The sequence below is a fragment of the Cyanobacterium sp. genome (genome assembly GCF_054166785.1).
This window is the reverse complement of sequence record NZ_JBSZCP010000039.1, coordinates 1-43955: the sequence shown is the minus strand read 5'-3', so window position 1 is coordinate 43955 and position 43955 is coordinate 1. Positions and strand designations below refer to the sequence as shown.

Sequence of the window (43955 nt, the reverse complement as noted above, 5' to 3'; positions counted from 1 at the left end):
TATCAATGCTTTAACTTACCAAGCGCGTCACCATTACATTTTCTTGGGCGATATTTGTCCCGACGAAAGAAGCTAGGGAAGTCAATCCCTTGAATACCTTACGCACATTACTGCATTTTTATTATAGCGCATTATACTAACGATCAAGAAATATAAATCCGTCATGAATGACGGGGTTTTATACCCAAAATTTTTGATAAAAAAAACCGCCCCATAAAACATTAGAGCGGTTTTGATCAGTGTATATTAAATGAAATTATAAAGAAGAGCCTACACCAGCATAAGCACCATAGAAAAATAGTGCCAATACAGCTAAGGCACCCATTCCAGCGACGGTGCCAACAATCCATAAAGGAATTCTTGCATCTCCCATAATCCTAACCTCCTAAATAATAAAGTAATTGATATTAGTTGAAAAAGTAACTAGAAAATAGAACGCCAAGGGTGGCAATCATCAACAAACCTAAGAATAAAGAAGTACGGTTTAATTCTACGCTTTGTTTATTGGGGTTTTGATTTCTTTCCATGGATAACTCCTATCTTTGAATAAACTGCATGGCGGTAATAGCACCTACAAAGAAGACAGAAGGCACGCCAAGGGTATGTACTGCCAACCATCTAACGGTGAAAATGGGGTAAGATACGGGTTGATTAGGGCTGTTGCTGCTAGTCATAATATTTTTTTATCTTGTGATGTTAACTACTTAGTAAACTGGTCAATCTGTTGGTTTGCACCGTAACGATCATTTACGATGGGTAATTCTTCACGGGTTTGAGTAAAATATTCATCAGGGCGAGGGGTGCCAAATGCGTCATAGGCTAACCCGGTGCTGACAAATAACCAACCAGCGATGAATAGCATAGGGATGGTAATGCTATGGATTACCCAGTAGCGTACGCTGGTTACAATATCGGTAAATGGACGTTCTCCTGTATCTCCTGCCATAGGAAACTGTTTCCTCCTAAAATAATTTTTTAGTTAAATGTGTTTATCTAATTTACTATATCGAAGTACCTTTGTTCACAATAACCCATGCAAATAGAACAATAGTTTTTCTGCTCATTTTTGCTAAGTTTATGGTTAAACTTTTTTGATTCGATGATTAAGTACTGTTAAGTAAATTATATCATAATCATAGGAAAAAGATTTAGTTCTTAAGACTATGTTGTTGTTGTAATTTTTATCTATGGTGCTTTACTTTATCAAGGTTATATTCTTGGCTTAACAATTCTTTATATACTACAGTGTTAAAAAAGTTAAACTTTTTTTCTCATAATTTACTTAATCCTAATATTTTTTTTCAATTTTTCTAAAATAGTTTATGGCACTATCAGAAACCATTGCCCTCGTCAGAATTACTAATCAATCTTGGCAGAGTGGCAAAATATACGGAGAAATAGAGGCGGGTAGTTATCAATGGCAGTTTGAATGGCAGTTTTTGCAGGGTAAGCTATCTGTTAAGCCTACCCTTGGTCGAAGTCTGATTCAAGAGCCTTTGGCTCGTTTTCTGGAGCATTGTGATTACCAATTGGAGGTGGGGGGTGATTACCATTTTGCGGTTAGGGCAAAACTGTAATTTAACTTGGGGTAAGAGGCAACAGGCAAAAGATAATTAATTGCTTATTTTACGTTTTGCAATCTGTCACCTAATCAGTGTTTTTTATGCTAGAAATATTATTGGGGAATATCAAATAATACTTTATCCATATAAGTTTGCGCCCAATCAATTCCAAAGGCTTTTTCAAGAATTTTACGGGTTTTATCGTTCTTTTGTTGCTGTTGGCAGTAATGTTTTTGCCCTTGTAAATAGGTATTTTTTTCGGCTTCTGTGCCTTGGGTAGAGGCGATCGCACTTTGGCAATGGATAGTTAAAAAGTTAATTACCCGATTCAAAAATTTTTGTTCTTCTTGTTCATCGCAGGGGCGAATAAATAAACAATAGGGAGAAAAAATATCGCCCCATGGGGGTAATTCTCGAACATCTTGGAAGTTAGGATTTTCAAGATTAGATAGCTTTTCTTCATAGGCTGGAGATAGGGTTTTATCGGCACTGGTGGGGGATAAATCGACAATGGCGGCACTGATGCCCCTTTTTCCTGCCACGATGTCACAGCCGAACATGGGGAGGGGGTATTCTGGTTTAGGAAACATTACACAGTGTAGGATGTCGAGGTTTTCTCCTACTTTTGCTAACTCTAGGTGCATTTTGCGAAATTCTCGGCTTTGGAAACAGCAGTTTTGGATGGTTAGTCTTTCTCCCTCTAGCTTTCCTTCTACATAGCCTAATTCTTCTGGTAATTGGTAAGGAGATAGTTCTAAGTGCGATCGCCACGTATCCACAATACCATCACCTAGTTGATTAATAAGAGGATGTAACCTTTGTTTCAGGTCAGATTTAAAAACTTGAGTCATCTTAAACTTGTACTTTTATAATAGTTTTTGGTTATCATGCAGTTATCAGTTTACAAAAAAACTGATCTCCCAATCTTTTCGTTATGTAACAACAAATAGGAGCATCAACTTATGTTTGGCTTAGGCATTCCCGAATTAGTAGTCATTATGGTGGTAGCAATCTTGATTTTTGGACCGAAAAAACTACCAGAATTGGGTAATGCGTTGGGTAAAAGTTTGCGGGGCTTTAAAGAAGAAATCGGCAACAAATCTGATGATGATGGGGATGATAACAAAGACTATTAACCATGGATAAAGATACCCGTTTCGCTCTTCTAGTAATAGGTTTACCCTTCCTTGGTTTAATTTATTGTTTTTTAATTTTGGGAGTAATGATGACATCTAATGTAGCTCAAGATAACCCCGTCACCACAGGGATTATTTTTGGTGTCATTCCCTTAGGGATTGCCATGACGATTTGGATTAGAGCTTCAGCAAAAGCCTATAAAAAGAAAAAATGAAGATAATTTCAATGGTCATTTTAAGGAGGGAAAATCACTGAAATTTTCCGCCCCTAACTAGATCATAATAAACCAACAAAATGTAAAGGACCATGACCACTCATGAGTTCAATTAATAATGCCACAAACCCTAACATCGCTAAACGTCCATTCCATACTTCGGCGGCGGTGGTCAAACCCCATTCCCATTTTTCTTGGGGATACATTTTCATATTTTTCTTGGGACGGGTAATTTCGTCAAACCGCAGGGGATTTTTATCTAATGCTTCAGTGGTTAGATTATAAAGGGCATCAATAAATTCGGGATGAGTGTTGGGGGCTGGTACTCTTTTAAAGTTAGTGATTCCTGCTTCCTCGGCTATTTCTCTATACTCTAGGTCTATTTCTTGCAACGTTTCGATATGTTCAGAAACAAAGCTAATGGGAACTACTAAGAGATCTTTAATTTGCTGTTGTCCCAATTCAATTAAAGCATCTTCTGTATAGGGTTTTAACCATTCCACAGGCCCTACTTTACTTTGATAGGCTAGGGTATAAGGATTCTCGGTGTTCAAGTTTTTCATAATTAATTCTGTACACCGCTCAATTTCCTCCTGATAAGGATCTCCTGCTTCGGTTACGTAGCTTTTTGGTACACCATGGGCGCTAAAGAAGATATGGACTTGCCCTTGATTTTCAAACTGTTCTAGTTCCTGTTTAATTAAATCTGTCATGGAAGCTAGATAGTTGCGATGATCGTACCATGATGGTACTAGGGTATATTCGATGTTTTGTAGTTCAGGGTCTTTTGCCCACATTTCTTCTAGTACCCGAAAACTAGAACCGCTAGTGCTGATGGAAAAATGGGGATAAAGGGGTAGAATTACTAATTTTTGGACGTTATCGGCTTTAATCTGGGCGATCGCCTCTTCGGTGAAAGGATGCCAATATCTCATGCCTACATACACTTTAATATCTTCCTCTTGCCCTTTTAGCCTTGCTTGTAAAGCCTGAGCTTGAGCTTCCGTAATTTGCAATAATGGTGAGCCTCCCCCAATTTCTTTATAGTTTTCCTCGGATTTTTTACTTCTGAGGGTGGAAATTAACCATGCAAGGGGCTTTTGTAATAGGGGGGAAGGTAGGCGGATAATTTCAGGGTCTGAGAATAGGTTATAGAGGAAAGGACGCACATCCTCTAATTTTTCTGGACCACCTAAATTTAACAATAATACTCCTGTCCGAGCCATAATATTAATATTGATTTTTTTTAAGTTTCTTTACTAAGTGTAACAATATCTTATTGTTGCTTTTAATTTGTGAATGAAATAATACTTATCTGGTTTTAATTTTAGGAATTATTATGATAATGATAACTTTTTTTGACAAAAAACTTCATAGAAGTTAATTTATAAATTAATTTAGTAATCATAGATACTTTACACAGCAACGAATAATAGTTAGTACATGGTGAGGCTTAATATATAATCTTTAGCAATAAAATAAGTTTAGGGAAAGAGAATCTAGTTCCGATTTATGATGGCAATATCCTTAATTTTCTAGCTTTGGGGGTATTTTAGTAATTATGGGGAACAACCATTAAAAATAGTGATAGATTTCTAGGGGTCAATATCAATGGATAAACGGTAAATTTCACGGCGAGATAGATTTGTTAATTTTGCGAGGTGCTGACTTGCTTCACTCTTACCCATACCCTCTGCTATTAGGGTAATTAATCTTGTCTTGATTTCTTCGGTGGATAGCTGCTCAAATTTTTCCTCATTATTTCCCGCCACAATAATAGTATATTCTCCCCTAGGTTCTTTTTCTTGGGTTAGGGCGATCGCACCTTGTATGGTACCCCGCCAGAAATCCTCATGTAACTTAGTCAACTCCCGTGCGAGGGTAATTTCTCGTAAAGCACCAAACACCCCTAAAAAATCAGCCAAAGTTTTCTTGAGACGATGGGGAGACTCATAAAAAATAATCGTGCGTCTTTCATTCCTCAACTCAGACAATAATCCATCTCGTAACTTCTTCTTAATAGGTAAAAAACCCTCAAAAACAAATCTTTCCGTCGGTAAACCAGAAGCAATTAAACCATTGATAGCCGCATTTGCCCCCGGAATCGGCACAACCTCCACATTTTCCCCAATACAAGCCTTAACCATATTGTATCCAGGATCAGAAATAGCAGGAGTACCAGCATCCGTCACCAAAGCAATACTTTCTCCCCCCTTGAGTCGAGGAATAAACTCTGCCACCCGACTTTGATAGTTATGTTGATGATAACTAACCATGGGGGTTTTCACCTGAAAATGATGTAATAACTTGCCCGTATGACGGGTATCCTCCGCCCCAATTAAATCAACCGATTCCAAAACCTTTAACCCCCGAAAAGTCATATCCTCAAGATTGCCAATGGGGGTTGCCACTAGATAAAGTATGCCTGTCAATGTAAAATCCTAAGAATAACTAACAAAAAAATCCCATGAACCAGTTTACCATTAACCTCAACCAAGGCTCAGTTTCCTTTAACTTTAGCCAAGAAGCAGGTTTAAAATTGAAACAAGAAATTAACTCACTAATACAAAGTTTAAAAGATAATGCTCAAACAGGCACCAAACCTAGTGCCAAAAAACCCATGGAGTATCAACACACAGGGGAAGTTTTTTTAGAAATTTTTTGTAATCCTAATATATATCCTAGTCCTTTCGCCGCCAAAGTTTTAATCACGATCCGAGATGAACGCCTAAGGGTAACTTCCGAAGCAGAATTAACCCGTCTCATTGAAGACTTAGAACAATATTTACAATAGTAGTAGATTCTATTTCCCTGCCGTAAAGTTACAGGGATTTTTCTTATAGAACCATTACTTCAGTTCTAGCAATCCAAAAGACCCGAATCTTACGCCCATTTCAAGCATCCCGTATTGCTGCTACCTTCCGGTCCTGACAAGGTTTGAGCGTCGAAACTGCATAAGTCCGAGTCAAATACCATTATAGCTTATTTTAAGGGTACATTTCAAGGAAAAAATTACTTTTGTTCAATATTTAGATCATACTTTTGGGAAAAAAGCCAAGGAAGTATATAAAAATTTAGGCGAGTAAGAATTTTTGTTAACATTTTGTAATAGTTAGTCAAAAATAGTTTGCTCAATATGACACAATCTACCCTTGAAAAAGTGAATGCTCCCGTGGTTTTACCCGTGGGCGGAGAGGATGAATATAATTTTAATTATCAAGAGGTTTGGTATCCTGTTTTTTTTGTGGAGGATTTGGATAAAACTAGACCAAACGCTTTTACCTTATTAGAGGAAGATATTGTCATTTGGTGGGAGGAAAAAACTTCTCAATGGCGAGTGTTTACGGATAAATGCCCCCATCGTCTAGCCCCTTTAACCGAAGGTAGAATTAATGAAGAGGGTTTATTGGAATGTCCATATCATGGTTGGACTTTTTCGGGGGAAGGAAATTGTGAGGTGATACCCCAACAAAAGGAAAATCAACGGGCGCATACTTCCTCTCGGGCTTGTGTTAAGTCTTACCCTTGTAAGGTTGAGCAGGATTTATTATTTGTTTATGCTGGTAATCCTGATAATGCTGATAAAACTCCTATTCCCATAGTAGCTCCTTTGGAGGAGGATAAGGATAAGTGGTTAGTGTTGAATACTTTTCGGGATATTCCTTATTCTGCCCTCACTTTATTGGAAAATGTCCTAGATTCTAGTCATATTCCCTATACCCATCATGGCTCTGTGGGCGATCGCACCAATGTTTCTACGGTAGAATTAGAAATTATCAACAGTAATAGACAAGGATTTGAAGGGGTATGGCAGGAAGGGCCCAGAAAAGGTAAGCTAGGTACTCAATATACTACCTTTGTTGCTCCAAATTTAATGTGGCATGATTTAACATCAAAACAATTTGGACGCACTATGACAGTGGTTTATGCTACCCCCATTAGTAAAGGTAAATGCCGTTTATTTGCCCGTTTTCCCTTTCAATTTTCATCTAAAATCCCTCAATTTTTTATAAAATTAACTCCTCGTTGGTATTCCCATCTGAATCAAAATGCTATCCTTGAGGATGATCAAATTTTTCTCCATTACCAAGAGCGATATTTAGAAAAATTAGGAGGTAGCGAAAAGTATGAAAAAGCCTGTTATTTACCAACTAAAGCAGATTTATATGTAACAGAATTTAGACAATGGATCAATAAATATAATGCGGAATTGTTCCCCCATCAAACCTTACCTTCCACTCCTCCCCATGAGACTTTATTAGAGCGTTACCATTCCCATACGGAAAAATGTGCTAGTTGTCGTCAAGCCCTTAAAAATATCAAAAAAATACGTAATTTTTTACTAATTATTAGTGCTATCATTTGGTCAACTCTACCTTTTATAACTATTAATTTAGGAAATGACTTTCAATCAATTATCTATGGTATTGTCCCATTCAACCTAATTAGTATTTTATTGTACTTTTACCTGGGAAAAATAGAACAAAAGTTTTATCAAGGACAAATAATAGCTCCAAGAAATTTCAAAAAATAGTAAAATTATTCTACACCGCTGGTTAGGATAAATTAATTTTTGAGTCTGTCCTAACCATAACAAATCATTTAAGACAGCTATAGGGCTAATCAATCAATAATTTTTACAAAAAGGGTATAACTAATTGGTGATGGTGGTAATTCCTGAGAAAAATTTTCACAATAACTAACATTCGCTAAAATTAAATGTCAGTAAAAATAATCCGATGCCAACTATCAAGGGAGGAACTAGGTGAGTGATAATATAACTATTAATAAACAAGATTCTCGTCATGAGTTAAGGGAATTACTCAATTCGCAACTCAGATTAATGTTAGATAAAAACAATCTTGAGGGGGCGAAATCGTTATTGATACCCGTGCAACCAGTTGATATAGCCGAAGCCATCGGAGATTTACCTGAAACCCAAAAACTAATTGCTTTTAGACTTCTGAGTAAAACCGAAGCCATCGATGTATATGAGCATTTAGACTATAACAGCCAAGAATCTTTGATTCAGGAATTCAAACGTCAAGAAGTCTTAGATATTGTTGATAAAATGTCCCCTGATGATAGGGCAAAACTGTTTGATGAATTACCTGCGGTGGTAGTTAGTCGTATTTTAGAGCAACTTAGCCCAGAAGAAAGACAAGCAACTAATTTGTTACTGGGTTATGGGGAAGATACAGCGGGGAGAATGATGACTCCCGAATATATTGCCCTTAAGGAAGATTTTACGGTGGCACAAACCCTCGAAAAAATTCGCTCGGAGGCTAGGGCTTCGGAGTTGATATATTATATGTATGTCACCGATGCTTCTCGTCACTTGTTGGGCATCGTTTCTTTGCGGGATTTGGTGGTAAGTTCCCCTGATGATACCCTTGATAAGGTATTAACTAAAGAGTTAGTCTATGTTAATACGGATATGGATCAAGAGGAAGTCGCTCGATTGATTCAACGTTATGACTTTTTGGCGGTGCCTGTGGTAGATAAGGAGTCACGTTTGGTGGGTATCGTCACGGTGGATGATGTAATTGATATTATTGAAAGGGAAGCCACGGAGGATATTTATGCCCTAGGGGCGGTGCAGTCGGATGGGGATAGTAGTTATTTTAAGACTAATCTGTTTACGGTAGCGAGAAGAAGGGTTGTTTGGTTGTTGGTGTTACTGTTGACTAATACGGTGACGGGGGGCATTATTGGGGCGCAGGAAGATATTTTGGCACAGGTAACGGTGTTGGCGGCGTTTATACCTTTATTAATTGGCACAGGGGGTAATATTGGTACTCAATCTTCTACGGTGGTAATTAGGGGATTAAGCACTGATGCAGTTAATGATTATGGACCGGCAAAAATCATTTTTAGGGAAGCTATTGCAGGTTTATTGTTAGGTTTAATATTGGGGGTATTGGCTACTATTTGGGCTTATTTTTTACCGCAAACAAATCAAAATTTAATGGTGTGTATAACGGTAGGATTTAGTTTAGTGGCGATCGCTCTTTTAGCTTCAGTGGCGGGTTCGGCATTACCATTTTTATTCCGCTCTTTAGGATTAGATCCTGCTTTGATGTCTGCACCCTTTATCACTACGGCGGTGGATGTTTTGGGGGTATTAATCTATTTTACTATCGCCCGTATTTTATTACCATTTTAGGAGAGAGGGAATGATGTTTAAAAATTTGAGTTGGTGGGAGATTGGGGAATATATTGCTAGTCTTATTTTATTAATTTTACTGATAGTTAATGATAATTGGCAAGGAAATTTTGTAGTTATATTTTTTATTGCTTTAATATTAATTTTAAATATAATTAATCGTAAATCATTGGAGTATAGAAACAAAAAAAGAATAGCAGCTGCCCTTAATATTCAACTAAAAAAATTCTCCGAACACATTGCAGAAGTTAATAATCGAGTAAATATTTTAGCTAGTAAAACATCTATCCATCAATCTCCTTTATCTAGTGCAAAGGTGGGATTATCGGACAATGAAGTAATTGCCTCTTTGCAAAAAGACATTGCTACCATTAATCAATCGGTGACGAGTATGATTGACTATGTGAATAAAAATGATTTGGTGGAGAGGGTGACTATCATTGAACAAAAGTTACCCTATGTCGATTCGTCAAATTATGGTGGTACGGTAAAAAATGATGATGGTATAAAATTACCTAGTCCTGAAATTATCCATCAAAAGTTACCAGAATATAATTATGATTCACCCCCTAGACTTGCTTGGAAATGTATTCATGTTATAGAAGCCCATAATCAATCGGTTACGGATTTAAGTGTTACCTTTGATAAAAAATATTTAGTTAGTGTTTCTTGGGATCAATATCTAAAATTATGGTCTTTAGAAGATGGTACAGAGGTAGATGCTATCCAAGGCTCAGAGCAGGGTTTACTAACGGTATCTACCCATAAAACTAACTATTTAGACCATGGTATTGCCACAGGAAGTTTAGATCAAGATGTAAAGATTTGGTCTTTGGAAAAAAAGGGAAAAAAACAATTAAAATTTAAGTTAGAACATACTTTAACTGACCATACAGGCTCTATTCATGGTTTAGCCATTGCCCCAGAAAATAATTATCTAATTAGTGGTAGTTATGACCAAACTTTGAAAAAGTGGGATTTGATAAAAGGGGATTTAATTGATAGTTGTTATGACGATAATGGAGCTATAAATGCGATCGCCCTTAATGATAAAATTGGTATTATGGTAAGTGGTGGGGGAGATGGCACCATTTCTGTATGGGAAATCAATAGTAATCGAAAGTTAGCGGTGTTGGTAGATAATTTAATATCCTTAGAATCTATTGCCATTAGTACATCGGGGGAATATGTTGCCGTAGGGTGTGCCAATGGAGATGTAAAAATTTGGTATCTGCCCCCCTCCATTTTTAATCTTTTCCAAGAAATATCTCCCTCCCTCCAATTACAAGGACACCATGGACAGGTGATGGATTTGGCATTTCATCCCGATGATCAGTTGTTATATACTGTGGGGGTAGATGGACTTTTAAAGATATGGTATTGTGCCACGGGTAAGGAATTAGGACATCTAAAAATTGGGGAAGATAATCGCATCTTTTCCCTTGCCCTCAGTGAGGATGGAGAAATTTTAGTGGCTGGGGGTGTTGATGGCACTATCAAAATTTGGCAACAAACTAAGACTCTCAATGGGGAATAGCCCATGGGAAATGGGCAAAAATTGTTCCCTGAAACCCTAAATCTGTCATCTAATACTGATTAAGATATAATATTTGAAGTTTTACGGTGTAGAAAAAATATTATGAAAATCATCGATGGTAAAGGTCGTTTATTTGGGAAGGTGAATATCCTTGACCTAGGGGCGATCGCAGTTATACTATTAGTAATAGTGGGTATATTTATTGTACCAGGCCCATCAGGCTCTATCGCTCAGGTTACAGGGGGCGGAAGTAGGGCTGAAAAAGTTCAAGTTAGCCTTATCGTTAGGGGGCTAAATACTACTGACTCCGATGATACCATCGCTGAATTTAATGATGATGCCGAAGTAAGTGTTATCGTTAGAAATGAACCTGCTGGAAGATTAAAAATTGAGTCTGCCCAAGAATTGCCTAACTATGTCACCGTTACCCAACCTGATGGTAGCGTAAATGCTCAGTTAGATCCACGCCCCATCGTCAAAAATAGTGTTGATATGATTTTAACCATGACAGGCAATGGACAACTTACCAATGATGGTTATGTTATCGCTAATCAAAAAGTAAAAATAGGTACGGTGTTGGAGTTGGATAATGCTCGCTACAATTTCCGAGGCACCGTAATAAATGTTACTGAGGCGGATAGTTAGTAAAAAAATAACCACCCTGATTTATTTTTCATGGGTGGAAATACAGCGTAATACTTGACTTTTTAGCAAATATGTGCTATCAATTAAGCGACAGAGCCAACCTTGGATTGATGGAGGGCTTCCCCTAGATTACGCACAACGGCAATCATGGCTACTTCGTCATTAAGTTTGTTTACCGCAGAGCCTACGCCCACTCCAGACGCTCCAGTGGCGATCGCCATAGGTACTGTAACGTCAGATAAACCAGAGGCACATAAAACGGGAATTTCTACCGCCCGAGAAATAGCATGGGCTGCAGCTAGGGTAGGACTTGCTTTTTCAATTAATCCTAAGATACCACTATGAATAGGATTAGAACTTGTACCCCCTTCGGTTTGGATTATATCTGCCCCGGCCGCTTCTAATGCTTGAGCTAATTCTACTTGCTCATCAAGGGCAAGGGTATGGGGTACGGTAACGGAAAGGAGAATATTAGGTAATAAAGCACGGGTTTGGCGGGTGAGGTTTAAGACATCTTCCGCACTGAAGTTGATACCCTGAGCATAAAAACTGTCAAAGTTTCCGATTTCTACTAAATCTGCCCCTGCTTCTACGGCACTTACCAATAATTGAGGCTCAACGGCACTTACACATACAGGGAGATTAATAGATTTTTTTACTGCTTTGATGATTTCTACATCGGCGCAAATATCCACAAAAGTAGCTCCCCCTAACTCTGCTGCTTTACACACTGCCTTTACATTGGCTAAATCAAAGTTGTTTAAACCGCTAATTACTTTAAGGGCTTTTTTCTGTGCGATCGCATTTTTTAAATTCTTAAGACTCATACATATACCATGGTAGTGTTTAAGAAATTAATTATATCAGAAGAAAGAAATTTGTTTTGTGGTCGGGGTTATGGAAACCTAAAACTTTTCTAGCCAATCACAGATACGATCTAACTGTTCAATGGTAATTAAACCATATTGCCATAATACCATGGGCATTAACTCAGTGTTTTGTTCCACAGAGCGTTGCGCAACGGCAATCGACTGGGGAGAAAGGTTGATTTCTTCGGTGAGAAATTCTATAAAATTAGAGTAGATAGTTGGGGGCATGGTTTATTTTCCTAATATTCTTTAAATGTGTTAAATTGACCGTAAAAAATGATAATTTCTATTATTAATTTGACCGACAAATATATATAAAACTTTCCCTACAACATATAATTGTAAAAAATTATAGGGGTTATTAATATTTTATTAATGGTGCTAGTGCTACTCTTCTATGGGGTACACACAAGCAAATCTTATAGTAAACCTCACTCCAGCGTTTGATTAGCTCAGTAACTAATAGTGAACAATATCCTAACAGATAAAATGCTATGTCCCCTTTTATTTAACTATTGCTTAATAAACTTAATAAGAATTTTGTTTTATTTTTAGATTTATTAGCTTATTAATAGTTATTTTTTGAGTTTTGGGGTGACTAGATACTGTTATTTTTAGTTAAAGTCTGACGATAATTAATAGCCTAAATTAATTAAAATTCAGAATAAATCTAATTATCTTTTTATTATTATTTTAGTCACAAAACTTATCAATTGATGATGTTATGTTCGCCTTTTAAGGTTTATTGTAAATAAACTCTGATTTTAGTTAATTTAACTTAATCAATAGATAACTTAATAAGGTTAATCCCTAGCTAAATCGATTATCCTCGAAAGATTTTTTTTGAGGCTAAAACTTTTGAAGATATATTATAGTTTATTTTTTTGATTTTGTGTAGTCTATTTTACAGAATCTTCTAAAAACTGGATCAAAATGCGATCGCCCTGTTGAATATTCAACTGCTCCGCCCTACCTCCAGCCAACTCCAAAACATTATCGACGATAGCTTCTGGACCATAAATAGGGCAAGGCTCCCTTTCACAGGGAGGAACATTTGCCTCAATAGAAACCACCTCACCCCGATAAAGAAAAATCATATCAAGGGGCATCTCAACATTTTTCATCCAAAAACTAGCCCGACGGGGAAACTCAAAAGGAAATAACATACCCCTATCAGGGGCAATAGAATCACGATACATCAAACCTTGAGCCTGTTGTGCCGATGTTTTTGCCACTTCTAAATCGATTTGTTCACCATTAATGATAGTCTTAGCGGTGATGGGTAACTCAGGAATAATATGGGAGTTTTCTACCACAACCTCTTGGGAATCAGCTTTTGAGCTATTTAATTCGCAACCTATTAAAGGTAAAGATAAAACAACAAAATAACCAAGAGAGTAAATTAACAAACCATATTTTTTATTCAAAAATTTTAAAGATTTTCTAAGCATAAAAAAGGATAATCAATAATTGCATTAAAGTAAAATTAAGTATATATACTCAACGAACTTTTAAAATTAGCAGCTATTAGAACTTAAACACTGTCAAGACTGTTTTAGTTTTAATTAGTAGCTAAAAACAATGTTACAATACTTAATCATTTTCAGCAAATACTCATAAAACAATGGCACTACCAAACCTTAATGATATTGGGGAAGCAACAATTAATAAAATAGCGACAAAGGCTTTTGAAACTCAGGTAACACAGGCAAGAGACTTGAGTGTAACGGTAAAAGTTAGTCGTCAAAATCTCCGTAAAGGCATTCTTGAATCCTTAGAGATTAATGGAGAAGGGTTGATAATGAAAAGGGGTTTGAGTTTAGAGCAAATGAATATCAGTCTCCATGACATAGGAGTTAACCCCCTCAAGGCTTTGATGGGCAATGTACAGTTAACAAAACCCAGTGAGGGCAATGCCTGTATTATTCTTACGGAGAAGGATATTTGTACCGCTTTGAATATTGGCTATCTCAATGGTGTTGCCTCTCGGTATGATGTTTCTGTGGATAATCGCCCTGTTCATATTAAATTTGAAAATATTAATTGTCGTATCTTAGCGGATCATCGTATCATGATCGAGGCGGCGGTATTGGTGAAGGAAACTAATACCATGGAGAGGGTATGTCTTTTATTTAAGCCGATTATTTGTGATCAGGGTAATGGTGTTTTGCTCGAGGAGTTAGAGTATGTGGAGGGTAAGGGATTGTCTCCCATTATTATTGATGCTCTTATTTCTCAAATTTGTGATGTTTTTAATTTAGATCATTTTGTCATTGATGGTATTTCTTTACGGGTAAATAGTCTCGATTTTTCTGAGGGTATGTTACGCTTATCTGCTTTGGCTGGAATTACCCATTTCCCTACGGGTAAGGTTTAACTCGTAAAAATAAAGGGCAACGGGTTGATTAAATGCGATAAAATAATCTGGATCTTGGGGAGATAAATAAACGGCGGTATATTGTTTTGCTTTAATATGATTAGGGTCTATTTTTTCATATTTAGTCGTCGTTTCCACTATATTAATGTAAATATTGCCCGGGCGACGGAAAAATTGTCTAGTAATTTCACTGGTGATAAATTCTTTTTCATTAACGGTTTTTTGTTGTCTGCCTATGATGGTGGAAATTAATTCATTTTCTTCACTAAATTTGGTTATTTGTTCGGTGGAATTGTTCTGATTAATGATGACATTTTTTACGTTTTCTTCTCCTAAATAAGCCCGGGCGATCGCCCTTGCATTAAAACCTCGATCTGGGACAATTATTTTATTATTATTGATTGTCGTGGGTAAAAAACTATCGAAATTACTATTAATAACGGTGGGAATAAATTTCACATTAAAAATTATATTTTGATCGATATACTGCGCATTTTTTGAAAAACCGGGGGTTTCAAACTTGGGGGCGAGGGGTGCTATTTGTTCTTTTAAAATATTCTCAACTTGCCAATCTCCTTCAAACCAATGGGGATAAATTAATTCTTGTTCTGGGGATGGTAAAGATATTTGATTATTCCAGTTAGGATAACTATTAATTCTATGTTCTAAACTTTCTGCTAGGACTGGGTTAACGTTAATGACAAAAAAAGTAAAAATGAAGGCGGTTAATAAAAATATTTTTTGAATAAATTTAGGCATTATTTATGTTAATTTTTAGATGATTTAATTTGATAAATAAATTAGAAATTATTAGCTAATTGTAACTATATACCGTAAGTAAAACTGATTTAATTATAAATACCACATTAACTAAGTATTTTTATTATTTTGTTATCTGTGTTAAATACAGAATATTGTAAAATTGACTATATGTTAGTCATAATTAAACTTATGAGTAAAATATTGATTGTAGAAAACGAGCAGAAGCTAATCAAGTTTTTGCAAGAAGGATTAAAATATCAGGGCTATGAAGTGATAATTGCCGAGGATGGGGTTATGGGTTTAACCATGGCTAGGGAATCTCGTCCTGATTTGATTGTAGTTGACGGTGCTTTACCCGGATTATCGGGTTTAGAAGTGTGTCGCCGTTTACGTCTAGGGGGTGACAAAGTACCGATTATTATATTGACTGCCCAAGATGATATTAACGATAGGGTAGCAGGATTGGATGCGGGGGCGGATGATTATTTATTAAAGCCCTTTAGTATTGACGATTTGTTGACGAGGTTAAAGGCTAGTTTACGCCGTAGTAGTGAAGAAGATCCAGATTTATTGCATTTTGTCGATCTTAGTTTAAATCGTCGCACGAGGGAAATAAAAAGGGGCGATCGCACCATAGACTTAACCGCAACGGAGTATGATTTACTAGAGTACCTTATTTCTAATGCAGGGGAAGTCTTAACCCGGGATCAAATTTTACAGAGGGTATGGGGATATGACTTTGGGGGAGACTCCAACATTATCGAAGTATATGTGCGTTATCTACGGTTAAAATTAGAAGCCAATAAAGAAAAAAGACTGATTCAAACCGTGAGGGGAGTAGGCTACGTCCTTAAAGAATAAGTTGACAATTGACAATGAACCGTTGACCATGAACAATTAAAAAAAGAATAATTAAAATTATTCCCATGGTTACACTCCCAAAACTGCGAAATTATGAATAAACAGCCTAAAATAATTGTATTAGACGATGACCCCACTGGTTCTCAAACTGTCCATAGTTGCTTATTATTAATGCAGTGGGATGTGGATACCCTTCGAGATGGTTTACGGGATGAATCTCCCATTTTCTTTATTCTCACCAACACAAGGGCTTTAAATCCCCAAGAAGCTCAACGTACTACCCAAGAAGTATGTCGTAATCTCAAAAGTGCGATCGCCCTTGAAGCCATAGAAGACTACGTCATTGTAAGTCGCTCTGACTCTACCCTCAGAGGGCATTACCCCATCGAAACCGACACCATCGCCCAAGAATTAGGAGACTTTGACGCTCATTTTCTCATTCCAGCCTTTTTTGAAGGGGGCAGAATTACCCGCCATAGCATCCATTATCTAATCATCGATGGAGTAGAAACCCCCGTCCACGAAACCGAATTTGCCCAAGACTCCGTATTTGGCTATAGTTACAGCTACTTACCCGACTACGTTAGCGAAAAAACCCATGGAAAAATACAACCCCAAGAAGTACAACGTTTCTTATTAGAAGACATTAGAAAAGGCAGCGAAGAAAGACTTAGAAAACTAAGCCATAATCAATGTTGTGCGGTGGACGGTGAAACTCAATCCGACTTAGATAAATTTGCCCAAGACTTACTCACCGTTGCGGGGGAAGGTAAAAAATTTCTTTTCCGTAGCGCCGCTAGTATCCTAACCTCCCTTGCAGGAGTGGGCAAACAGCCCATAGAAGCCGAAAATATGGGTAAATATAAACCCACCCATGACACTGGAGTTATTTTAGTAGGTTCCCACGTCAAAAAAACCACCCAACAACTAAACCAACTATTACAACAACCTGAAATATTTGGCATTGAAATTGACGTAGCACTACTCCGAGACAACCCCAATGCTCGCCAAGAAATCATTAGTCAAGCCCTAGAAGCGGTAAAAAAAGCCCTATCAAACAGTAAAACCCCTGCTATTTATACCAGTAGAGAAGAACTAACCTTTGCAGACATTACCACCCGCCTAGAATTTGGTAAGCAAGTATCAAGTCTTTTAATGGAAATTGTCAAAGGATTACCCCAAGATATTGGCTTTTTAATCAGTAAAGGAGGTATCACCTCCAATGATGTTTTAAGTGATGGTTTAAGCCTTAAGGAAGCTAGGTTATTAGGGCAAATTCTCCCTGGATGCTCAGTAATTACTACCCCCGCTAATCATCATTTATTCCCTAATCTGCCAGTGGTTTTATTCCCGGGAAATGTGGGAGATAAAGATGGTTTAGTTACTGCTTATCAGCGCTTAAACAAGGTTTAGTGAGTCCGATTTAGTAAACGGTACTTTTATTTATTGTTTATGGGCAATGGGCTTAAGCCCATTGTTTTTTTATTTGTATATTAAAAATAGAGATAATTAGCTTATGAATGGACAACTATTCCCCATTAATTATACAAACTCATCGACTTCTCAATACCATCCTTTAAACTAAGCTCGATCGCCCCTTGAGTAACCGCCATCAAATCTTGTATAATAGGCACTTCATCAGGGGAAAACTTCCCTAAAACATGACCCACCGTTTCCTTTCTGCCCTCAGATTTCCCAATACCGATACGACAACGGGGAAATTTTTGACCCCCTACATGACTTATAATCGATTTCATCCCATTATGACCACCCGCCGAGCCAGAAAGCCTTAATCGAATCTTACCTAGGGGAATATCCATATCATCATAAACAATCAAAATTTCGTCAGGGGTTAACTTATACCAATCCAACACCGCCCGTACAGACTGCCCAGAGCGATTCATATAGGTTAAGGGTTTTAATAGTCTTACCTTTTGACGATGGGGGGCTATACCTTCACAAAAGAAAGCATTAAACTTACTATTTTTTTGCCAACTAAAACCCCATTTATCGGCTAGATAATCAACCACCTCAAAACCGATATTATGTCTAGTTTTGTCATATTTTGACTCAGGATTACCCAAACCCACAATTAGATGAGGAATAACTATTTTTTTTTGTTTTTCTTCTTTCATTAATCAAGCTCTACAATCTGACTTTAATTGTCCATTGTCCATTGTTAATTGTCAATTTCTAACTCTCCTCACTCCAACAACTACGCCATTGAGACTCCGCCTGTGCGATCGCATATAACCTGGTAATACGTTCATAGCGTTTTTGTAAAGCGTTTAACTTATTGATAATAGCAACGATTTTAGTGCGATCGCGACTTAACCGATTATTACCAAACTCAATTTCCCCCAAGCGTAAACAAATAGCCACCACAGGGGTAATATCCTTAATCTCCTTTCGCACAATATCCTCCTTTTCCACCACCAAACAAAGAAGATTAGGAGAATCGGCAACCCCCTTAGAGCTATCCTTATTTTTAAGAGCCATTTCCAAAACCTGAGCAGGAATTTGAGCAGGAAGAATATTATACTCCTTCAACAAATCATTAACCCCAGAAGAAATCTCCGTTAAAACCTCCCCTAAACAATCCTCAATCTCCTCATAAAAACGCAAAATATCATCAGGATTCAAGACATCAGCAAACAAATTAACCCTAGGTAAAATTTCCGCACTTAAACCCTCAATACTAGCCTCCAAACTATTAACCTCCCCATCCCCCTCCGACTCAATCTCTAGGGGACTAACCCCCGTTAAACTTTCAGGAAAATTAACAAAAAGTTCCCCATCAGGCACATCTATTTCTGTCAAATAAGTAGATAACTTCCCCAAAAAAATCTTCCCTAACCCCTTAATTTTCCCCTGTAAATCAACCTTTTGTTGATAACTCAAAGGTAAAAAATGATCAGGATACTTTTGAGTACATATCTGATAACTAGCCAAAATCAACTGTCTAGCCACCACAGGAGCAAAATGTTCAATATATTCCCCATATAAACCATATAACTCCTTCCCCAATAACCTAACCTCCGTATCCAACACCGTCAAATCATCCCGTAACTGCTTGATTGACTTAGCCATTACCACTGATACCCTACATCCATAAACAACAAATAATCAAAATCCCCCTATCTCCCAACAAGGAGTAGCCATCAGGCAAAGGGGGAAAGATTTATGAGGCTTTTAATTTAAATACTGTAGAAAAACCTATACAGCACCGCCAGTTTGAGCGGCTACTTCCTCAGCAAAATTAGTTTCTTCCTTCTCAATACCCTCACCCAAGATAAAGCGAGAGAAACGACGAACTTGGATATTTTCACCAATAGTCGCCACTTGCTGAGTAATTAACTCCTCAACGGTAATACTTTGGTCTCTTACATAGGGTTGAGAAAGTAAGCACATTTCGCCCAAACGTTTTTGGATTCTACCTTCAACAATTTTCTCTTTAATATTGTCAGGCTTGTTACCCAAATCATCACGGCCCATTTCAATCGCCTTTTCCTCATCCACAATTTCTTGAGGAATATCAGCAATCTTGACATATTCCACATTAGGACAAGCAGCGATTTGCATAGCAATATTTTTGGCAAGACCTTGAAAATCTTCCCTTCTAGCTACGAAATCAGTCTCACAGTTTACCTCAACAATTACCCCAATGCGTCCCCCAGTGTGGATGTAGCTTTCTACAATACCCTCAGCGGCAACTCTACCAGCTTTTTTCTCAGCCGAGGTAATACCTTTTTGACGCAACCACTCCATAGCCTTTGCCATGTCGCCATCACTTTCCTTGAGAGCTTTTTTGCAGTCCATCATCCCTGCATTGGTTTTATCTCTAAGCTCTTTTACTTGCTTTGCTGATATTTCTGCCATAATTAATTACTTTATTTGGTATTAAATCTTAAAATTATCTTAAATAATCATTACATAAATCGAGTCCCATACTCTCAGTTTTTCTGGAAACAAGATTTACCCATTAACCATACAACGGAAATCAAAACAAAGTTTACCCACAGCCGAAAGCACCTATATTATAGATACCATCAGCCGTAAGTAAAAGTTACATCGTCAACGGTGAAGTTGTCAATCAGGAAAAATTACTCCTCTTCGCCACCACCTTCGGTGTCAGAGTAATCCTCATCTTCATAACCTTGATCTTCAGCAGATTCAATGGTTTCCACAGACTCAAGAAACTCATCCACCGTACCTTCTGCTACTGCCTTGCCATAACGCCCTTCATAGATAGCATCAGCTAATTTACCAATGATTAACTTAATGGAGCGAATAGCATCATCGTTCGCAGGAATAGGTAAATCAACCAACTCAGGATTACAGTTAGTATCTAACATAGATACCACAGGTAAATTGAGTTTTTGACATTCTTTGATGGCATTATGTTCACGACGAATATCGACAATGATAACAAGATCAGGAATCCTGTTCATATCTTTGATACCACCAAGGTATTTTCTGAGTTTGGTTAACTCACGACGTAATACGGAAGCCTCTTTTTTAGGTCTTCTATCTAATGCACCACTTTCTTCGAGGGCTTCTAAATCTTTGAGGTGAGCAACACGGGCTTTAATGGTTTCCCAGTTAGTTAGCATTCCCCCCAACCAACGTTGGTTAATGTAAAATGCACCACAACGGGCAGCTTCTTGGGCGATGATACCAGCAGCTTGGCGTTTAGTACCTACAAATAAAACTTTTTTACCGCTTTCAGCGGCTTTTTTGACGTAGTTATAGGCCTCGTCCATTAATTGGGCGGTTTGTACTAAGTCAATGATATGAACCCCATTTCTAGCGGTGTAGATGTACTGAGACATCTTGGGATTCCAACGGCGAGTTTGGTGTCCGAAGTGAACACCAGAATCTAATAGCTCTTTTAAGCTAACTACTGGCATTTGATTTTCTCCTTTATTCGGGTTTATCCTCTATCTAGGCGATTAAAATTTCTCTGTCAGAAACACCCGACATCCTAGATATGTGAATTTTTTACAACTCTCCTAGTCTAACTTAATTATCATTTTTTTTCCATCGTTAGCCATAAAAAATAAGGTGGGTAATAGCGAATATTAATATTCAAAGAGATGTCAATCTTTTAAAATCCAGTGTGCCAAATTTTTCTGTATTTTCTGTAATCTTTGAGGAGAAACTTGCCCAATGTATCCTAAAAATATTGTTTGAGATACTACTGCTAATCTTGAAACTCTGATCACACTTTCTGTTTTTAACCCCGTATTTGGAAAATCTGAATCAAGGGGGGACACAATTTCATCTAGGTTCATGATTTCCTGTCCTGTTTTACTAGAAATCATACAAACCAACCAATCTTGATAATTATTAGATAATAATTTTAATAGTAATGCAGGTCTTTTCTTGCCAATAATTAAATCTGTTTGCGGAAACTTAAACAGCACTATTTGTCCTGCTATTGCCATTTTTCGATTAAATCTGCTTCGGTATATTCTGGAAAAGTTTCATTCTCTAAACCTTTCATTGCTTGTTCTAAGGAAAATTTATTCCATTCTCTAGCTTCGCTGACATCGCTTTTTTGTTGAAGGGAGCAAATTAGTTCAAGAACTTTTTTTTGGTCATTTTCAGAAAGATTATTGACCTGATTGTGTATTAATTCTTTGATGGACATTTTTGACTAATTATTAATAACTAATACTATTTTAGTATACAAAAAAATAAGGTGGGCAATGCCCACCCTACAAAGAATTGAAATTCAGACTAGCAATATTACTTAATAGATGCTGCTGTACCAGTGGCAGGGGCAAAACTAGGTACTACTACTTCATTATCCTGTTTGGTTAACTTGTTATAAAGTCTTTCGGTGTTGGGGAAATTAGCCGCAGGTAAGGTGGGATAACGGCGATAAGGCACGGTATCTTCACCAAATACTTGAGAATATTCCATACTACCGACCAATGCAGTGATAAAGGCACGAATACCTTGACTGGCAAGGATACGGTTGTAGTGTTGAATTTCTTTTTGATTCATGGGCGCACGACCTAGGAAATGTTTAGTACCCAATTCGATTACTTTGGTATTGGGGAAGGGGGTATAAAATTCCTTGAGGTATAAATCGGAGCAACCGAGAGCTTCGATAAATTCTTTAACACTTATTTCGCCGTTGCCGAGTTTACTTTCTAAGTTGGTGAAGTTAGCACTAACTACATAGGGTTCAACGTCGCGCTCGAATACTTGACGATAGGCGGCACGAATGGCATTTTTAAGGGCTACTTTGTCAACGTTGTTGGTAAGTTTAAATACTTTGGTTTGTTGACGTTGGACTGTTACACCTTGGTTTACACGGGATTTAACGTCGGGTTCGGTACGGAAGTTGTTAACTTGTCCGAGTTCGATAAATCTGGGGGTTACTTCTTTATCTACTCTTTGACCTATATCTTCTCTGATGGTACCTACTCTGGCGTTACGCATTTGTAACCCGTTGGGGGTGAGGTAGCGCTCGTAAGGTACGGTATCTTCCCCGAAGGCCTCGGAATATTCTTTGCTATCGATCATGGCATCGACGAGGGCATAGAAGCCTTTTTTGGATGCTAAGTCGAAGTAGGGGTTCATTTCGCTACGACCATAGGTAGGACGACCTAGGAGACGACGGTGGATATATTCGATCGCCTTGCACACATAGAAAGGAGTCCAGTAGGTTTTGAGGAATAGCTCGGATTTAGCTAACATACGGATAAAGTCTCGGAGGGAGATTTCACCGTTTTCGAGCTTGATTTCTGCTACTTTTAATCTTTGTCCTTCATAAACATCACGACCAAATACTTGGCGATAGGTGGCTTTAATAACCGCTTGGGTGGAGCTTTCGCCAAATTTAACTCCTAAACCGTTACTTGCTCCGGGTAGTTCATTATTTAGACGAACTACTTTAGGACCTAGGGTGCCGGGAAATTCTCCACGGGCGCGGGGGTTACTATTCTGGTTGTTGATACCAGGTCCACGGTGGATTAAGATACGTTTGGTATCTTTACTAAAGGGTGCAGGGGCGCTGCTAGGATTACGGGTTTCTTTGGGGAAAATCGCTCCAAACTGAATTTCGAGGGGATCGTTTCCAGAACCGTAAACGTGTTGATCGGGTAAGGGGCGATCGTATTTAGCGAAGGTGGTGACGAATTGGGGTACTTTGCGGAAGGGAGCGCTGTAGTTAAACAGATCCTGTTGCATTCCCCAGTTACGACATTCTTGGGCTTCTACTCCCAAACCTCTGAGGTAGGGTACGGTTTCTTCTCCGAAGTAGTCGGCATACTCTTGGGAATCCACGAGGGCATCCACAAGGGCAGGTAAACCACCGTTAGAAACGATGGAGAAGTATTGTTGCACTTCTTCACGGGAGGAAGGACCACGACCCAAAATATGACGGAAAGCCAGTTCTAAGGCACGGGAGTTAATGAAAGGCTCAAAGAATTGCTTACGGTATAAAGGAGACTTGGCAAGACGGCGGACAAATTCTTTCATGGAAATGTCGCCATTTTTTACCTGAGACTCAAGGTAAGAGATAGATTGAGAGTAGGCTTTGCTGATGTCACGCTCGAATACTTGACGATAGGCCGCTTTGACTACGTCATTTTTTTCGATGGTGGATAAGCCAGTTTTCATCACAAATTTAGGACGACGCTCGGCTGCATTGAAGTAGCTCTGAGGTAGTTGTAAGCCTTGTAAATCTTTAGATGATCTTTGGCGTATTTTATTGGCTGGGGTGGGTGCTTGTAGTTCGGCAAGAAGAATGTCAAAGTATTGGGTAACGATTTCTTTTGCTTCTGCGTCACCTTGAAAATAACCTAGACAGGATGCTTTCATGTCCAAGAGTGCAACTACGGTGGCATCAATGGAACAGGCTCTTTCTAAGACTTCCCTTAGTCCTCTGGTATTAACCACAAGAATGTTAGGATCTCCTGATACGATCGCATAGCTCACATAGCGCAAAAACCAAGACATATCCCTTAAGGACTTGGTCATGTTGCTAGGACCATAACGGGATACGTTAATAGGTCTAAAGTTTGGAGGGATAGCACCCAAACTGGGAGCTGAGGAGAAGGAGGAAAATAAACCTGTGAAGAAGTTACCTTTTTTTGCTTTGGTTTTAGTTTTTTCTTCCACAAAGGTTGCGGTGGAATTTTGGGCAGCTTTGATGTCGCTAGGTACGTCATTCCCACCACCTACCCCTGCCAAAACCATTGAGGGTGCTTGAGCGGGAGGCTTTTCAAAGAATGCCATGGGAGAACCACCGGTAAAGATACGGTTAGCTGCCCTAGAAACTATTACGTCTGAATTATTGGTGATGATTTCGGCGATCGCCAATCTTCTTAAACCAGAATCAAAGTATGTTTTTAATTCACCTAACTCTCTTTGATCGGGGAAGCGATCTTGCTGTTCTGCTTGAATAATAGTGGATACAGCTACAGTTTGGTATAATTGCGGTTTCGCTAAGGAACTACCGCCACTTGCTTTTATAGTCATTGACTCTTTTTATTTTAAAACTTTGTTTTTTAATCAATTCGTTCTATTTAGATTAAATCTTTTTGGGCTTTCTTAGGAGTTTTATTAAGTTTTGTTTCATTTTTTACCTACTCTAAGCAATACTGGATAAGGGAATGGGCAATTAATAATTGACAATGGACAATGGACAATTAATAATTAGGCATTGCGTAGCATAATAATGATTTGAAGAAAGTAGTCTAATTATTATCCCCCTTAAGGCTGATATTGAGAACGGTAGGTTTCTAGTCTTTTACCGAATAGCTGATAACGATTATCTCTAATCATGGCGTAAAGGCGATCGCCCGTATCCTTAGCAAAGGGCAAACCTTGATATATATTGACAAACCAACCACCAGAGGGCAAAACTCGAGCAATTTCTTCCGCCGCATCGCTACCCTGCCATCGTTGATTCGTTTCTGGATTAATTAAAATCATTCCTTTCTCACAATCACAGGCGGTTACTTGTACAGACTCCAAAACTTCTTCATTCTGCATGGGAGTATATACAAAAGACTTCCCCCGATCAAAACTCTCTAATAACTGCACCAGATTTACGCAAAGATTGCAGTTGCCGTCATAGATGACATGGTATTTCATAGCCATTTGTTATAATTTTTGATAAATCGCAATAAAACTTAATATTACTAATTATCCATGACTACCGACAACATCACGCAAACCAAAAAGCTGGGAAATACTGACATAGAAGTATCTGCCCTAGGGATTGGCACTTGGGCATGGGGAGACTCTTTTTTCTGGGACTATGGTAAAACCTATGGAAAAAATGACATTGAGGAAGCCTTTAAAGCCTCCGTTGCGGGGGGGGTAACTTTCTTTGATACCGCTGAAGTTTATGGAAGTGGTAAATCTGAGCAACTATTGGGGGAATTTTGTCAAGATACAGACAAAAAAATTGATATTGCTACTAAATACGCTCCCTTGCCTTGGCGTTTATTTGGCGGTAGTGTTGCCGATGCGCTTACCCAAAGTCTCAAAAACCTCCAAATGGATTATATTCCCCTCTATCAAGTCCATTGGCCTTTTATGCTCATGGGTCAAGAAACCTTGATGAATGCCTTGGCAGATGAGGTACAAAAAGGTAGGATAGGGGCGATCGGAGTTAGTAACTATTCCTCCGAAGAAATGAAAAAAGCAAAGGATATTCTGGCAAAAAGAAACATTCCCCTCGCCGTAAATCAGGTCAAATATTCCCTTATCACCCGTAAAATTGAAGCCAAAGGCATCCTCAAAACAGCCCAAGATTTAGGTGTTACCATCCTTGCCTATAGCCCCCTTGCCCAAGGATTACTCACAGGAAAATATAGCCTTGAGAGCGCCCCTAAACCCGAAGGAGCGAGAAAATTAGACTCTCGATTTAATGCCAGTGGTTTAAGTAAAATTACCCCTGTATTGGAATTTCTAAAACAACTAGGGGAAAAATATCAAAAAACTCCCGCCCAAGTATCCCTCAATTGGTTAATGGCACAGGATAATGTAATTCCTATTCCGGGGGCAAAAAATGCAAAACAAGCCCAGGATAACACAGGCGCTTTGGGGTGGAGTTTAACCACAGATGAGGTGGCACAACTAGAAGAAATTACCCAACCTTGGCTAAATACCTAAAATTAACATTGCACCCCATGTTTTTCATCGAGGGCATCCGCTTCTTTTTTCAACAGGGCCAATAAATGGTAGTTTTCATTCATATAAGCGATTTCCATACGACGCTCTAAGTTACGGCGTAAATTAGCCTGATGAATGGTAGCTAAATTACATTTTGTTTCTTCACTGACAACATTTACAGTGGGGAGACATTCTTTTTCTTTTGCTTCATTTTGAAGGGGAATGAAGTAGGGTTGTGCATTGGGATTACTATTGTAATCGATGCCACGATATTTTAAGAAAATTTTGGGTTGTAGGTGAGGAATATGTCTAGGTAGTTTTCGACGACATTCTATACCTCTATATTTACCTAATATATCTGCTTCTTTTACTTCTAGGAATGATGTTTCACTGGGTGTATGTTCATTTCCTCTATAAGACATTTTCATTTATTTATACCTCTTTTTAAATTTATTTTTATCCACTCATTAACCAAAATCATCCTTGTGCTGATGAGATGTTATCTTGGGTGCTTATTTCTATGGAGTTTTAGCACGACTAATCATATTGACTCGTTGTCACGGGAGATATTTTTTTTCTCCACACTACTTAATGTAGCATTTTTCAAATGAGATATATTTTTTCTGTATCAATCGTTACAATTAATATAATTTGTTTACAACTAAAAAGCGGTATTGGTTATGTAAACAGGAAACACTTTTAATGCTAAATCTGACAATAAACTTTACTTTCAGTGATTGTTTATTTTAATAGTCTAATTAACCAATAAATTGTAGTTTTGAAAGATTTTTGTTACTTTTTCCATCAATTCTGGAGTTGGGGGTTCAGTATTTTTCAGTTTATAGTCAAAGCCTAATTGTTCCCATTTATATTCCCCCATTTTGTGAAATGGTAATATTTCAACTTTTTCTACATTTTTGAGTTGAGAAACAAATTTTGCTAACCCTAAAACATTGTCTTCGCTATCGGTTAACCCGGGTACTAAAACAAAACGAATCCAAGTGGGTTTGTTAATTTCGGCTAGGTACTTGGCAAAATTTAGGGTAGGCTCTAAGGATACACTTGTTACGGTGCGATAGGTATCGGGATTATAGGATTTAATGTCCAATAGCACTAAGTCTGTATGTTCTAGCACTGGTTTGGCGGCGTTGAGGGTTACATAACCAGAGGTGTCAAGGGTGGTATGGATACCGATTTTATGGCATTCTTCAAAGATTGCTTGGACAAATTCCGGTTGCATTAGTGGTTCTCCCCCTGTAACGGTTACTCCACCGCCAGAGTATTGGAAATAGGAGCGATATTTTTTGATTTCGCTGATTAATTCCGGGACGGTGATTTTTTTTCCTTCTTCTGGGTGTCGGCAGTCTGGATTATGACAGTATAAGCAACGGAGGGGGCAACCTTGGGTAAAGATTACGAAGCGAATACCTGGCCCGTCAACGGTGCCACAACTTTCGAGGGAATGGATTAAGCCTGCGCTCATAGGTAATAATGGATTGACAATTACTGGAGGGCAACTGACAATTAGTAAGGTTTTTCTAGTTCTATTATAGAAATTTTGGTCATGGAGTTAATAAAAGATTTAGGGGAGCATGAGTTATTACGGCGATTGAAAAAATATTGTCATCCTAGGTTGGTGGGGGATGATGGGGCAATTTTGGATGTGTCGGAGGGTAAGCAGTTGGTGGTTACTAGCGATATGTTGGTGGAAAATGTCCATTTTAGCGATCGCACTACTCCCCCGTATATGGTAGGTTGGCGTAGTGTAGCGGCGAATTTATCTGACTTAGCAGCCATGGGGGCTTATCCTTTAGGCATTACGGTAGCCCTTTCTTTATCTCCTCAAACCCCTTGGAGTTGGGTAGAGTCTCTTTATGAGGGGATGAAAGATTGTTTAGATCAATTTGATACTACTATTATTGGGGGAGATTTAACTGGGGGAACAGTGAGTGCGATCACGAAGTGGCGCTGCGCGATCGCCATTACCGCCCTAGGAGAAGTAAACCCACCGCAAAAAATCCTCAGAAACACCGCTAAAACAGGGGATATTATCGTAATTACGGGAAACCATGGACTATCACGGGCAGGGCTAGAAATCCTTTTATCTGAAGACAAATATCAATCTATAGATGAGCAAAGCCGACAAAAATTAATCCTTGCCCACCAACAACCCCAACCCCGTCTCGATTTATTACCCCTTCTCCATGAATGTCACCCCATCACAGGGATGGATAGTAGCGATGGACTAGCCGATGCCATCATCCAAATTTGTCAACAAAGTAATCGAGGTGCGAGAATATACCTAGATCAAATTTTCATTGCGCCAGAAATTCTTAAAATCACCGATGCTAAAACCGCCCTTAAGTGGACACTATTTGGAGGGGAAGACTTTGAATTGGTACTATGTTTATCCCCCGAAAAAGCTCAACAATTAATTAATAACGGCATTACACAAATAAAAAGAATAGGTGAAATTACCGAAGAAAAAAAAGTAATTTTGATAAACAATAATAATCCAGATTCCGAAGTCTTATTAGATGTTAACGAAATATTTAACCATTTTTAGGTATAATAAATCATAAGGCTCAGATTCTCTAATTGATCTACTCTTCTTACATTATTCATCATTGATCAAATCATGATTAAAATTTTAGTAGTTGATGACAGTCATGCTCCCCGAGAGGTGATTTGTGATACACTCAAACAATTTAATATTCAAGTAGCAGAAGCAACCAACGGGGTAGAGGCGATCGAAGTATTAAAAGCCGAAAAATTTAACCTTGTGATCACCGACGTAGTCATGCCCGAAATGAATGGGTACGAACTTTGTAGATGGATTAAAGAAAATCCTAGCACAAAAAAAGTTCCCGTCATCTTTTGTTCCACAAAAAATCAAGACTTTGACATCCACTGGGCCCAAAAGCAAGGGGGAGATGCCTATATTGTCAAAGAAGAATTTATCAAAGACAAAATGCAACTTCTCAAAACTATCAAATACTTGCTCAAACAAGTAAAATAAAAATAAATCAACTCTACAGACAAGATTACAAAAAGTATAATGAGCCAAAAAGGTATAATCGTAATTGGTGGTGGTTTAGCCGGAACAGAAGCCACATGGCAAATAGCCCAAGCAGGGATTCCCGTTACCCTCTACGAAATGCGCCCTGTCAAACATAGCCCAGCACACCATAGCGAACACCTAGCCGAATTAGTATGTAGTAACTCCTTTGGAGCCGATGCCACCGATAGAGCCGCAGGACTACTCCACGAAGAATTACGCCGTCTCAACTCCATCATTATCCAAACCGCCGATAAACATAAAGTTCCCGCAGGAGGGGCTTTAGCCGTGGATAGAGGAGTATTTAGTCAAGATTTGACCCAAACCCTCGATAATCACCCCCTAATCACCCTTAAACGAGAGGAAATCAACTCTATTCCCCCCGATACCATCGTTGTTCTAGCCACCGGCCCCCTCACCACCGAAAAATTAGCCACCGAATTACAAGGCATAACAGGGATGGAATATATGAGCTTTTTTGATGCCGCCAGCCCCATCATCGTCGGTGAGTCCATCAACAAAGACATCGCTTTTTTTGCCTCCCGCTACGACAAAGGAGAAGCCGCCTATCTCAACTGCCCCATGAATAAAGAGCAGTATATCCACTTTTGGCAAGAATTATCGAAAGCCGAACAAGCCGAATTAAAAGACTTTGACAGGGAAACCTCCAACTTTTTTGAAGGATGTTTACCCATCGAAGAATTAGCCCAAAGGGGAGAAGAAACCATGCGATATGGTCCCCTCAAACCCATCGGTTTATTTGATGCCCGTCTCGGAGACTTTAGGGAAAATAAAGATAAACGCCCCTATGCCGTAGTACAACTGCGACAAGAAGACAAAGCAGGGCAACTGTGGAATATGGTAGGCTTTCAAACTAACCTCCGTTGGGGTGAACAAAAAAGAGTATTTCGTCTTATCCCCGGATTAGAAAACGCTGAATTTGTCCGTATGGGAGTAATGCACAAAAACACCTTTCTCAATGCCCCTCAACTCCTCCATGCTAGTTTACAATTTAAAACTAAACCCACTCTCTTCGCCGCAGGGCAACTAATCGGCACCGAAGGTTATACCGCAGCCTGTGCAGGGGGTTGGTTAGCCGGTACTAACGCCGCTAGGGTATATAAAAATCAAGAGCCATTGGTATTATCTCCCTATACAATGATGGGAGCATTATTCGATTTTATTAGTTCGGCTGATGCCAAGCATTTTCAACCCATGCCCCCTAACTTCGGTATTTTGCCCACCTTTGAGAAAAAAATAAAAAATAAACGAGAGCGTTATCAAGCCTATGGACAGAGGGCTTTAAATATGGTTGATACCTTATTAGCTCAAGTATAATATTTTATGAAGTTGAAATATGATTTAATCCTTATTGGTGGTAGTTTAGAAGCTATTTGGGGAGCGAAATATGCCGCTAATTTTGGGGCAAGGGTTGCTCTGATTATTGATGTAGATTTTGCCACAGAAAACGGAGAAAAATACTTATTTCAACAGTTACAAAGTGAGCTTTTATCACCCCATAGTTTTCATAATAGACAAGACATTTTAGAGCAAAAAAGACTACTAATTGAACATAAGTTATTACCTGAATTAGTAAAGCTAGAAGTTGATATTATTTTCTCTGGTTTTGAATTTATTTTAGAAAGTAATCAAACGGCTATTAAAACAAAAGAAGATATTTTAATGGCTAATGGTTATATTCTCACAACCCCTTTATATGACCATCAACATCCTAATTGGTTAGGTATTGAAGAGGTTAATTATTTAACTGGTTATGACATTTTCAAACTATGGGATATAGATTCTTTGCCAGAGAATCTTGTGGTGGTGGGTGATGATGATATAGCCGTTAACATTAGCAGTTTATTAATTCGTCATCAAAAAAAAGTCACTTTATTAACCACAAAAAAACATATTTTGCCTTGGGAAGATGCGGATATTGCTTTTTTAGTTCAATGTCAGCTAGAAGGAATGGGCGTTAATATATTAACAAATTATCAGGTAAATCAGTTTAAATATATTGATAATAGTAAATGGATTTTGGCTGGAAAAAAAGCTATTGAGTGTCAGGAAATTATTATTAGTGATAGTTTATTAAAAAAAAGAGTAGCTCTTAATTTCCATAATTTAAGTAATAAAAAGCAACCGAAATTTGATCCGATTAATACTAATATCTTTGTTAGTAATAAGTTACAGACTGATAATCATAATATCTATTGTGTTGGTAGTTTATTAGGAGGTTATAGTAATCTAAATATTGCTAGTGAGGAGTTAAAAATTGCTATTAATAATATTTTGTTTTTGAATTTTAACGAAGCTAATTATGATGTTATTCCTTATCATATTAATATAAGTTCGGGAGTTTTTAGGGTAGGTTACAGTGAATCTCAGGTAAGAAATTTATATGGAGATAGTTCGAATAGTTTTGTCGTTCAAAAAAGTTTTCTATCACCTTTTGATTTGGAACAAAAAGACGTTTTTATTAAGTTGATTATTAGTAAAAGCAAGAAAATTTTGGGCTGTCATTGTTGGGGATATAAGGGGGATTTATTGGTTAATATTGTTAGTACGATAATGAAGCAAGATGAGAATATTAATGCTTTATTTAAGGTATCTATTAGTGATGATTTTATTAGGGAAGTTGTCGATGAATTAGAGGAAAGAATAACTAAAAAGTATTCTATGGTAAAGTTTAATTTATTTGAGAGTTGGTTTATTTGGAGAAGAAAATAGTCTTTCAAACTAGAGTTGCTACAATATCGTTTCTAGTTAAACCAGTTTAAATCTACATAATTAATTTTCGCATAAGGTTCGAGCGCCTTTAACACCCTATTACCGTAACTGCGAAAACTAACCCGATTATCTAGCAAAGCCAAAACCCCCTGATTTTTGCGTACTGACACCGTCAATTGTTGTAAAGTTTTAATACCATGGGGTAATAGATATAGACGAAACCAGTCTTTTTTTTGACTTTTATAATAATTTACTTGGGAAGCTACTAAAGGATTTTCTAAGGAGGGAATTGGTAAAGTGGCCATAATCAATAGTTGGGGTGAGGGAAATTTTTCTTGATGGTGATACCAAAAATTAATACCGCATACTAACACCGTGTTATTACTAAAGTCTAGCTCATTTAGTTTGACCCTTGAACCAAATTGAGACGCTAAAATAGAGGTAATTTGAGCCTGTAATGGCACATCTTCAATGATAATTATAATGGGTTGATGGTTCACTTTGGCACTAGAAACAAGGGCGCTAATCTCTTTGGTAACCGAATTTTGAAATTCGGGGCTATTGGGGAAGGGAAATTTTTCGGGAAAATATAGTTTTAGGATGGCATTGGGGGCATGGGCAGAAAATTTGAGACAGGTATAGTTATTGTTATTAATACCCAATTGTTTTGCATAGTCTATGGCTTCTTTTTCAGGACTAAGATAGTTAGCAATAAGGGTAATTGATTTTTGTTGCCAGATATTTTTGATATTTTCAGCAAAATCTAATGGAGATGATTTAATGGTAAATTGTCCTTTGGGGCGATTAATCTCTACATAATTAATATAGTTTTTTTCATTTAAAAAATGTTCATTAAATTTAATAAGTTTATGGTACAACTTTGAATTTGTAGGCTTTACTTTTGAAATAATTTCTTGAATAATATATTTTTCTCTTGTTTCTAATAAATAACTGTTATAAGGGTTTATGGGATGACTAAAAACTGATTTAGTGAGCTTTGCTAGTTGGCTTTGAATATAGCTCTTATGTTTACCATTATCTTCTTGTAATTTGAACCAATCATAAACATCCATAGAAATAGTTAGGTATTCATTGATAAATTGGGGTAATTTATCTGCTTCTTCAATAATGGTATGGGCGTTAATACACCAATGATTATTAATAGTATATTTTAACCAACTTTGAGGGTCTAATATAATAAGAGATTTACTATCCTGTGGCTGTGTTAGTAAGTGATTAGAAACTAATTTGTTAGTACCTAAATTCTTCTGTAAAAATGGAATTTCTTGCTCTATTAATTGTGATTGATTCGCTTGTGGGGCAACGATAATAACTGTTTCATCCCAGATAAGGGCAGGGGTTAGGTAACTTAAGTTATAGGTATCATGACTAACTCCTGTCTGGATTATAGCCGATCGCCCTAGGCGCAAACCACGGGCTATCATTCTACCCATGGTGAGATGATGTACCCAATCAGAAGGGCTAAGGGAGCGCAAAAAGTTGCGTAATTCTGAGTGTACTTGGGCTTCTAACATCTTATGGGGTAAATTTCTTAGGAAAATTTTTATAATTATCCCTTAAATTTTAACGCCGATCGCCCTTGACTGTGAGATGATAAGTAAGGTTATAGTAATAGAAATATAAAGGAAAATTTTTAATATGGCTCAAATAGAATTTAGTAAAGGCATCATTGAGGAATCAATTCCTGATGTAAAAATAACACGCTCCCGTGATGGTAGCAATGGTACTGCTACTTTTCGTTTTGAACAATCACCCATTTTAGAAGGGGGTAATACCCAAGCCGTTACAGGTATGTATTTAACCGATGAAGAGGGAGAGTTGAATACTAGAGAAGTTAAGTGTAAATTTGTAAATGGTGAACCCGTTGCCATCGAAGCTATCTATATCATGAAGTCTGTGGAAGAATGGGAAAGATTTATGCGCTTTATGGAACGTTATGCCGAAGAGCATGGGTTAGGATTTAGTAAGTCTTAAGGTATGGGGGTATGTTTTAAGTGTTAGGTTCTCTAATTAGTTATTTAAAAAAGATAATATTTTTTAATTTTGTACACTTAGTTTTATGAACATTCCCCATGAAGATAAATCATTTATAACTGCTAATTGTGCTGTGGTCACTATTAGTGATACTAGAACTTTTGATAATGATAAAAGTGGCAAAATAATTCTAAATAAACTAAAAAATAGTCATTATAATATCAATTTTTACGAAATAATAAAAGATAATTGCAATGATATAAAATTGTTGACAAACCATCTGTTAACGATGGAAATCATAGATGTATTGATTTTAACTGGTGGAACGGGGATAGCATCGAGGGATAATACATTTGACATTGTCGATAGTTTATTAGAGAAAAAAATACCGGGGTTCGGCGAAATTTTCCGTTATCTTTCCTATCAAGAAATTGGCTCACGGGCTATGGTTTCACGGGCGATCGCAGGTGTTTGTAAAAATAAAATAATTTTTTCTTTACCCGGATCTAGTAATGCGGTGAATCTAGCTATGGACAAACTAATTTTACCAGAATTAAATCACCTAATTTCTCAGTTAAAAATAAAGGAATAATTAACTAAGAACCTGTTTGAAAAGTCTTGATGTGGAATATGTCAGTAAAAAACTGACAAAAAAAAAGAAATGACAAGACTATCAATCGAAGATTGAGTAAAGATTATGAATTTTTACAAACTACCAGTGAAATGATCATTTTCGCCAGTATAATTTATATTATGCTGAGAAGATTTGAGCGTCAATCTCAAAATATCTAACTCACTTCTAAACTTTTCAAACAAGTTCTAAAACATGGCTAACTACAATTTAGACCTTTCCCTTTTTACCCTCAACTACGATGACTCCATTCAACTGTTAGATGGAACAAATATTTCCACCCGTTATCTCCATACATCCATAAACGGTATGGGAAGCGGAACTGTGGACACCTACACCTTTACAGTTAAAGCTAACGAAACCTTTATTTTTGATATAGATGATAATAACTTCGATACTAGCTTATTCCTCTATGACTCCTCAAATAATCTCGTAAATTGGAATTTTGACACCATTGAAATAGGGCATACGGGGTTAAATAACGCTTCTTTCTTAACCCATACCTTTGTTAATAATGGAACCTATCGCCTTGTGGTGAGCAAAAATGGCCTTGCCAATAGCCCTTTAAGCACAGAGGATAGCTATAAACTTAATGTGGCTTATCAATCAGGGCTAACCTATGAAAAAGCGTTAACTTTCGGGGGTAGTGAAAAGGATAGTGGACAGGCTATTACAGTTGATGCTAATGGAAATATATACGCTACAGGTTTTTTCAAGGGTACAGTGGACTTTGATCCCAGTAGTAGCACCACAAATCTTTCAGCCAACGACAACGGAACCAACTTCAGTAATTTTATCACTAAATTTAATGATGATGGTTCTTTAGCTTGGGCGAAAAATTTTAGTGGGGGGAATATTCAAGGCATAGACTTAGGGGTTGACACCAGTGGCAATGTTTATAGTGCTGGACTTTTTTTTGGTACTGTTGACTTTGATCCGGGTGATGGTATTTATTCCGTAACAGCTAATAATCCTTTTATAAATACTTACATTTCAAAACTAGATAGTAATGGTAATTTTGCTTGGGTGAAAACCCTTGGAGAAACGGATCTACTAAATTATGCTGGTATTACAGCTATGGCGGTGGATGGAAGTGGAAATGTTTATACAACTGGATATTTGAATGGCACAGTGGACTTTGATCCAGGCAGTGGTACTGCTAACTTAACCAGTAGTGGGGAGAATACTGACTTGGATATTTTTGTCTCGAAATTAGATAGTAATGGTGACTTTGTTTGGGCAAAGCGCATGGGTGGAGTTAATAGTAGCTATGCTAAGGATATTACGGTAGATAAAGATGGTAATATCTATACCACCGGAATTTTCAGGGGTACGGTCGATTTTGATCCGGGGGTTGGCACTTTCAATCTTACCAGTACTGGAACTTATGGAAATAGTTTTGTCTCAAAATTAGATAATAATGGTAACTTTGTCTGGGCAAAAAGTTTTATAGAAATTCCATTTTTGGTTACACCTGGTGCTAACGGCATTGAGGTAGATGACAATGGTAATGTTTACATAACCGGTGGCTTCAGAGGTACAGTGGACTTTGATCCGGGGGTTAGCACTTTTAACCTTACCAGTCTTGGTACTAATAATAATGCCTTTGTCTCAAAACTAAATAGTAATGGTGATTTTGTCTGGGCTAAACAATTAGGGGGAATTAATGGCAGTCAGGGTAATAGCATTACCATTGATGAAAATGGCAGTGTTTATACTACTGGTTCTTTTGCGGGAACGGGAGATTTTGATCCGGGTAGTGGCACTTTTAACCTTACCAGTCAAGGATCAATAGATGCTTTTGTGTCGAAACTCAATAGTGATGGTTCTTTTGGAGGAGCTTATGCTGTCGCTCGTGGAACAGGCCCCAATCTAGGGCTTGATATTGCTGTAGATAACAATGGTCATGTCTATATTACTGGTGAATACCAGGGAACAGCGGATTTTGATCCGAGTTCGGGGGTGGCTAATTTCAATAGTGCGGGAGGTGATGATATTTTCATCTCTAAGCTCAACCTCAATCAAGTTCCCACTGCTCTTAATTTGAGTAATGATTCTGTGGAAGAAAACGTCCCTGTAAATACTACTATAGGCACTTTTAGCACGATCGATCCCGATAAGAATAATACTTTTGTCTATCGTTTAGTAAATGGTACAGGTGCAACGGATAATGGTATGTTTACCATTGTGGACAATGAACTGCGGATAAATGTATCCCCTGACTATGAAACTCAAAATAGTTACAGTATCCGAGTACGAACCACAGATCAAGGGGGCTTATATCATGAAAGTCCGATTACTATAACCATTATCGATGTTAATGAACCACCCACGGGGATTAGTATTAATCCCAACATCATAGAAGAAAATGTTCCAGCAAATAGTCTTGTCGGTACTTTTAACACCATAGATCCCGATATTGGTGATACCTTTACCTATAGTTTGGTGACAGGTTTAGGATTTCTCAATAATAATAGTTTTACCATTGTGGGGAATCAACTGTTCATTAATGTATCCCCTGACTATGAAACCAAGAATAGTTATACCATTCGGGTAAGAACGACAGATCAAGAGGGTTTAAGCTATGAACAACCCCTGATTATTAATATCAGTGATGTGAACGAAACTCCCACCGCTTTAACTCTCAGTGCTACGGAAATTATCGAAAATGTAGCCGAAAACACGACGGTAGGAATTTTTAATACCACTGATCCTGATAGTGGAGATACCTTTACCTATAGTTTGGTGACAGGTACAGGAGACACCGATAATAATGCCTTTTCCATCCTAGGGAATCAACTACAAATTAACAGTTCTCCCGACTATGAAACCCAAAATAGTTACGAGATTCGAGTCAGAACAACGGATCAAGGAGGTTTATACATAGAAGAAACCTTCATTATTACCATCATCGATGTGGACGAAACAATCCCCAATAGCGCCCCCACCGATTTAAGCATTACTCCCAGTTCGATCGACGAGAATCAGCCTGTAAATACAGTAGTAGGCACTTTTACAGCAACTGATCCCGATGAGAATAATCTCTTTAGCTATACCCTAGTTAATAGTGGAGTTTATCCCGATAACAACGCCTTTTTTATTATCGGCAATGAGTTACGTCTGAACACCGTCCCCAACTATGAAGTTAAAGATAGTTATACCATTAAAGTAAAGGTAACGGATCAAGGAGGTTTATCCCACGAAAAAGAAATCGTGATTGCCATTAATGACATTAATGATATTCCAGTCTTAAGCGGTACTCCTGCTATTTTTGCCGATGGTATAGAAGATACTCCTTACAATATCAATGTGTCTGATTTGTTACAAGGGTTTACGGATGAAGATGGTGATACCCTCTCGATCGTTAATATCAGCAGTAATCAAGGGAGTTTCGTTAACAATAACGATGGTACATATACCTTTAACCCCAATGCGGATTACTATGGTGTAGTTAACTTCACCTATGATGTTATTGATGGTAATGGTGGTAGTGTAAGTGCAACAAATAGTTTTAACCTCACGGGGGTGAATGATGATCCGAGGTTAACAGGAAGTAAAGCAATTCTTCGCAGTGGGATACAAAACACCCCTTACACCATCACCGTCTCTAGTCTTTTGCTAGGTTTTACCGATGTGGATGGTGACACCCTCTCTATTGCGAATCTCACCGCCACTAATGGTACTCTTGTAGATGATAATAATGGTATTTATACTTTTTTCCCTAATAATAACTATAACGGAATAGTAAATCTCAGTTATCAGGTAATCGATGGACAAGGTGGTAGTCTGACGGCAACGAATAGTTTTAATCTAATTGCGGTTAATACTCCTCCAATGTTAACAAGTACTCCCCTACCTATCCCTGATGGATTGGAAGATGAAAAAATTATCATTAGTCGAGAACTATTATTATCAGGTTACACTGATCCTGATGGAGACTTCATCCTGATCCGTAACCTAACAGCTACTAGAAGTACAGTGGATGCAAATAAATCATTGCGTTTAGGAGTAGCCAACCTGGCTGTAGGGCTTGACAGTATGGAATTGTCCCGTAATGTTTATCAAAATCAATACAACTATTATGTTTGGACTCCTGATGCTGACTATAACGGTATCATCACCCTAAACTATAACCTAGAGGATGGTAACGGTGGGGTAGTTCCGGTAACTCGCACCTTAAATCTCGCCCCCGTTAATGATGCCCCAAGATTAGTTGGTCCTCAAGTCTCCCTTCCTAATGGTGCAGAAGACACTCCTTACATCATTAGTGCATCAGACTTATTGCAAGGTTTTATCGATGTTGATGGTGACAGGATGTCTGTCACTAATCTCAGTGCCACCAATGGTAGTATTCGCAATAATAATAATGGTACTTATACCTTTACTCCTAATCCTAATTATTTCGGTGATGTCCACCTCAGTTACAACGTTACTGATGGTGTAGGTGGTAGTTTGGGGGCTAGTAATAAGTTTACTCTTATCAATGTCAATGATCCACCAGTTTTAACAGGAAAAAAAGCTAATCTTCCATGGGGTAAAAAAAATACTCCTTATACGATCTCCGTTGCTAATTTGCTCCAGGGCTTTACGGATGTTGATGGTGACACCCTATCCATTAGCAACCTTAATGCTACCAATGGCACTCTCACGAATAATAACAACGGTACTTATACCTTTACCCCCAACAGCAATTATATTGGGGATGTCAACCTCAGTTATAACGTCATTGATGGTAACGGTGGGAGTGTGGCAGCCACTAATCTATTTACCCTTACTGAAACAGACATTTTGGTAACACAAGCTACTGACAATGGTTTAGGGGATACCGTAGGTAGCCTCAGTTGGGCGATCGAACAAGCCAATAACACCCCCGGATTAGATGTTATTAAGCTCACTACCAATGTGCGTCTAGCCTTTAGTAGCGATGTGATTCGCATGAGAACCCTGATTAACAGTGACATGATCATTGATGGCAATGGTTATACCATTAGTGGAGATAACAATAACGATGGTTTTACCAATGAAGATTTTTCAGGAGGAGGCGATCGACCCATTTTCTTTGTCTATGGGGGTGATCCTAGTCATACCGATAAAGGAAGCAATGGTATTCTCGATGTCACTTTCAAAAACCTAACCCTTAAAGGTGGAGTCGCTACAGGAGGAATAGGAGGCTCTGCGGGTATGGGGGGGGCATTGTTTATTTATGATGGTAATGTCATCATCGATAATGTCACCTTTGAAGGTAATAAAGCCATCGGTGGTCCGACTATCTTACATCAAAATAGTTGGAGGTATGGTCAATACCTTGGTATCGGTCTGACAGGACAATCTGGTGGTAATTCTGAATTTTTTGGTGTTGATGGTGGTAATGGTGGCTTTGGTGGTAATGGTGGTAATGCGGGTAATGGTGAGCCTGTAATTACTAGCTCTTTTGGTGTTCCTGGTAAGTCTGGTGGTAATGGTGGTAATGGTGGCTTTGGTGGCAATGGTGGCTTTGGTGGTAGTGGTAGTAATGGTGCTAATGGTCGTCCTGTTGTTACAGATGCGTTCTCTGATCGAGTGCTATTTAGTGCTGAGAATGGTAGCCGTGGTGGTAATGGTGGTAATGGTGGCTTTGGCGGCTTTGGTGCGTCTGGAGGCTATGGTGGTAATGGTGGTAATGGTGGTAATGGTGGTGATGGTTTGGGATCATCGGTTTCTGGAGGCAGGGCTGGTAGTGGTGGTGATGGTGGTAATGGTGGAGCGGGTGGAATTGGAGGTTTTGGTGCATCTGGTGGTTTTGATGGAACTAGGGGGAGTGCTGGAACTAATGGTTCGGGACGAAGCCCAATTAGTAATGTTAATAACGGAAAAATAATCTCTTATCCCATAAAAAATGGCTTCGGAGCTAACATCTACACGGGAGCAGGAATGGGGGGAGCAATCTTCATGCGTACTGGTAATCTAACTATTACTAATAATTCCGTCTTTAAAGACAATGAAGCCAAAGTACCCTATTCCTCTCAAGCAGGTTTTTTTGGTAGCGGTTATGGGGGAGCGATTTTTGCCATGACTCAGTCCGCTATTGATCAGCAAAGGAGAATTAATAATCAAGGTTTACCCAGTTCCCCCGCCGTTGTCAATATTGATAACACAACCGTTTTTACTGGTAATCGTTATTTCAGTGGCAATAATAATTTTTTCGGACCTACCTCCAGTCAAACTTTCCTCGGTAGTAATCTCAATAGTGGGGCGGTATTCGGTACAACGGCAAAAACCTCAGTAGGGAAAGGTTTAGATGGACCTATAGCCGATGCTACGGTATTCTTTGATGCTAACTTAAATGGTATTTTAGACCCTGATGAACCCTATACCACCACCGATTCTGCAGGTAACTATCAATTAGAAATTAGTAACGTTTTTGACATCAATGGTAACGGTGTTATTGATCCAGAAGAAGGACAATATGTCTTAGTCGGAGGCATAGATGTCATTACTGGACAAGCCTTTAACAATACATTAAAAGCCCCTGCCGGTTCAACGGTAATCACTCCTTTAACTAACCTGATTAGTGAATTAATGGCTGTGGGTTTGACCCCCGAAGAAGCGGAAACGGCTGTTAAAACCGCTCTCGGTTTGCCTGATGTGGACTTAACTACCTTTAATCCCGTCGAATCCGCTCAAATGGATTCAGCCGATGGTTTAAAAGTATTAAGCACTCAGATTGCGATACAAACTCTTGTTAACGGCATGGATGCGATCGCCGAAAATGTCGCTTTATATGCTCCCACCATCACCCCAAAAATTTGGAATAATGCCTTTAAAACTGCCTTATTAGGTGCAATTCAAAGCGGTAACTTAGACTTAGGGGATAGTGATCAAATCGCCAATATCTTATACGCTACAGGTGGTATTATTACTAATGGAGACACCACCCTAGAACAACAATTTTTACCCTTAGTCAGTGCCATTCCCATATCTGCTCAAGTCATTGCTGGTGGTTTTAACGATGCCATTCTCAATGCTAGTAGTGCAACGGATATTTTTAAAGCTCAAACCGTTGCTCAAACAAGTATTACTGAGGATTATATTGATTTATTACAAGGACAAATTGATCTTGCTACCTTTGTGAACAATAATACGGGTGCTAACCTAGCCACTAAGGTACAAAACGCTGTAATTAATGTGTTAGCCATTGCCGTTGATGACAGTGTTGATGCCGATGAAGATAATATCTTGAGTGGGAATGTGATCACCAATGATAGTAGTATCGGTGGCGGTAGCTTAACGGTGACTGCTGTGGAAGGCTTAGATACCAATGTGGGGCAAGATGTGACTTTAGCTTCAGGGGCGATTATTACCGTTAATGCCGATGGTACATTTACTTATAATCCTAATGGACAATTTGAGACTCTCAAAGCAGGAGAAACAGAAACAGACAGTTTTACTTATAGTCTCACCAGTGGAAATACCACCGATTTAGCAACGGTAACGATTATTGTGAATGGCGTTAATGATGATCCTATTTTGTTATACCTTGATAACAATACCATTGAAGATGATCAACCCATCGGCACGACGATAGGTACTTTTGAAACCTTTGATATTGACTTTGGGGATACCTTTACCTATAGTCTTGTTTCAGGGGAAGGGGATACAGATAACGGTTTATTTGCTATTGTCGGTAATGAGTTACGCAGTAATACCTTATTTGATGCAGATACCCAGAATAATTATAGTATCCGAGTACAAACCACTGACTCTGGGGGAGGGGTGTTAATTGAAACCTTCAATATTGGTATCATTAATAAACCAGAGATTTTCACTGCTACCAGTGGGGTGGACAATCTTATTGGTACTTCAGGCTTTGATTTGTTTGAAGTTGATGTGGCTAATCTTCAACAAGGAGACTTTTTTGATGGTGGAGAAGGTTCGGATATTTTCCAACTAACAGGAGGCAATACCAATCAAACTATTATCTTTAATTTAAACTCCCTCACTAATCAATTTAGTGGTGCTAATTTTGTAAGGAGAGTGGCAGTTAAAAACTTTGAGTCAATTGATGCCAGTGATTTTCAAGGGGGAGTAATTATTTTTGGGCATAATAACTTAGATAACGTCTTAATCGGTGGAATGGGCAACAACAACCTTCAAGGCAGAGGAGGCAACAATCTCCTGATTGGTGGTGCTGGTAACGATGTGTTGGTTGGTGGTAGTGGTAGTGATACCATGATTGGCGGTGCTGGAAATGATCGCTACTTTGTTAATAGTGTTAATGATGTGGTGATTGAGGAAGAAAATGGAGGTAATGACACGATATTTAGTACCGTTGACTATACCTTACCAGATCATGTAGAAAACCTCAGATTAACGGAAAATGCGGTTTCAGGAACGGGAAATGACCTTGATAATGTTATCATTGGTAATAACCAAGATAACATTCTTCAGGGTATGGGAGGTAATAACTACCTAAATGGTGTTGCGGGCAACAATCTCCTGATTGGTGGTGCTGGTAACGATGTGTTGCGTGGCGGTAGGGGTAATGATACTCTTATTGGTGGTATGGGTAATAACACTTTGACTGGAGGTGCGGGGCGAGACGTATTCCGCTTTGATTCTTTCGGTGAAGGACGCAACCGCATTACCGACTTTGACGTCATAGATGACATCATTCAAATTTCTGCCAGTGGCTTTGGGGGAGGTTTAGCAGTGGGTACATTACTAGAAGATCAGTTTAGTATAGGTTCATCAGCTACAACAGAACATCATCGTTTCTTCTATGATGCGAGTAATGGTGGTTTATTCTTCGATTCGGATGGTAACGGTGCAACGGAACCTGTACTAATTGCCGCTTTAAAGAGAGGTTTAGCCATGACTTATGAGAATATTGTCGTAATATAGTGACATCAGATATCGTGGTATTTAGGGTCTGCTGAAAAAGTCTTAAACGTAATATTGCATTACAAGTGTCAATATCCTATTTACTTTATCCCTCTTTTGTCACTTTCCGAGATAATGAATCTTAAAAGGATAAATTTATCCGCTCAGAAAATACGTCATACAATTATTACTATACTCCAGCAATAATTGTAATAGGAATATTAATAAAAACATTTAAGATTGAGTGCAAACGAGTTTTTTCTAATTCCCATAAATTCCAATCAGCACAAGTGAGAAAATGATGTAAACTTTGAGAAGAAACATTAACGATGCGAGAAATTTCAGGAAGAGATTTTCTTTTAATATCAGAAATTAATCCTAAGTGTAAATATTTAAAATATTCGTAGTT

General features: G+C 38.2%; 41 protein-coding genes, 1 other RNA gene and 1 pseudogene. 19 read left to right on the top strand and 24 right to left on the bottom strand.

Annotated elements, in window-relative coordinates:
- Window positions 1-256 precede the first annotated feature (256 nt).
- The 4 genes from ACXITR_RS07895 to psbE are packed head-to-tail and all read right to left on the bottom strand — an operon-like array spanning window position 257 to window position 946.
- Entirely contained in the window at window positions 257-373 is a 117-nt protein-coding gene (locus ACXITR_RS07895) for a photosystem II reaction center protein J (RefSeq protein ID WP_069790254.1), read from the bottom strand.
- A gap of 34 nt (window positions 374-407) precedes the next feature.
- Window positions 408-527, bottom strand: a complete 120-nt coding sequence (locus tag ACXITR_RS07890; RefSeq protein WP_457996690.1) for a photosystem II reaction center protein L — start codon at window positions 525-527, stop codon at window positions 408-410.
- A 9-nt stretch (window positions 528-536) separates the two neighbouring features.
- Window positions 537-674, bottom strand: coding sequence for a cytochrome b559 subunit beta (gene psbF, locus ACXITR_RS07885; protein WP_193799438.1), 138 nt, complete (start codon window positions 672-674; stop codon window positions 537-539).
- Between the two features lie 26 nt (window positions 675-700).
- Window positions 701-946: a cytochrome b559 subunit alpha gene (gene psbE / locus ACXITR_RS07880; RefSeq protein ID WP_457996689.1), complete on the bottom strand. Its 246-nt coding sequence runs from the start codon at window positions 944-946 to the stop codon at window positions 701-703.
- A 376-nt stretch (window positions 947-1322) separates the two neighbouring features.
- Here psbE and ACXITR_RS07875 point away from each other — a divergent pair, with 376 nt between their 5' ends.
- Complete coding sequence (locus ACXITR_RS07875) at window positions 1323-1577, top strand: DUF3146 family protein (RefSeq protein WP_457996688.1); 255 nt, start codon at window positions 1323-1325, stop codon at window positions 1575-1577.
- Window positions 1578-1675: 98 nt separating this feature from the next.
- Here the strand turns inward: ACXITR_RS07875 and ACXITR_RS07870 are convergent, their stop codons facing one another.
- Complete coding sequence (locus ACXITR_RS07870) at window positions 1676-2413, bottom strand: phycocyanobilin:ferredoxin oxidoreductase (RefSeq protein WP_457996687.1); 738 nt, start codon at window positions 2411-2413, stop codon at window positions 1676-1678.
- A 111-nt stretch (window positions 2414-2524) separates the two neighbouring features.
- Here ACXITR_RS07870 and tatA point away from each other — a divergent pair, with 111 nt between their 5' ends.
- Together tatA and ACXITR_RS07860 are read left to right on the top strand one after the other, a co-directional pair.
- Window positions 2525-2698, top strand: coding sequence for a twin-arginine translocase TatA/TatE family subunit (gene tatA / locus ACXITR_RS07865; RefSeq protein WP_457996686.1), 174 nt, complete (start codon window positions 2525-2527; stop codon window positions 2696-2698).
- A gap of 2 nt (window positions 2699-2700) precedes the next feature.
- Entirely contained in the window at window positions 2701-2913 is a 213-nt protein-coding gene (locus ACXITR_RS07860) for a hypothetical protein (RefSeq protein ID WP_457996685.1), read from the top strand.
- 62 nt (window positions 2914-2975) lie between these two features.
- On the opposite strand, the gene hemH is transcribed toward ACXITR_RS07860, so the two are convergent.
- Both hemH and rsmI read right to left on the bottom strand, forming a co-directional pair.
- The gene (hemH, locus tag ACXITR_RS07855; protein ID WP_457996684.1) at window positions 2976-4139 is read right to left on the bottom strand and encodes a ferrochelatase; all 1164 of its coding nucleotides are present in this window, start codon (window positions 4137-4139) and stop codon (window positions 2976-2978) included.
- A 369-nt stretch (window positions 4140-4508) separates the two neighbouring features.
- Window positions 4509-5345 carry a 16S rRNA (cytidine(1402)-2'-O)-methyltransferase gene (rsmI, locus tag ACXITR_RS07850; RefSeq protein WP_457996683.1) on the bottom strand — a complete coding sequence of 279 codons (837 nt, stop codon included), beginning with the start codon at window positions 5343-5345 and terminating at the stop codon, window positions 4509-4511.
- Between the two features lie 35 nt (window positions 5346-5380).
- Here rsmI and ACXITR_RS07845 point away from each other — a divergent pair, with 35 nt between their 5' ends.
- Window positions 5381-5707 carry a hypothetical protein gene (locus ACXITR_RS07845; protein WP_457996682.1) on the top strand — a complete coding sequence of 109 codons (327 nt, stop codon included), beginning with the start codon at window positions 5381-5383 and terminating at the stop codon, window positions 5705-5707.
- 75 nt (window positions 5708-5782) lie between these two features.
- Here ACXITR_RS07845 and ffs read toward each other — a convergent pair.
- Window positions 5783-5880: signal recognition particle sRNA small type (ffs, locus tag ACXITR_RS07840), an RNA gene on the bottom strand.
- Window positions 5881-6049: 169 nt separating this feature from the next.
- On the opposite strand from ffs, the gene ACXITR_RS07835 reads away from it, so the two are divergent.
- The 4 genes from ACXITR_RS07835 (at window position 6050) to ACXITR_RS07820 (ending at window position 11261) form a co-directional block, all read left to right on the top strand.
- The gene (locus tag ACXITR_RS07835) at window positions 6050-7447 is read left to right on the top strand and encodes an aromatic ring-hydroxylating dioxygenase subunit alpha (RefSeq protein ID WP_457996681.1); all 1398 of its coding nucleotides are present in this window, start codon (window positions 6050-6052) and stop codon (window positions 7445-7447) included.
- Window positions 7448-7678: 231 nt separating this feature from the next.
- Complete coding sequence (gene mgtE / locus ACXITR_RS07830; RefSeq protein WP_457996680.1) at window positions 7679-9079, top strand: magnesium transporter; 1401 nt, start codon at window positions 7679-7681, stop codon at window positions 9077-9079.
- Between the two features lie 10 nt (window positions 9080-9089).
- On the top strand, window positions 9090-10616 hold the full coding sequence (locus tag ACXITR_RS07825) for a WD40 repeat domain-containing protein (protein WP_457996679.1): 1527 nt from the start codon (window positions 9090-9092) through the stop codon (window positions 10614-10616).
- A 102-nt stretch (window positions 10617-10718) separates the two neighbouring features.
- Window positions 10719-11261 carry a DUF4330 domain-containing protein gene (locus tag ACXITR_RS07820; protein WP_457996678.1) on the top strand — a complete coding sequence of 181 codons (543 nt, stop codon included), beginning with the start codon at window positions 10719-10721 and terminating at the stop codon, window positions 11259-11261.
- 83 nt (window positions 11262-11344) lie between these two features.
- On the opposite strand, the gene ACXITR_RS07815 is transcribed toward ACXITR_RS07820, so the two are convergent.
- The 3 genes from ACXITR_RS07815 to ACXITR_RS07805 all read right to left on the bottom strand — a co-directional run bounded on the left by ACXITR_RS07815 (window position 11345) and on the right by ACXITR_RS07805 (window position 13581).
- Complete coding sequence (locus ACXITR_RS07815; RefSeq protein WP_457996677.1) at window positions 11345-12088, bottom strand: DUF561 domain-containing protein; 744 nt, start codon at window positions 12086-12088, stop codon at window positions 11345-11347.
- A 78-nt stretch (window positions 12089-12166) separates the two neighbouring features.
- Complete coding sequence (locus ACXITR_RS07810; RefSeq protein ID WP_457996676.1) at window positions 12167-12358, bottom strand: DUF2949 domain-containing protein; 192 nt, start codon at window positions 12356-12358, stop codon at window positions 12167-12169.
- 671 nt (window positions 12359-13029) lie between these two features.
- Window positions 13030-13581, bottom strand: coding sequence for a DUF192 domain-containing protein (locus ACXITR_RS07805; protein ID WP_457996675.1), 552 nt, complete (start codon window positions 13579-13581; stop codon window positions 13030-13032).
- Between the two features lie 173 nt (window positions 13582-13754).
- On the opposite strand from ACXITR_RS07805, the gene ACXITR_RS07800 reads away from it, so the two are divergent.
- On the top strand, window positions 13755-14507 hold the full coding sequence (locus ACXITR_RS07800) for an LmeA family phospholipid-binding protein (protein ID WP_457996674.1): 753 nt from the start codon (window positions 13755-13757) through the stop codon (window positions 14505-14507).
- On the opposite strand, the gene ACXITR_RS07795 is transcribed toward ACXITR_RS07800, so the two are convergent.
- Window positions 14460-15266 carry a DUF6816 family protein gene (locus ACXITR_RS07795; RefSeq protein WP_457996673.1) on the bottom strand — a complete coding sequence of 269 codons (807 nt, stop codon included), beginning with the start codon at window positions 15264-15266 and terminating at the stop codon, window positions 14460-14462. The genes ACXITR_RS07800 and ACXITR_RS07795 overlap by 48 nt on opposite strands.
- 192 nt (window positions 15267-15458) lie before the next feature.
- Here ACXITR_RS07795 and ACXITR_RS07790 point away from each other — a divergent pair, with 192 nt between their 5' ends.
- Together ACXITR_RS07790 and ACXITR_RS07785 are read left to right on the top strand one after the other, a co-directional pair.
- Window positions 15459-16130, top strand: a complete 672-nt coding sequence (locus tag ACXITR_RS07790; RefSeq protein WP_457996672.1) for a response regulator transcription factor — start codon at window positions 15459-15461, stop codon at window positions 16128-16130.
- 90 nt (window positions 16131-16220) lie between these two features.
- Window positions 16221-17543: a four-carbon acid sugar kinase family protein gene (locus ACXITR_RS07785; RefSeq protein WP_457996691.1), complete on the top strand. Its 1323-nt coding sequence runs from the start codon at window positions 16221-16223 to the stop codon at window positions 17541-17543.
- A 125-nt stretch (window positions 17544-17668) separates the two neighbouring features.
- Here the strand turns inward: ACXITR_RS07785 and pth are convergent, their stop codons facing one another.
- The 8 genes from pth to ACXITR_RS07745 form a co-directional block, all read right to left on the bottom strand.
- Entirely contained in the window at window positions 17669-18265 is a 597-nt protein-coding gene (gene pth / locus ACXITR_RS07780) for an aminoacyl-tRNA hydrolase (protein WP_457996671.1), read from the bottom strand.
- Window positions 18266-18323: 58 nt separating this feature from the next.
- Window positions 18324-19220 (bottom strand): hypothetical protein, encoded by an 897-nt coding sequence (locus tag ACXITR_RS07775; RefSeq protein WP_457996670.1) that lies wholly within the window; start codon window positions 19218-19220, stop codon window positions 18324-18326.
- 126 nt (window positions 19221-19346) lie between these two features.
- A complete protein-coding gene (gene tsf, locus ACXITR_RS07770; protein ID WP_457996669.1) occupies window positions 19347-20009 on the bottom strand; it encodes a translation elongation factor Ts in 663 nt (220 codons plus the stop codon).
- Between the two features lie 224 nt (window positions 20010-20233).
- On the bottom strand, window positions 20234-21040 hold the full coding sequence (gene rpsB / locus ACXITR_RS07765) for a 30S ribosomal protein S2 (RefSeq protein WP_457996668.1): 807 nt from the start codon (window positions 21038-21040) through the stop codon (window positions 20234-20236).
- A gap of 189 nt (window positions 21041-21229) precedes the next feature.
- A complete protein-coding gene (locus tag ACXITR_RS07760; RefSeq protein ID WP_457996667.1) occupies window positions 21230-21577 on the bottom strand; it encodes a type II toxin-antitoxin system PemK/MazF family toxin in 348 nt (115 codons plus the stop codon).
- On the bottom strand, window positions 21568-21783 hold the full coding sequence (locus ACXITR_RS07755) for a hypothetical protein (protein WP_457996666.1): 216 nt from the start codon (window positions 21781-21783) through the stop codon (window positions 21568-21570). The genes ACXITR_RS07760 and ACXITR_RS07755 overlap by 10 nt, the downstream gene beginning before the upstream one ends.
- 98 nt (window positions 21784-21881) lie before the next feature.
- Window positions 21882-24626 carry a phycobilisome rod-core linker polypeptide gene (locus tag ACXITR_RS07750; protein ID WP_457996665.1) on the bottom strand — a complete coding sequence of 915 codons (2745 nt, stop codon included), beginning with the start codon at window positions 24624-24626 and terminating at the stop codon, window positions 21882-21884.
- 234 nt (window positions 24627-24860) lie between these two features.
- Entirely contained in the window at window positions 24861-25244 is a 384-nt protein-coding gene (locus ACXITR_RS07745; RefSeq protein WP_457996664.1) for a thiol-disulfide oxidoreductase DCC family protein, read from the bottom strand.
- A gap of 57 nt (window positions 25245-25301) precedes the next feature.
- Between ACXITR_RS07745 and ACXITR_RS07740 the strand changes: the two genes are divergently transcribed.
- Complete coding sequence (locus tag ACXITR_RS07740; RefSeq protein WP_457996663.1) at window positions 25302-26270, top strand: aldo/keto reductase; 969 nt, start codon at window positions 25302-25304, stop codon at window positions 26268-26270.
- Window positions 26271-26272: 2 nt separating this feature from the next.
- Here ACXITR_RS07740 and ACXITR_RS07735 read toward each other — a convergent pair whose 3' ends face one another.
- Together ACXITR_RS07735 and pflA are read right to left on the bottom strand one after the other, a co-directional pair.
- Window positions 26273-26698, bottom strand: a complete 426-nt coding sequence (locus ACXITR_RS07735) for a DUF4278 domain-containing protein (RefSeq protein ID WP_457996662.1) — start codon at window positions 26696-26698, stop codon at window positions 26273-26275.
- Between the two features lie 326 nt (window positions 26699-27024).
- Entirely contained in the window at window positions 27025-27753 is a 729-nt protein-coding gene (gene pflA, locus ACXITR_RS07730) for a pyruvate formate-lyase-activating protein (RefSeq protein ID WP_457996661.1), read from the bottom strand.
- An 81-nt stretch (window positions 27754-27834) separates the two neighbouring features.
- Here pflA and thiL point away from each other — a divergent pair, with 81 nt between their 5' ends.
- The 4 genes from thiL to ACXITR_RS07710 all read left to right on the top strand — a co-directional run bounded on the left by thiL (window position 27835) and on the right by ACXITR_RS07710 (window position 32061).
- The gene (gene thiL, locus ACXITR_RS07725; protein ID WP_457996660.1) at window positions 27835-28836 is read left to right on the top strand and encodes a thiamine-phosphate kinase; all 1002 of its coding nucleotides are present in this window, start codon (window positions 27835-27837) and stop codon (window positions 28834-28836) included.
- A 72-nt stretch (window positions 28837-28908) separates the two neighbouring features.
- Window positions 28909-29289, top strand: a complete 381-nt coding sequence (locus ACXITR_RS07720; RefSeq protein WP_193799449.1) for a response regulator — start codon at window positions 28909-28911, stop codon at window positions 29287-29289.
- A gap of 39 nt (window positions 29290-29328) precedes the next feature.
- On the top strand, window positions 29329-30666 hold the full coding sequence (gene trmFO / locus ACXITR_RS07715) for an FADH(2)-oxidizing methylenetetrahydrofolate--tRNA-(uracil(54)-C(5))-methyltransferase TrmFO (RefSeq protein WP_457996659.1): 1338 nt from the start codon (window positions 29329-29331) through the stop codon (window positions 30664-30666).
- Between the two features lie 6 nt (window positions 30667-30672).
- Complete coding sequence (locus ACXITR_RS07710) at window positions 30673-32061, top strand: NAD-binding protein (protein WP_457996658.1); 1389 nt, start codon at window positions 30673-30675, stop codon at window positions 32059-32061.
- Between the two features lie 32 nt (window positions 32062-32093).
- Here ACXITR_RS07710 and ACXITR_RS07705 read toward each other — a convergent pair whose 3' ends face one another.
- The gene (locus ACXITR_RS07705) at window positions 32094-33596 is read right to left on the bottom strand and encodes a helicase C-terminal domain-containing protein (protein ID WP_457996657.1); all 1503 of its coding nucleotides are present in this window, start codon (window positions 33594-33596) and stop codon (window positions 32094-32096) included.
- A gap of 124 nt (window positions 33597-33720) precedes the next feature.
- Between ACXITR_RS07705 and psb28 the strand changes: the two genes are divergently transcribed.
- The 3 genes from psb28 (at window position 33721) to ACXITR_RS07690 (ending at window position 43567) form a co-directional block, all read left to right on the top strand.
- Window positions 33721-34056, top strand: coding sequence for a photosystem II reaction center protein Psb28 (psb28, locus tag ACXITR_RS07700; RefSeq protein WP_457996656.1), 336 nt, complete (start codon window positions 33721-33723; stop codon window positions 34054-34056).
- A gap of 85 nt (window positions 34057-34141) precedes the next feature.
- The gene (locus ACXITR_RS07695; protein WP_457996655.1) at window positions 34142-34648 is read left to right on the top strand and encodes a MogA/MoaB family molybdenum cofactor biosynthesis protein; all 507 of its coding nucleotides are present in this window, start codon (window positions 34142-34144) and stop codon (window positions 34646-34648) included.
- A 234-nt stretch (window positions 34649-34882) separates the two neighbouring features.
- Window positions 34883-43567 (top strand): cadherin-like domain-containing protein, encoded by an 8685-nt coding sequence (locus tag ACXITR_RS07690; protein WP_457996654.1) that lies wholly within the window; start codon window positions 34883-34885, stop codon window positions 43565-43567.
- 169 nt (window positions 43568-43736) lie between these two features.
- On the opposite strand, the pseudogene ACXITR_RS07685 reads toward ACXITR_RS07690, so the two are convergent.
- A pseudogene (locus ACXITR_RS07685) lies at window positions 43737-43955 on the bottom strand (IS701 family transposase); the annotation flags it as partial.

Coding starts and splice junctions, on each gene's coding strand:
- ACXITR_RS07895 (WP_069790254.1), bottom strand. CDS start 373: ATGGGAGATGCAAGAATTCCTTTATGGATTGTTGGCACCGTCGCTGGA.
- ACXITR_RS07890 (WP_457996690.1), bottom strand. CDS start 527: ATGGAAAGAAATCAAAACCCCAATAAACAAAGCGTAGAATTAAACCGT.
- psbF (WP_193799438.1), bottom strand. CDS start 674: ATGACTAGCAGCAACAGCCCTAATCAACCCGTATCTTACCCCATTTTC.
- psbE (WP_457996689.1), bottom strand. CDS start 946: ATGGCAGGAGATACAGGAGAACGTCCATTTACCGATATTGTAACCAGC.
- ACXITR_RS07875 (WP_457996688.1), top strand. CDS start 1,323: ATGGCACTATCAGAAACCATTGCCCTCGTCAGAATTACTAATCAATCT.
- ACXITR_RS07870 (WP_457996687.1), bottom strand. CDS start 2,413: ATGACTCAAGTTTTTAAATCTGACCTGAAACAAAGGTTACATCCTCTT.
- tatA (WP_457996686.1), top strand. CDS start 2,525: ATGTTTGGCTTAGGCATTCCCGAATTAGTAGTCATTATGGTGGTAGCA.
- ACXITR_RS07860 (WP_457996685.1), top strand. CDS start 2,701: ATGGATAAAGATACCCGTTTCGCTCTTCTAGTAATAGGTTTACCCTTC.
- hemH (WP_457996684.1), bottom strand. CDS start 4,139: ATGGCTCGGACAGGAGTATTATTGTTAAATTTAGGTGGTCCAGAAAAA.
- ACXITR_RS07845 (WP_457996682.1), top strand. CDS start 5,381: ATGAACCAGTTTACCATTAACCTCAACCAAGGCTCAGTTTCCTTTAAC.
- ACXITR_RS07835 (WP_457996681.1), top strand. CDS start 6,050: ATGACACAATCTACCCTTGAAAAAGTGAATGCTCCCGTGGTTTTACCC.
- ACXITR_RS07825 (WP_457996679.1), top strand. CDS start 9,090: ATGATGTTTAAAAATTTGAGTTGGTGGGAGATTGGGGAATATATTGCT.
- ACXITR_RS07820 (WP_457996678.1), top strand. CDS start 10,719: ATGAAAATCATCGATGGTAAAGGTCGTTTATTTGGGAAGGTGAATATC.
- ACXITR_RS07815 (WP_457996677.1), bottom strand. CDS start 12,088: ATGAGTCTTAAGAATTTAAAAAATGCGATCGCACAGAAAAAAGCCCTT.
- ACXITR_RS07810 (WP_457996676.1), bottom strand. CDS start 12,358: ATGCCCCCAACTATCTACTCTAATTTTATAGAATTTCTCACCGAAGAA.
- ACXITR_RS07805 (WP_457996675.1), bottom strand. CDS start 13,581: ATGCTTAGAAAATCTTTAAAATTTTTGAATAAAAAATATGGTTTGTTA.
- ACXITR_RS07800 (WP_457996674.1), top strand. CDS start 13,755: ATGGCACTACCAAACCTTAATGATATTGGGGAAGCAACAATTAATAAA.
- ACXITR_RS07795 (WP_457996673.1), bottom strand. CDS start 15,266: ATGCCTAAATTTATTCAAAAAATATTTTTATTAACCGCCTTCATTTTT.
- ACXITR_RS07790 (WP_457996672.1), top strand. CDS start 15,459: ATGAGTAAAATATTGATTGTAGAAAACGAGCAGAAGCTAATCAAGTTT.
- pth (WP_457996671.1), bottom strand. CDS start 18,265: ATGAAAGAAGAAAAACAAAAAAAAATAGTTATTCCTCATCTAATTGTG.
- ACXITR_RS07775 (WP_457996670.1), bottom strand. CDS start 19,220: ATGGCTAAGTCAATCAAGCAGTTACGGGATGATTTGACGGTGTTGGAT.
- tsf (WP_457996669.1), bottom strand. CDS start 20,009: ATGGCAGAAATATCAGCAAAGCAAGTAAAAGAGCTTAGAGATAAAACC.
- rpsB (WP_457996668.1), bottom strand. CDS start 21,040: ATGCCAGTAGTTAGCTTAAAAGAGCTATTAGATTCTGGTGTTCACTTC.
- ACXITR_RS07760 (WP_457996667.1), bottom strand. CDS start 21,577: ATGGCAATAGCAGGACAAATAGTGCTGTTTAAGTTTCCGCAAACAGAT.
- ACXITR_RS07755 (WP_457996666.1), bottom strand. CDS start 21,783: ATGTCCATCAAAGAATTAATACACAATCAGGTCAATAATCTTTCTGAA.
- ACXITR_RS07750 (WP_457996665.1), bottom strand. CDS start 24,626: ATGACTATAAAAGCAAGTGGCGGTAGTTCCTTAGCGAAACCGCAATTA.
- ACXITR_RS07745 (WP_457996664.1), bottom strand. CDS start 25,244: ATGAAATACCATGTCATCTATGACGGCAACTGCAATCTTTGCGTAAAT.
- ACXITR_RS07740 (WP_457996663.1), top strand. CDS start 25,302: ATGACTACCGACAACATCACGCAAACCAAAAAGCTGGGAAATACTGAC.
- ACXITR_RS07735 (WP_457996662.1), bottom strand. CDS start 26,698: ATGAAAATGTCTTATAGAGGAAATGAACATACACCCAGTGAAACATCA.
- pflA (WP_457996661.1), bottom strand. CDS start 27,753: ATGAGCGCAGGCTTAATCCATTCCCTCGAAAGTTGTGGCACCGTTGAC.
- thiL (WP_457996660.1), top strand. CDS start 27,835: ATGGAGTTAATAAAAGATTTAGGGGAGCATGAGTTATTACGGCGATTG.
- ACXITR_RS07720 (WP_193799449.1), top strand. CDS start 28,909: ATGATTAAAATTTTAGTAGTTGATGACAGTCATGCTCCCCGAGAGGTG.
- trmFO (WP_457996659.1), top strand. CDS start 29,329: ATGAGCCAAAAAGGTATAATCGTAATTGGTGGTGGTTTAGCCGGAACA.
- ACXITR_RS07710 (WP_457996658.1), top strand. CDS start 30,673: ATGAAGTTGAAATATGATTTAATCCTTATTGGTGGTAGTTTAGAAGCT.
- ACXITR_RS07705 (WP_457996657.1), bottom strand. CDS start 33,596: ATGTTAGAAGCCCAAGTACACTCAGAATTACGCAACTTTTTGCGCTCC.
- psb28 (WP_457996656.1), top strand. CDS start 33,721: ATGGCTCAAATAGAATTTAGTAAAGGCATCATTGAGGAATCAATTCCT.
- ACXITR_RS07695 (WP_457996655.1), top strand. CDS start 34,142: ATGAACATTCCCCATGAAGATAAATCATTTATAACTGCTAATTGTGCT.
- ACXITR_RS07690 (WP_457996654.1), top strand. CDS start 34,883: ATGGCTAACTACAATTTAGACCTTTCCCTTTTTACCCTCAACTACGAT.